At 72.8% G+C, this 55236-nt stretch carries 51 protein-coding genes, 5 pseudogenes and 1 riboswitch (1 of these 57 only partly in view); of the genes and pseudogenes, 25 read left to right on the forward strand and 31 right to left on the reverse strand.

The window, feature by feature from the left end; genetic code table 11:
- Positions 1-267, forward strand: a pseudogene (locus IE244_RS34630) (hypothetical protein); the annotation flags it as partial.
- Here the strand turns inward: IE244_RS34630 and IE244_RS43275 are convergent.
- From IE244_RS43275 to IE244_RS34645, 3 genes and pseudogenes are all read right to left on the reverse strand, one after another.
- Positions 268-432 carry a hypothetical protein gene (locus IE244_RS43275; protein WP_191877660.1) on the reverse strand — a complete coding sequence of 55 codons (165 nt, stop codon included), beginning with the start codon at positions 430-432 and terminating at the stop codon, positions 268-270.
- Positions 433-544: 112 nt separating this feature from the next.
- Positions 545-727 (reverse strand): hypothetical protein, encoded by a 183-nt coding sequence (locus tag IE244_RS34640; RefSeq protein ID WP_191877661.1) that lies wholly within the window; start codon positions 725-727, stop codon positions 545-547.
- A 37-nt stretch (positions 728-764) separates the two neighbouring features.
- A pseudogene (locus IE244_RS34645) lies at positions 765-1010 on the reverse strand (alpha-xylosidase); the annotation flags it as partial.
- On the opposite strand from IE244_RS34645, the pseudogene IE244_RS34650 reads away from it, so the two are divergent.
- Positions 1008-1370, forward strand: a pseudogene (locus IE244_RS34650) (FadR/GntR family transcriptional regulator); the annotation flags it as partial. The pseudogenes IE244_RS34645 and IE244_RS34650 overlap by 3 nt on opposite strands.
- An 86-nt stretch (positions 1371-1456) precedes the next feature.
- Here the strand turns inward: IE244_RS34650 and IE244_RS34655 are convergent.
- From IE244_RS34655 to IE244_RS43475, 3 genes and pseudogenes are all read right to left on the reverse strand, one after another.
- Positions 1457-1957, reverse strand: coding sequence for a universal stress protein (locus tag IE244_RS34655; RefSeq protein ID WP_191877551.1), 501 nt, complete (start codon positions 1955-1957; stop codon positions 1457-1459).
- A gap of 5 nt (positions 1958-1962) precedes the next feature.
- Positions 1963-3219, reverse strand: a complete 1257-nt coding sequence (locus IE244_RS34660; protein WP_191877552.1) for an SLC13 family permease — start codon at positions 3217-3219, stop codon at positions 1963-1965.
- Between the two features lie 156 nt (positions 3220-3375).
- Positions 3376-3914, reverse strand: a pseudogene (locus IE244_RS43475) (non-reducing end alpha-L-arabinofuranosidase family hydrolase); the annotation flags it as partial.
- A gap of 192 nt (positions 3915-4106) precedes the next feature.
- Here IE244_RS43475 and IE244_RS34670 point away from each other — a divergent pair.
- Positions 4107-4310: a Rossmann-fold NAD(P)-binding domain-containing protein gene (locus tag IE244_RS34670; protein ID WP_191877553.1), complete on the forward strand. Its 204-nt coding sequence runs from the start codon at positions 4107-4109 to the stop codon at positions 4308-4310.
- A gap of 210 nt (positions 4311-4520) precedes the next feature.
- Here the strand turns inward: IE244_RS34670 and IE244_RS34675 are convergent, their stop codons facing one another.
- The 3 genes from IE244_RS34675 to IE244_RS34685 all read right to left on the reverse strand — a co-directional run bounded on the left by IE244_RS34675 (position 4521) and on the right by IE244_RS34685 (position 7028).
- Entirely contained in the window at positions 4521-5249 is a 729-nt protein-coding gene (locus IE244_RS34675; RefSeq protein ID WP_191877554.1) for an SDR family oxidoreductase, read from the reverse strand.
- Between the two features lie 113 nt (positions 5250-5362).
- Positions 5363-5929 (reverse strand): TetR/AcrR family transcriptional regulator, encoded by a 567-nt coding sequence (locus IE244_RS34680; protein WP_191877555.1) that lies wholly within the window; start codon positions 5927-5929, stop codon positions 5363-5365.
- Between the two features lie 220 nt (positions 5930-6149).
- On the reverse strand, positions 6150-7028 hold the full coding sequence (locus IE244_RS34685; protein ID WP_191877556.1) for an SDR family NAD(P)-dependent oxidoreductase: 879 nt from the start codon (positions 7026-7028) through the stop codon (positions 6150-6152).
- 460 nt (positions 7029-7488) lie between these two features.
- Here IE244_RS34685 and IE244_RS34690 point away from each other — a divergent pair, with 460 nt between their 5' ends.
- Positions 7489-8334, forward strand: a complete 846-nt coding sequence (locus IE244_RS34690) for an MOSC domain-containing protein (protein WP_191877654.1) — start codon at positions 7489-7491, stop codon at positions 8332-8334.
- 552 nt (positions 8335-8886) lie between these two features.
- Entirely contained in the window at positions 8887-10359 is a 1473-nt protein-coding gene (locus tag IE244_RS34695; protein WP_191877557.1) for an alpha/beta hydrolase, read from the forward strand.
- Positions 10360-10609: 250 nt separating this feature from the next.
- On the opposite strand, the gene IE244_RS34700 is transcribed toward IE244_RS34695, so the two are convergent.
- Entirely contained in the window at positions 10610-11620 is a 1011-nt protein-coding gene (locus IE244_RS34700; RefSeq protein ID WP_191877558.1) for a hypothetical protein, read from the reverse strand.
- A 253-nt stretch (positions 11621-11873) separates the two neighbouring features.
- Here IE244_RS34700 and IE244_RS42435 point away from each other — a divergent pair, with 253 nt between their 5' ends.
- Positions 11874-11996 (forward strand): hypothetical protein, encoded by a 123-nt coding sequence (locus tag IE244_RS42435; protein WP_373305807.1) that lies wholly within the window; start codon positions 11874-11876, stop codon positions 11994-11996.
- A gap of 35 nt (positions 11997-12031) precedes the next feature.
- The gene (locus IE244_RS34705) at positions 12032-12361 is read left to right on the forward strand and encodes a hypothetical protein (RefSeq protein ID WP_191877559.1); all 330 of its coding nucleotides are present in this window, start codon (positions 12032-12034) and stop codon (positions 12359-12361) included.
- 107 nt (positions 12362-12468) lie between these two features.
- Here the strand turns inward: IE244_RS34705 and IE244_RS34710 are convergent, their stop codons facing one another.
- From IE244_RS34710 to IE244_RS34735, 6 genes are all read right to left on the reverse strand, one after another.
- Entirely contained in the window at positions 12469-13002 is a 534-nt protein-coding gene (locus IE244_RS34710; RefSeq protein WP_191877560.1) for a GNAT family N-acetyltransferase, read from the reverse strand.
- A gap of 449 nt (positions 13003-13451) precedes the next feature.
- Entirely contained in the window at positions 13452-14549 is a 1098-nt protein-coding gene (locus IE244_RS34715; protein ID WP_191877561.1) for a PP2C family protein-serine/threonine phosphatase, read from the reverse strand.
- A gap of 138 nt (positions 14550-14687) precedes the next feature.
- On the reverse strand, positions 14688-17597 hold the full coding sequence (locus IE244_RS34720) for a SpoIIE family protein phosphatase (RefSeq protein WP_229854593.1): 2910 nt from the start codon (positions 17595-17597) through the stop codon (positions 14688-14690).
- 536 nt (positions 17598-18133) lie between these two features.
- Positions 18134-19012 (reverse strand): MBL fold metallo-hydrolase, encoded by an 879-nt coding sequence (locus IE244_RS34725; RefSeq protein ID WP_191877562.1) that lies wholly within the window; start codon positions 19010-19012, stop codon positions 18134-18136.
- A 12-nt stretch (positions 19013-19024) separates the two neighbouring features.
- A riboswitch (guanidine-III (ykkC-III) riboswitch) is annotated at positions 19025-19092 on the reverse strand.
- Between the two features lie 86 nt (positions 19093-19178).
- Complete coding sequence (locus IE244_RS34730; protein WP_191877563.1) at positions 19179-19976, reverse strand: SMI1/KNR4 family protein; 798 nt, start codon at positions 19974-19976, stop codon at positions 19179-19181.
- A gap of 81 nt (positions 19977-20057) precedes the next feature.
- Entirely contained in the window at positions 20058-20510 is a 453-nt protein-coding gene (locus IE244_RS34735) for a MerR family transcriptional regulator (RefSeq protein WP_191877564.1), read from the reverse strand.
- 95 nt (positions 20511-20605) lie between these two features.
- Here IE244_RS34735 and IE244_RS34740 point away from each other — a divergent pair, with 95 nt between their 5' ends.
- Positions 20606-21433, forward strand: a complete 828-nt coding sequence (locus IE244_RS34740; protein ID WP_191877565.1) for an oxidoreductase — start codon at positions 20606-20608, stop codon at positions 21431-21433.
- A 3-nt stretch (positions 21434-21436) separates the two neighbouring features.
- Here IE244_RS34740 and IE244_RS34745 read toward each other — a convergent pair whose 3' ends face one another.
- The 3 genes from IE244_RS34745 to IE244_RS34755 form a co-directional block, all read right to left on the reverse strand.
- A complete protein-coding gene (locus IE244_RS34745) occupies positions 21437-22390 on the reverse strand; it encodes a GNAT family N-acetyltransferase (RefSeq protein WP_191877566.1) in 954 nt (317 codons plus the stop codon).
- Positions 22391-22574: 184 nt separating this feature from the next.
- Positions 22575-24173, reverse strand: coding sequence for a M4 family metallopeptidase (locus IE244_RS34750; RefSeq protein ID WP_229854595.1), 1599 nt, complete (start codon positions 24171-24173; stop codon positions 22575-22577).
- A gap of 146 nt (positions 24174-24319) precedes the next feature.
- The gene (locus tag IE244_RS34755) at positions 24320-25300 is read right to left on the reverse strand and encodes a LysR family transcriptional regulator (RefSeq protein ID WP_191877567.1); all 981 of its coding nucleotides are present in this window, start codon (positions 25298-25300) and stop codon (positions 24320-24322) included.
- Between the two features lie 319 nt (positions 25301-25619).
- Here IE244_RS34755 and IE244_RS34760 point away from each other — a divergent pair, with 319 nt between their 5' ends.
- Positions 25620-25940 (forward strand): GYD domain-containing protein, encoded by a 321-nt coding sequence (locus tag IE244_RS34760; protein ID WP_191877568.1) that lies wholly within the window; start codon positions 25620-25622, stop codon positions 25938-25940.
- Between the two features lie 21 nt (positions 25941-25961).
- On the opposite strand, the gene IE244_RS34765 is transcribed toward IE244_RS34760, so the two are convergent.
- Both IE244_RS34765 and IE244_RS34770 read right to left on the reverse strand, forming a co-directional pair.
- Positions 25962-27374 carry an FAD-binding oxidoreductase gene (locus IE244_RS34765; protein ID WP_191877569.1) on the reverse strand — a complete coding sequence of 471 codons (1413 nt, stop codon included), beginning with the start codon at positions 27372-27374 and terminating at the stop codon, positions 25962-25964.
- A 65-nt stretch (positions 27375-27439) separates the two neighbouring features.
- Positions 27440-30667: an ATP-binding protein gene (locus tag IE244_RS34770; protein WP_191877570.1), complete on the reverse strand. Its 3228-nt coding sequence runs from the start codon at positions 30665-30667 to the stop codon at positions 27440-27442.
- Positions 30668-30773: 106 nt separating this feature from the next.
- On the opposite strand from IE244_RS34770, the gene IE244_RS34775 reads away from it, so the two are divergent.
- Positions 30774-31121: a tetratricopeptide repeat protein gene (locus tag IE244_RS34775; RefSeq protein WP_191877657.1), complete on the forward strand. Its 348-nt coding sequence runs from the start codon at positions 30774-30776 to the stop codon at positions 31119-31121.
- Between the two features lie 80 nt (positions 31122-31201).
- Here IE244_RS34775 and IE244_RS34780 read toward each other — a convergent pair whose 3' ends face one another.
- The 3 genes and pseudogenes from IE244_RS34780 to IE244_RS34790 form a co-directional block, all read right to left on the reverse strand.
- Complete coding sequence (locus tag IE244_RS34780) at positions 31202-32131, reverse strand: M56 family metallopeptidase (protein WP_191877571.1); 930 nt, start codon at positions 32129-32131, stop codon at positions 31202-31204.
- Positions 32132-32137: 6 nt separating this feature from the next.
- Positions 32138-32536: a BlaI/MecI/CopY family transcriptional regulator gene (locus IE244_RS34785; RefSeq protein ID WP_191877572.1), complete on the reverse strand. Its 399-nt coding sequence runs from the start codon at positions 32534-32536 to the stop codon at positions 32138-32140.
- 65 nt (positions 32537-32601) lie between these two features.
- Positions 32602-33162 (reverse strand): annotated as a pseudogene (locus IE244_RS34790) (PepSY domain-containing protein); the annotation flags it as partial.
- 120 nt (positions 33163-33282) lie between these two features.
- Between IE244_RS34790 and IE244_RS34795 the strand changes: the two are divergent.
- Entirely contained in the window at positions 33283-33927 is a 645-nt protein-coding gene (locus IE244_RS34795; protein WP_191877574.1) for a peptide deformylase, read from the forward strand.
- Between the two features lie 8 nt (positions 33928-33935).
- Here the strand turns inward: IE244_RS34795 and IE244_RS34800 are convergent, their stop codons facing one another.
- Positions 33936-35366 carry a dihydrolipoyl dehydrogenase family protein gene (locus IE244_RS34800; RefSeq protein WP_191877575.1) on the reverse strand — a complete coding sequence of 477 codons (1431 nt, stop codon included), beginning with the start codon at positions 35364-35366 and terminating at the stop codon, positions 33936-33938.
- Positions 35367-35485: 119 nt separating this feature from the next.
- On the opposite strand from IE244_RS34800, the gene trxA reads away from it, so the two are divergent.
- On the forward strand, positions 35486-35863 hold the full coding sequence (gene trxA, locus IE244_RS34805; RefSeq protein WP_191877576.1) for a thioredoxin: 378 nt from the start codon (positions 35486-35488) through the stop codon (positions 35861-35863).
- A 41-nt stretch (positions 35864-35904) separates the two neighbouring features.
- Here the strand turns inward: trxA and IE244_RS34810 are convergent, their stop codons facing one another.
- Together IE244_RS34810 and IE244_RS34815 are read right to left on the reverse strand one after the other, a co-directional pair.
- On the reverse strand, positions 35905-36906 hold the full coding sequence (locus IE244_RS34810) for a LacI family DNA-binding transcriptional regulator (protein ID WP_373305808.1): 1002 nt from the start codon (positions 36904-36906) through the stop codon (positions 35905-35907).
- Positions 36907-37211: 305 nt separating this feature from the next.
- Positions 37212-37892 (reverse strand): TetR/AcrR family transcriptional regulator, encoded by a 681-nt coding sequence (locus IE244_RS34815; RefSeq protein WP_191877578.1) that lies wholly within the window; start codon positions 37890-37892, stop codon positions 37212-37214.
- A 98-nt stretch (positions 37893-37990) separates the two neighbouring features.
- Here IE244_RS34815 and IE244_RS34820 point away from each other — a divergent pair, with 98 nt between their 5' ends.
- Positions 37991-38554, forward strand: coding sequence for an NAD(P)H-dependent oxidoreductase (locus IE244_RS34820; RefSeq protein ID WP_031171473.1), 564 nt, complete (start codon positions 37991-37993; stop codon positions 38552-38554).
- A 46-nt stretch (positions 38555-38600) separates the two neighbouring features.
- On the opposite strand, the gene IE244_RS34825 is transcribed toward IE244_RS34820, so the two are convergent.
- Positions 38601-39578, reverse strand: coding sequence for an ArsR/SmtB family transcription factor (locus tag IE244_RS34825; protein ID WP_191877579.1), 978 nt, complete (start codon positions 39576-39578; stop codon positions 38601-38603).
- Positions 39579-39634: 56 nt separating this feature from the next.
- Here IE244_RS34825 and IE244_RS34830 point away from each other — a divergent pair, with 56 nt between their 5' ends.
- The 4 genes from IE244_RS34830 (at position 39635) to IE244_RS34845 (ending at position 44398) form a co-directional block, all read left to right on the forward strand.
- Positions 39635-40873, forward strand: coding sequence for an MFS transporter (locus IE244_RS34830; protein WP_191877580.1), 1239 nt, complete (start codon positions 39635-39637; stop codon positions 40871-40873).
- Positions 40874-40958: 85 nt separating this feature from the next.
- Entirely contained in the window at positions 40959-41933 is a 975-nt protein-coding gene (locus tag IE244_RS34835) for an alpha/beta hydrolase fold domain-containing protein (protein ID WP_191877581.1), read from the forward strand.
- A gap of 143 nt (positions 41934-42076) precedes the next feature.
- Positions 42077-43498, forward strand: a complete 1422-nt coding sequence (locus IE244_RS34840) for an amidase (protein ID WP_191877582.1) — start codon at positions 42077-42079, stop codon at positions 43496-43498.
- 453 nt (positions 43499-43951) lie between these two features.
- Positions 43952-44398 (forward strand): type II toxin-antitoxin system PemK/MazF family toxin, encoded by a 447-nt coding sequence (locus IE244_RS34845; protein WP_031171464.1) that lies wholly within the window; start codon positions 43952-43954, stop codon positions 44396-44398.
- Here IE244_RS34845 and IE244_RS34850 read toward each other — a convergent pair.
- The gene (locus IE244_RS34850) at positions 44383-45252 is read right to left on the reverse strand and encodes a TIGR02452 family protein (RefSeq protein ID WP_191877583.1); all 870 of its coding nucleotides are present in this window, start codon (positions 45250-45252) and stop codon (positions 44383-44385) included. The genes IE244_RS34845 and IE244_RS34850 overlap by 16 nt on opposite strands.
- Before the next feature lie 277 nt (positions 45253-45529).
- On the opposite strand from IE244_RS34850, the gene egtA reads away from it, so the two are divergent.
- Genes egtA through egtD form a run of 4 tightly spaced genes read left to right on the forward strand, consistent with a single transcriptional unit; the run spans position 45530 to position 49957 of the window.
- Positions 45530-46879 carry an ergothioneine biosynthesis glutamate--cysteine ligase EgtA gene (gene egtA / locus IE244_RS34855; protein ID WP_191877584.1) on the forward strand — a complete coding sequence of 450 codons (1350 nt, stop codon included), beginning with the start codon at positions 45530-45532 and terminating at the stop codon, positions 46877-46879.
- Positions 46876-48222, forward strand: a complete 1347-nt coding sequence (gene egtB, locus IE244_RS34860; RefSeq protein ID WP_191877585.1) for an ergothioneine biosynthesis protein EgtB — start codon at positions 46876-46878, stop codon at positions 48220-48222. The genes egtA and egtB overlap by 4 nt, the downstream gene beginning before the upstream one ends.
- On the forward strand, positions 48222-49001 hold the full coding sequence (gene egtC / locus IE244_RS34865; protein ID WP_191877586.1) for an ergothioneine biosynthesis protein EgtC: 780 nt from the start codon (positions 48222-48224) through the stop codon (positions 48999-49001). The genes egtB and egtC overlap by 1 nt, the downstream gene beginning before the upstream one ends.
- Positions 48998-49957, forward strand: a complete 960-nt coding sequence (gene egtD, locus IE244_RS34870; RefSeq protein ID WP_191877587.1) for an L-histidine N(alpha)-methyltransferase — start codon at positions 48998-49000, stop codon at positions 49955-49957. Before egtC ends, egtD begins: the two co-directional genes overlap by 4 nt.
- Position 49958: 1 nt before the next feature.
- Here the strand turns inward: egtD and IE244_RS34875 are convergent, their stop codons facing one another.
- Positions 49959-51212, reverse strand: coding sequence for an extracellular solute-binding protein (locus IE244_RS34875; RefSeq protein ID WP_191877588.1), 1254 nt, complete (start codon positions 51210-51212; stop codon positions 49959-49961).
- A 211-nt stretch (positions 51213-51423) separates the two neighbouring features.
- On the opposite strand from IE244_RS34875, the gene IE244_RS34880 reads away from it, so the two are divergent.
- Positions 51424-51639 (forward strand): dodecin, encoded by a 216-nt coding sequence (locus IE244_RS34880; protein ID WP_031171453.1) that lies wholly within the window; start codon positions 51424-51426, stop codon positions 51637-51639.
- 4 nt (positions 51640-51643) lie between these two features.
- Here IE244_RS34880 and IE244_RS34885 read toward each other — a convergent pair whose 3' ends face one another.
- Positions 51644-52135 carry a phosphatase domain-containing protein gene (locus tag IE244_RS34885; RefSeq protein ID WP_191877589.1) on the reverse strand — a complete coding sequence of 164 codons (492 nt, stop codon included), beginning with the start codon at positions 52133-52135 and terminating at the stop codon, positions 51644-51646.
- Between the two features lie 80 nt (positions 52136-52215).
- On the opposite strand from IE244_RS34885, the gene IE244_RS34890 reads away from it, so the two are divergent.
- The 3 genes from IE244_RS34890 to IE244_RS34900 all read left to right on the forward strand — a co-directional run.
- Entirely contained in the window at positions 52216-53223 is a 1008-nt protein-coding gene (locus IE244_RS34890; RefSeq protein WP_191877590.1) for an LLM class flavin-dependent oxidoreductase, read from the forward strand.
- Between the two features lie 74 nt (positions 53224-53297).
- Complete coding sequence (locus IE244_RS34895) at positions 53298-53492, forward strand: antitoxin (protein ID WP_191877591.1); 195 nt, start codon at positions 53298-53300, stop codon at positions 53490-53492.
- 28 nt (positions 53493-53520) lie between these two features.
- Positions 53521-55236, forward strand: partial view of an ATP-binding cassette domain-containing protein gene (locus tag IE244_RS34900; protein ID WP_191877592.1) — the 5' portion only. It continues 636 nt past the right edge of the window; 1716 of the gene's 2352 nt are visible here — the first part of the coding sequence; it begins with the start codon at positions 53521-53523; its stop codon lies off the right edge, out of view.

Consider the following 55236-nt stretch of genomic DNA (forward strand, 5'->3'; position numbering starts at 1 on the left):
CGCCGCAACGCGGCCGACCTGCGCCGCATCGCCGGCCAGATCACCGCCCTCACCGACCTGCCCGCCGCGGCCCGCAACCCGCTCAGCCAGCTCCACGCGGCCCTCGCCCACGACGACCCCGCCGACCTCATCCACCCCCTCAACGCCACCCGCCCCCACCTCACCGCCGACCACCCCGACCTCGCTGCCCAGCTCGATGCCCTGACGAACCCCGCGACGAACCCGGCGGCCTCTCACCTGGACCGAGATGCGGGATCGACCGTGTGATCAGGCGGCTTCTTGCATGTCGTAGTCGTGGGCGAGGTCGCGCCGTTCGGCGGGACGGACCTCGCGACGGGTCATCAGCGTGATGGCGGCCCACGTGATCAGGGACTCGCTCATCTCGGGCAGGCGTTCGTGGTCGCGGCAGTGCCGGCGGCCCTCATGATCCATGACCAGCCCCGTTCGACGGCCCGCCTGCGCGGGGGCACGACGAAGCCCCCTCGGACGCCACCGAGGGCACCGTACAGGCCGGCATCACGGCCGCCGGCCACGGAACGTGGGATCACCCCTCGTAACGGAACTCGGTGGTCGCGGGCCCCGCGGCGTTGATGTGCAGGGTGCCGTCGGGGCCGCCCGTCCGCAGCCGCCAGGGATGTGGGCTGTCGGTCGTGACGCCGAGGCGGTCGCCCTCGCGGCGGACCTCGAAGCGGGCCGTCTCGCCGGGGCCGTTCGCAGACGGGATCACGACCGTGCGGCGAGCGCCGTCCGCGAAGGCGTGCACCCTCGGCCATGCCGTCGATGAAACGGCCGACCGTGGCCTCGTCGTAGTCGGTGGTGAAGGACGTGGCCAGCCCCAGGCCCAGCGCCCAGGCCGGGGGCAGGGCCGGGCGGCCGGCGAGGGCGGTGTAGCGCTCCAGCACCTGCTTCGGGGTCGGGCCGTGGACGACGAAGTACTCCAGCGACTGGTCCTCGACGCTGAACTGGACCTGGCCGACGGCTTCCGAGCCGACCTCGTAGCTGACCCTGCCGCCACCAGGATCTCCGACGACCAACTGGCCGAGGTCAAGCGCCATCTGGACGCCATGCGCGAGGCCCGCGGCGACGTCGAGCAGCTCAACGTGCACGACGCGGCCTTCCACCGGGCCGTGATCTCCGCGACGCGCAACGACTCGCGGCTCACGCTCCTGGAAGGCATATCGGGCCGCACGCTGCGCGCCCGGATCTGGCGCGGCCTGGTCGACGACCAGGCCGCGGGCCGCACGCTCGCCGAACACGAGTCGATCTTCACGGCCCTCTCCGCCCGCGACGCCTCCCTGAGTCAGGCCGCCGCCCTCCTGCACGTCGACGACACGGAGCAGTGGTTGAGGGAACACCTGCGCTCCTCGGAGTCACCCGCCACCGGGAGGGGTGAGGAGCTCCCAGGGGCGGCCTCCCTGCGGATCCCCTGCCAGGCCATGTCGGTGCCGGTGTGCCGCTATCGGTGGTGCGGTGGGTGGGGTGGCGGGGCCGGGATGGTGTCGATGCCGGGTGCGGGCTCGGGCCACACCAGCAGGACAGGGCACGGGGCGTGGTCGACGATGAAACGGCCGGCATGCCCGAGGCTGCGTGGCCCGAGATGGGTGCGGTCACCGTCGCGGGCGACGATGAGCAGGTCGGCGCCCTCGGCCGCGGCGACGACCTCCCGCTCGACGCGGCCGGTCCGCTCGACGCGGGCGCACGGGCGGCCCAGACGCCGCGCGGCCTCGGCCAGGAACGTCTCGGCGGAGGCGGCGGCCAGGTGCTCCACCCGCGTGCCGGGGTCGCGTTCGCCATGGCCGCGGCCGAGCAGACCGGCGAAGGCGCCGTGCGCCGCGCCCGGGACGTCGGCCGGGGTGACATGGAGCAGCACGATGTCGGCGTCGTCGGGCGCATGGGCACGGGCGGCGTCGATGCCGGCGGGCCAGGTGCCCTCGGTGATCCAGGCGATGACTTTCATGACGGTCAGCCTCCGATGAGGGTGAGCGAGGTCCACAGTGCCACCACCGACAGGCCCAGGGCGGCAGGCACGGTGAGCACACCGAGCCGGGTGAACTCGCCGAGTTCGACGTCGCTGTCGTGTTCGTGCACGATGCGCCGCCACAGCAGCGTGGCAAGGGAGCCGGCGTAGGTGAGGTTCGGGCCGATGTTCACCCCCAGCAGGACTGCCAGGACCGCGCCCGGCCCGGACGGGGCGGTCAGCGGCAGCAGCACCAGCACGGCGGGCAGGTTGTTGATGACATTGGCCAGCACCGCGGCCAGGGCCGCGATGCCGAACAACGCCGCCGGTCCGGTCCCGCCCGGGATCAGGTGTCCCAGCCCCGCCGCCAGCCCGTTGTCGACGACCGCGCGGACCACCAGTCCCAGGGCCAGTACGAAGGCGAGGAACGGCACCGCGGCGGCTCGCACGACGGCGGTGGGCGTGGTACGGCGCTGGGCCAGAGCCCGCACGGCGAGCACGAGGGCGCCGGCGAAGGCCGCCCACGCGGGGTTGACGTCCACCAGGGAGGTGAGGACGAACCCGGCCAGTGTGCAGGCCACTGTGACCAGGGCGAAGACCGGCAGTTCGCGTTGCTCGGCGGTGCGCGGGGCCTGGGCTCCCGCGTCCAGGTCGGTGGCGAAGAACCGGCGGAAGACCACGTACTCGGTGGCGATGGCCACCAGCCAGGGCAGGGCCATCAGGGCGGCGAAGCGCGTGAAGCTCAGCCCGCTGGCGGCGAACGCGAGCAGGTTGGTGAGGTTGGAGACCGGCAGCAGCAGCGACGCGGTGTTCGACAGGTGGGTGCAGGCGTAGACGTGCGGTTTCGGCCGGGCGCCGAGCCTGGCGGCGGTGGCGAACACCACCGGTGTCAGCAACACGATCGTGGCGTCCAGGCTGAGCACCGCGGTGATCACCGACGCGGCTGCGAACACCTGCACCAGCAGGCGGCGCGGGCGCCCCGCCGCGCTACGGGCCATCCACGCCCCGCACGCGTGGAAGAGTCCCTCGTCGTCACACAGCTGGGCGAGGACCAGGACGGCCGCGAGGAACCCGATCACCGGCCCGAGCCGCTCCGCCTCCTCACGGGCGTGCTCCAGCGAGAGCGCCCCGGTGGCGATCACCACGCCCGCAGCCGGGACGGCGACAACCGCCTCCGGCCACCCGAACGGGCGAACGACGGCGCACGCCAGCACCGCCAGCAGCAGTACGACGGAGACGGCCTCCGCCACAGATGAGTTCACCACTTGATCTTCCCCTGCCCGCGACCGCCCGCGCGACCTGGCAAGGGCGGGGCCGCCTGCCGGGCAGCGCCCGGTCCGTTCCGCTGCCCGGCACGGTTCGACGCCGTGGGGAACAGCTCGGTGTTCCCCACGGCAGCTCGATGGCGGTTCAGGCGGTCAGCGGGTGGAGTTGGTCCGGGTGAGCGGGCCCATCCTCCAGGGCAGCGAGTTGTGGTCACCGCCGGCTTTGGGGTCCACGCCCTGGTAGGCGTACTGCATATGGCAGGGGTCGATGGGGAGGGTCTGGTCGTCGCCGGCGCGGACCATCTCGCCGTGGCTGATGTCCTCGGTCCAGGCGCCGCCCGGGAAGGTGACGTTGCTGCGGCCGGCGAAGGGTTCGTCCCAGGTGTGGGCGAGGGGCGTCCAGCCGCCGGTGAGGCCGGTCGAGGTGGAGGAACGGAAGTAGCGCCGGCCCGTGGAGTGCCGATGGCCTCCTGAATGAGCAAGTACTGGTTGCTGCCGACGACCTTGTACACGTTGCTGGCCTCGAACAGGTTGTCCTTGGTGTGCGACATCACCCTCTGCGTGTTCCCGAAACCGTTCGGGAAGTTCGCCAGGCTGGTCCCGGCACGGGAGAGGTGGCCGTTGTCGTCACTGAAGGACAGGTGGCAGTTTACCGAGTCGCAGATGACCCAGAAGTCGGTCCACGTGCCGTTGAGATGTCGAGGCACTTGCGGCCGTGCCGGGCGACCAGGTCGTAGTACGGAGCGCCGCCCACTGCGGTGACCGTGCCGGCGGCCGTGTCGACGGCGACCTGCGGGTACCACGGCAGGTTCACCGCCACCTAGTTCGGCGTCACCGGCTTCAGCGAGGCGCTGCGCCAGGAACTGGCGAAGCAGCATGTCCGTGTGTCCGTCGTCGAGCCGGGCAGCGTCGAGACCGAACTGCGCACCCATGACTCCGACGCCGTCCAGCAGCTCCTCAACGCCGGACTCGGCGACATCGAACGGCTGCAGAGCCAGGACATCGCCGACACCGTCGGCTACATCGTCACCCGTCCCCGGCACGTGGCCGTCGCCGAACTGCTCGTACGCCCCACCGAGCAGGCCTGAGCCCCAGCCCGGGGGCCACGCAACAGCGAGGAGCAGAAGCGCATCATGGACGACACGCTGCTGGAGCGGCTCGGCGCCCGCAAGTACGGCATCCTCGGCCGCCTCGTGATCCTCGACAGCCGGCTCCGGGGAGGGGACAGCACTCTGGGCATCCGAGTGCGGCTCGCCTCGCAGCGGGTGCCGTACCCTCAGCGCCTGACATCCACGATCTCAGGAGAGCCAGTCGGCGTAGTGGGTGGGGGCGAGGCGCGCGTTCTTGTCGGTGAGGACGTCCCCCTTGACGACGGCGAACATGCCGGCGGTGGGGTCGGTGACGACGGTACGGCTGTCGCCCTTGTGGGACAGGGTGATCCGGCCCAGCTCGTCCAGGGGGAAGACCTCGGGTCCTGCGATGTTGCGGATGCCGTTCAGCGGAGCCCCGGCGGCGACCTCGGCCACCGCGTCGGCCACGTCCCTGGAAGCGATGGGCTGGATGGGCGTGGCGGGCAGCCGGACGGTGTCGGCGTCGGCGGTCCAGGACAGGACTGCGTCCATGAAGTCCATGAACTGCGTGGCACGCACGATCGAGTAGGGGATCGGCCCGGCCGCGAGGATCTTCTCCTGAAGCACCTTGGCGCGGTAGTAGTCCAGCTCCGGCACCTGGTCCGCGCCGACGATCGAGAGGATGACGAAGTGGCCGACGCCGCCCTTCTGGGCCGCGGCCAGGAGGTTGTCCATCGAGGTCTGGAAGAAGGCGAGCGAGGCTTCGTCGAAGGTCGGGGAGTTGGTCAGGTTGACGACGGCATCGGCTCCCGCCACCGCCTCGTCCAGCCCCTGGCCGCCGATGATGTCGACTCCGGTGGACTTCGAGTGCGGTACGGCCTCATGTCCGGCGGCCTTCAGGTTCTTGACGACCTGCGAACCGATCAGTCCGGTACCGCCGATGACTGCGATCTTCATGGCGTGCCTTTCATCGGGATTACTGCGCAATATGGCATATACAACGCTATGCGCAGGTCATGAAACGGCTCGCTGATCGACTGAGTTCACCGTTTGGCCAAATTCGTTGATCCTTAAGAGAGGTACAAGCCTTCGAGAAGCGCGGTCAGATAGCGACGGGCGGTCTCGACGCGGGTTGCCGGGTCGCCATGGACGTTCGCCGCGTAGGCGATTCCGCACATCAGGGGAACCAGGTCGGCGGAGGTCAGGTCCGCGCGCACGACCTTGGCGTCGCGGGCCCGGTCGAGCAGTTCCCTGCCGACCGACCGCAGGGTCTGCTTCAGTTCGGTGGTGCGCGGCAGAGCGTCCGTGTGCGCGGCGGTGACCGGCGACAGGGAAGCGTCGGCGACCTGCGCTTCTATGGTGCGGGTCAGGAAGCCGGCGAGGGCGTGTCCGGGGTCTTCGTCGGCCAGGGCCTGCTCGCCGTGGGCGGCGAGTGCCTCCAGACCGGGAGCGGCGACCGTCTCCAGGAGCGCTTCTGCGGTGGGAAAGTGGCGATAGACGGTGCCCACGCCCATCCCGGCGCGGCGGGCGATGTCGTTGAGCTGCAGTGGTGTGCCCTCGTCCACGAGAGCGCGAGCCACAGCGACGATCCGCTCCCAGTTGCGGGCGGCGTCCTTGCGCAGGGGGACGGTCGTCATGCGAGAAGTCTAACCGGATGGCTCATCCGGACCGCTGTGCGGCACGACCCGGACCAGCCGACGCGCCTCCTCGCCGAGCAGGCCTGCCGGGCCGGCCGCTTGCGACGCAAGCTCGATGCGGCCCGGCACCGCAGAGCTCTTCGCACCCTTGAGCCGCTCAGCCGCCCCCACCGAGGGCACGATCCGTACCGCCCTCAGGGCTGATCGGCTTCGGAACTCGTCACGCAGCCGGAACGGGCGCGAGGCGCTCGCTGAGGCGGCGGACGGCTTCGGCGATCCGGGGATCCGTTGCCGCTCGGACGGGGGCGACCGGATGCGCCCGGGGGCCGATGACGACGCCGGTCCGCCCGGCCAGTGAACCGTCGGTGGCCGCGAAAATGGAGGACTTGGCCGCCAGGGACGCGGGCCCCGAAGTCGAGCGCTCGAACTTGCGCCGGACCAACGGCCACAGCAGCCGCAGCCCCGGCGAGACGATCTTCGGGTCGGTCATGGTGCCGTTGGTCATGGCGGTCGCGGCGCCACCTGGGTCCGCGGCGAAGACCGAGACGCCGGAACCGTCGAGTCGGCCGGCCAACGCCAACGTGTAGGCGAGATGGGCGAGCTTGGCACGGCCGTACCAGTGGAAGCCGTAGTACCCGCCCGGCGGCTCGACGGCATCGAAGGCCCGCTTGGCGACACCGACCGCGCTCGAAGTGACGTTCACTATCCGGCTGGGTGAACCGACTCGCAGCGTGGGCAGCAGCAGTTCGGTCAGCAGGTACGGCGAGAGGTGGTTGACGGCGAACGTCGCCTCGATCCCGTCGACCGAGTCCTGCCGGTCCGGGAACATCGCTCCGACGTTGTTGACCAGCACGGTCAGTGGACCGTCTGCCGCGATCCGGCCCGCGAGGGCGCGAACCTCATCGAGCGCGGCGAGGTCCGCGGCCAGGAACCGGGCCGAGTACGCCGGTGCCGCGGCGTTGATCCGTTCGACCGCACGGGCACCACGGCCGGCATCGCGCCCGACCACCGTGACCGCAAAGCCTGCCTCGGCCAAGCCCAGGGCCGTCTCCAACCCGATTCCCGCCGTCCCTGCCGTGACCACCGCTGTCTGTTTCATGGCGCAACCCGCCCTCCATATGTGGATAGGTAATCCGCTTAGCGGGTACTCTAACAGATCCGGATGACCTATCCGGTTAGCGTGCGCGGGGGGGATTGCGCGCCCGGGCCATGCGACTACGTCCGCCCACATGGGTCCTCACCCGCCGCTCCGCAGCCGCGACCACCGCGGGCCCCTACCGGATCCCGCCGCACACCGACATGGCCAACACGGCCATCACGGGGGCGACTTCGGCACTGCGACAGTCGCTGGCCTGGCGGCCGGCTTCCGCTGAGGCGGCCTCGGAGACCCCGAGCCGTGCCGACTGCGCCGGTGCAGCCAGCCGCCCTCAGGAGTGCGCATCAGGAATGCCGGCCGGATCGACCGGCAGGGCGGCCGTGGTCACCAGGGGCGTCCGCGGCACCACCCCGGGCTGACCATGCGGTGGATCACCGAAGAAGCAAGATCGCATAATCGGCCGATGGGAACAGTGGCGGCATTGTGCCGGTATCCGGTGAAGTCCATGCTCGGCGAGGCGCTGACGGCAGTGCGGGTTACCGAGGAGGGGCTGTTCGGAGACCGGGTGTTCGGGGTGCTCGACGAGAGGGGTGCGGTCGGCAGCGTCAAGCACCCACGCAAGTGGGCGCCACTGCTGCACTGCCGCAGCTGGCTGGCTGGTTCCGGAACGGTTCAGGTGGAGCTGCCGGATGGCGCTGTTCTGCCTGCCGGGACCGTGGAACTGGGCGCGCGACTGTCCGACCTGCTGGGCCGCCGGGTGTCGGTGTCGGACAGCCCGCCGGAATACGGAACCCTGGAGCGCGCGGTTCCTGAGTACGAGGGCGAAGTCCCGGGCACCCTGCGCGATAGAGCGTTCATGGACGAGACGGGAGACACCATCACCTCGGGGCGAGTCGCCTCCGGCACCTTCTTCGACTACGGCAAAGTCCACCTCGTCACCACGGCGAGCCTGCGGCGGCTCCGCCAGGTCTACCCCGCGGGGGACTTCGCTCCGCGTCGCTTCCGGCCGAACGTGGTGGTCGAACTCCCCGGCGGCCCCGGGTTCCCCGAGGACTCCTGGGTGGGCTCGACACTGCGGATCGGCGAGGCCCTCTTCCAGGTCACGGTGCCCACGCCCCGCTGCGTGGTCCCGACCCTGAGTCACGATGAACTGACCGCCGACCCGGGCATCATGCGCGCGGTGGCCCGTGAGCACCGGATCCCGGTGCTCAGCCTCGGCCCGCTGTCGTGCCTCGGCGTATATCTGGACGTACTGGAGCCCGGCGCTGTTCGAAAGGGCGATGCGGTGACCATAGACGCAGGAAGATAGGGATCACCCGCCCCGTTCGTCACCGGCCTGGTCGTGCGTCGTCCCCGTCTCCTCGGCCAGCCGTACCGCGGCCTCCGTCAGGACGTCAGGAGCGTACGGCAGCCAAACATATTTCACCGACCTGGCCCCCACGGGGCACCAGCCGCCCCGCCGTGCCGTCCTGACAGCTTGCCGATCCGGATCCGCCTGGAAGGCGGATCCGGTGGCAAGAGGATCGCGACGCGCAGGCAACTCCTTGACGCACAGCCGAAGCAGATCGAGCCGTTCGCGCCGACAGGCGAACCGCCGCTGCTTCGGCTGCTCGCCTGATCATGAGCGCCGAGCGCGTGACCGAGCGACACAAGCCCCCAGGTGCAACGTCTGCCGGCGCACGTCGAAAACCGAAGAGCTCCCCCGCTGTGATCACCCATCACCCATCACCCCCGCGGGACCAGTGCCGCCCAGCAACCGAACGCCACCTGTGTCCGTCCTGCAGGTCGACGGCGGCGTGGCCGTGACACCAGGCCCCTCGCGCCTCACCCGTCCCCAGCATCTTCCGGAAGGTGGAACCAAATGACCTCGAAAAGGCGGCTCCTGACCCTCTCGGCGGTCACAGCCCTGGGCCTGACCGGGCTCAGCGGACCGGTGACCGCGACGGCGAGCCCCCAAGGCGCGACGGCACTCACCTGGGGCACCTGTCCAGCCAGGTCACAGGCGCCGCGCGGCACCTACTGCAGCACGATCAAGGTTCCGCTGGACTACACGAAGCCGACCGGACGTCAGATCACCCTCACCTTGTCCATGGTGGGCAGCCGGGACGCCGAACGGACCCTGGTGGTCAACCCGGGCGGCCCCGGGCAGTCGGGCATCGAGGCGGCGCAGCCGGTATGGGCCGCGATGCCTCCCGAGGTCTCGGCGAAGTACAGCGTCGTCAGTTTCGATCCCAGGGGAGTCGGCGAGAGTTCCCCGGTCTCCTGCGGCGACGCCGGCAAGCTCATCAAACACCCGGCTCCGGACTACACACCGGCTGATGCCAAAGCCGAGCAGGCCCGGGTGGCGATCGCCCGGGGCGTCGCTGAACGGTGCGCCACCGCGTCCGGCACCCTGCTGAACTCGATCTCCACCGCGAACGCCGCGCGCGACATGGACCGCGTCCGGGCAGCGCTCGGCCGGTCCAAGCTCGACTACCTGGGCTACTCCTACGGCAGCAAGCTGGGGGCAACATACGCCACACTGTTCCCCTCCCACACCGGCCGGATGATCCTCGACGGCGTGGTGGACCCCGACGTCACCGAATACGCCGCCACCTACGAGCAGGACCCGGCACTCGAACAGCGCACCCGCCAGTTCTTCGCCTGGGCCGCCCGCAACGACCACGCCTACCATCTGGGCACCACCGAGGCCGAGGTGTCGGCCACCTGGACAGCGGTTCGAACCAAGCTGCGTACCGCCCCCGCGAGCGGGCAGGCGGGCGCGACCGAACTGGACGACCTGCTGGCGTCGTCCCTCTACACCGACCTGTCCTGGCCGGACCTGGCGAGCATGGTCGCGGACTACCGCAAGGGAGACCCCTCGTCGCTGGTCGGCGCCTCCAAGCAACTGGCGGCCGGTGCCGTCAACCCCGCCCAACTCGCCTACAACTGCGTGGACGACTCCTGGCCGCGGAACTGGAAGACCTGGCACGACGACACCACTGCTGCGGCGAAGAAGGCACCTCTGTTCGCCTGGATGTACACCTGGATCAGCGCGCCCTGCGCCTTCTGGAAGGCGTCCACCGCCGCACCGGTGAAAATCGGGTCGGTGAAGGTCCCACCGGTGCTGCTGCTCCAGTCCCACGACGACCCCGCGACACCCCTCGTCGGCGCGCAGCGGATGCGCCAGGCGCTTTCCGGCTCCCGCCTGGTGGTCGCAGGCGGCGGCAACCACGGCCAGTACCTGTTCGACGGCAACGCCTGCATGGACGGATACGGAAACCGCTACCTGCTCACCGGGAAGCTCCCCCCGGCGGACGCCACCTGCAAGGGCAGTCCCTCGCCGACCCCCTGACGACGCGTTCCCAAGGGGCGCGGAGCGGTACGTGAGCCAGGCGCGCCGTGAAAGCAAGCGCCCTCGGATCACCCGACCAGGGCGCGGTGCGCGACGGCTCGGCTGCCCGCCCTTCGCTGCCGGCGGCCAGAGGGCCACCCGCCCCGACGCATGCGGCGGCGGGGCGGGACAGCCGGTCGTGGCGGTGCCAAGGGCCGGATCGGCGTCCGTGCGGCGGACAACGGCACCGCGCGGCGACGGCCGGTCTCGATCAGCGTGCCGTGCGAACCGGGAGACCAGGCGTGGCCGGGACAGTGGGGGTACCGGTGCCCGTGCCGCGGCAGTCCTTCGGGACCGCCGGGAACGCTGTGACCGCCTCCGGCGCACCCTTGCCGCCCTCGACACGGGTGACCAGCTTGGGTGCCGCCGTGTTCGCACCCTTGATCCGCGCCACGATCCCGGCGTCAGCGGGCAGCGAGGGGTGGTTCCTGTCCAGCGGCATCAGCACCGGTCGCTCCTTGCCGTCGTCGTAGACCGACGTGAAGGAGACCCGGGGCCCGCTGGGGCGGTTGCTCATGTGCGCCAGGGTGCCCGCCCCGATGGACTGCACCCGGGTGGCGGTGCACTTGTCCGCCGGGGGCTCACCGCCCGTGGCGGCCTGCGGGTCGAAGGAGGTGATGATCCCGTCCGCGCTCAGGACGACGTAGATCGCCTTACCGCCGGGGTCGACGATCTCCTCCCCGGCGTAGACGTGCGACAGCCCGCCGTGGCCGTCGTCGACCGCGTGCGTCTGAAGGGTCAGGAACGCACCGCCCGCAGGCCGCTTCAGCTTCGCCCGCCACTGGTTCCTGCCGGTCTGCTCGACGACCGCGGTGTAGCCGCGGGCGATCGTGAACGTACCGGGCCCGCGGAACTGGTTCTTGCCCGAGACGGCGATCCAGGACCCGAAGTGCCCCTGCGGGGTGAGGAACACGTACTCGCCGTTGTCCTGGCCCGCCACGGTCTCACCGTTCGCGTCGATGACGCTGGTGCCGTAGTAGGTGACGATCCGGCCCCAGTAGTGGGAGGCCGAGACACGGTAGATCTCCACGAATCCGCCACCGGAGGCCAGCTGCTCGGTACGGACCATGGTGCCACCCGGGTTCTGCCCGGCCACGACACCCTGGTGCGCGGCGGGTGCGGCCACGGCGGCAGGCACGGCGCCCACGACCGGGACGAGGGCGGCGACCGTGGCGGCGCAGAGCAGGCCGAGGCGCCGGGCGGTCGGACGGGTCAAGGACATGTTTCCCCCTGGGAATGGATAACGGTCGGTGGTTCATCCCCTCGCGCTGTGCCTTCCGGCGCCGAAGCGGGCCATCCGGTCACGATGTCCCTCGGTCGCCGCAACACTGGTCAGGCGCGACGTGATCATCCTCGCCTGCCGTCTTGTGCCGGTCTGCGCCGGAATCGTCACTGCCGCGTAACAGGCGGGCGCTCGACCGCCGGCCGCGGCTTCATTGGCAGGTCTGCGCCGCCTTTGTCGGACCGTCGAGCCCATGGTGAGCTGGCTGGGCGGCCTCCCCCGCCTTCCACGCCGCTACGAGCGCAAGGACGAGCGCTTCCTCGCCTTCACCGGCCTCGCTGAGGCTTCGATCTGCTACCGCCGACTCCCCACCTGACCGCCGTCCGGGCCGACTGCGCATGAAGGAGGAGGATGATCCCCGTGAGCGAAGAGAGCGAGTACGAAGCCGTAGCCCCTCTGTGGCAGGAGCACCTGGATGCGGAGTTCCCCGCCGCACTGCGCGGCGCGGAACTGGACGGCATCGACCTGGTGATGCTGGACGCGGACATCGCCGGCTGCGTGTCGACCTGGTGCGGCAACGGCGGGTTCCTCGACGCGGAGCGCCTCCGGACGCTGCGCCGCTGCGTCACCGAACTCGACAAGGTCCTGCCCCTCCTCATGAACGCGGAAGAGCTTCGCTACTACAAGCGCCTGCACCGACTGGCGACTCACCTCACCGTTCGGCCCACGCCTCACCCATGACACGACGGCCAAGGCTCGGGTGCCGGCGCAGACGCACCAGCCATCCGCTCCGGTGGACCTGCGCGCGCCGCGGACCGGTTACTTGCGCCGAGCTACGGCTCGGCGGTTCACGCCTGGAACTCGGTGAGATCGATGGCGTGCACACGCAGGGGGTAGCCGTACACCGGGTGTGCCGTCTCCCGCTCGGGCACCATGCCGAGCTTGCGGATGACGTTCTCGGAGGCGTCGTCACCCACCCGGTTGATGCTGATGACACGGTCCAGGCCGCGGTCCTGGAGAGCGAACTCCAGCGTGGCGTGGGCGGCCTCGGACGCGTACCCCTGGCCCCAGAACTGTGAGCCGATCCGCCAGCTGATCGCCACGGCGGGCATCACCTCCGGCAGGAACTCGGGCACGGACAGTCCCGTGAAGCCGATCAGTTCACCCGAGGCCAGCAGCTCGACGGCGAAGAGTCCGAAGCCCTCCTCGTCCCACTCCTCCTCCCACCGCTCGATGTCCTCGGCCGTGTGGTCCAGGTCGCGCACCGAGCCGTCGTCGATCCAGCACATGACCCGTGGGTCGGCGTTGATGTCCGCCATCGGTGCGAGGTCGTCGTCGTGCCAGCTACGGAGGAGGAGACGGGGGGTGCGGATCTCGGTCATGCGCCCATCCTGCCGAAAGCAGGCGCCGCATCGGTAATCCGCGGCGGCCGTGGCGGTGGATCACCGCCGGCGGCCGCGCGGCCGCCGGGTCCGGATACGGCCAGGCCGACGGCCCGTCACCCAGCGGGCCCGGCGGGACGCGTGCCGTTCACGACATCGGGGCCCCGATCGAGTCGTCGACCGTGCCGGTGAGAAACGAGGTGGTGGGCAGGCTTCCGTTCGCCCCGCGCGCCGCGGTCGCCGACGCTGCGCCGGTGCGGTGCGGCCTCGATGTGGTCCAGCCTTGCCGGTCACAGGAGTCGACGCCGTTGCCGAACGACCCGCGAAGGCCACGATCAACGATCCAGCCGGCCTCCGGCGCCGCGCCTCGTGCGGGGCAAGGCCACCGCCGGCTGACCCGGCGAGTTCGGGCACCGACAACAGACCGTCACAGGTCGACTCTGCCGGGCCTACTCCGAGGGCTCACGCAGGCGCACGGCGAGGGCCGCGATGTCGTCGTCGAGGCGTCCTCTGCTGTAGTCGAGGAGGTCGCGGTGCAGAGCCGTGAGCAGCTCATGGGGTGGCGTCGGGGGCTGTCGGCGCATCCAGGCGGCCAGCGGGAAGAACTCGCCGTCGTGGGCGCGGGCCTCGGCGACCCCGTCGGTGTAGAGAAGCAACAGGTCGCCGGGGGCGAAGTCGAAGGTGTCGACGGTGTAGTGGTCGCCGATCAGCTCCGCAAGGTTGAGCAGTGGCGAGGGGGTGGTGGGTTCAAGGGCACGGAGTTCCCCGCGGTTCAGGAGCAGCGGCGGGGGGTGTCCGCAGTTGAGGATCTCGATACGTCTTCCTTCGTGCGGGATCTCGACGAGAAGGGCGGTGGCGAAGCGCTCCATCGGCCCTTCGGGGGGAAAGGCGGCGTTGTACCGGGTGCTGCTGGCGTCCAGCCTGCGCGCGACGCTGACGATGTCGGCCTCGCCGTAGGCCGCCTCCCGGAAGGCGTTGACGATCGCCGCGGCCGCCCCCACGGCCGGCAGGCCCTTGCCCCGCACATCACCGATGAGCAGCCTGACCCCGTAGCGCGTGTCGACCACCTCGTAGAAGTCGCCGCCGATACGGGCCTCCGCCGCGGCCGCGAGATACAGCGACTCGATCTCGACGCTCCCGAAGCGGCGCGGCATGGGACTCAGTACCACCTGCTGCGCCGCGTCGGCGACGAGCCGCACCTGGAAGAGGGTCCGCTCCCGCTGGAGTCGGACATGGCTTCCGTACGCGGCCGCCACGGTGACCGCGACGATCCCCGCAGCCGTCCACCATGTTCCCAGACCGGGGAACACGAGGCTGAGGCCGATCATCAGAAAGAGGCAGACCGTTCCGAGCAGGACGGTGGGGAGCACCGGCCACATGGCGGCGGCGAGGGCCGGCGCCGCGGGCAGGAGGCGGCTGAAGGCCATCTCCGGGGGCGTGGCGTACGCCAGGCTGGCGATGACGACGGTCAGGATGACCGGCGACAGCCGCACGAAACTCCCCCGGCCGTAGCTGCGACGGAGCCGCGGCCGTCCAGACTCGATCACACTTCACAGAATATCTACGCAAGGGGGGCATAGCGCTCTGGCGGATCAGAGGTCGTCCTCCGCTGGAGTATCCGTACGGCACCGGCGAGGCGGTGCGGGCGCTCCCTCGGGCCGTCCACGGCCGGTGCCGCCGCTGTGTCACCGGCTGGGCTCGGGGAGGGGCTGTTCGGTCCAGATGGACTTGCCGGTACGGGTGTGGCGGGTGCCCCAGCGCTCGCAGAGCGCCGAGATGAGCTGCAGGCCGCGGCCGCCCTCGTCGGTGGCGGAGGTGTGGCGGATGTGCGGCGTGGTCAGGCTGGCGTCGGAGACTTCGCAGATCAGTGCGCGACTGCGGAGCATGCGCAGCCGGATGGGGCCGCAGGCGTGCCGTACGACGTTTCCGACCAGTTCGCTGACCAGGAGTTCGGTGGTCATGACGAGGTCCTCGTCGGCCAGGTCCCAGTCGTCGAGCTGGGCGCGGACCAGCTCGCGGGCCTGGCTTGCCGCCATCGGGTCCTCCGGCAACGGCCACTCGGCGATGTTCTGCGCGTCCAGCGGGTGGGTGCGGGCCAGCAGCAGGGCGGCGTCGTCGCTCAGCGCGCCGTGGGCGGGCAGGAGCGCGGAGGTGAGGGTGGCGCAGAGAGCGTCCAGGCCGGACGCGTCGGCCGGGGAGGCCGGCATGGCGTTCACGGACCGTGAGAGGAGCTCGGCGAGGTGGCGCATGCCCGTGGTGACGTCCCTGTCCTTGCTCTCGACCAGTCCGTCGCTGTAGAGGGCGAGCAGGCTGCCGGCGGGCAGCAGGGTCTCGCGGGTCTCGAAGGGCGGAGCGGCCACCCCCAGGGGCGGGTCCGGGGCCATGGACAGGAAGGTGACGGTGCCGTCGGGGTGGGCGACCGCGGGGGGCGGCTGGCCGGCGCTCGCGTACGACAGAAGCCGGGTCACCGGGTCGTAGACGCCGTACAGGCAGGTCGCGAAGGCATCGGTGCCCAGCTCGCCGACGATGTCGTTGAGGTGGCCGAGGATCTCGTCGGGCGGCAGCTCCAGTTCCGAGAGGGTGCGGGCGGCCGTGCGGAGCCCGCCCATGGTGGCGGCCTCGGCCATGCCGTGGCCCATGACGTCGCCGATCACGAGCGCCACCCGGGCCGCGGAGAGCGGGATCACGTCGTACCAGTCGCCGCCGACGTCGGCTCCCTGTTTGGCCGGCTGGTAGCGCGCCGCGGTCGTCACCTCGGGCAGCTCGGGCAGTGCCTGGGGCAGCAGACTGCGCTGGAGGGTGCGGGCCCGGGTCGTCGCCTCGTCGTAGAGCCCGGCCCGTTCCAGGGCCTGTGCGATGAGTCCGCTGAGCGCGGTCAGCAGCGTTCGTTCGTCATCGTCCAGCACCCGCGGCCGGTCGAAGGAGATCACCGCGGCGCCGATCCCGCGCCCGGACACGGCCAGGGGGAGAAAGGCCCATGCCTGCTTGCCGTCCTCCCGGACCAGGATCTTGGTCGCCGGGTAACGCTGCAGGAACTCCTCCGGGGAGGAGATGCAGAGAGGGGTACGGGTGCGCAGGGCGTCCCCCACCGGGTTCGCTGTGTCCCCCACGGTCCACTCGCCGTCCAGCAGCCGGGTGAAGCGTTCCGCGTATCCCCGGGAGCCGACGACGGTCAGCCGGTCGCCGACGGCGCCGAGCACGATGAGTCCGGTGGCCCCCAGGGGTGTCATCACGCCGTCGGCCACCGCCGCCATCACGTCCTGGGCCGTGACGGCCTCCGCCAGCTCCCGCGTGATCCGCTGCACCAGGGCCGCCCGCTCCTCGGCCGCCCGCTCCGCGGATGCCCGCTCGGCCTCGCGCAGATGCCGCTCGGTGGTGTCGGTGATGTAGAGCGTGAGGCCTTCCGGCACCGGCACCAGCCGCAGGTGGTACCAGGACGTCCCGTCCGGCCCCGGTATGTCGAATCCGGCCGGCCGGCCCTCGGCCGCCGTGGCCCGGCACCGTTCCTCCAGCCCCGGTACGACGCGTACCGCGGGAAGGTCCCAGAGCACCGCTCCGGCGACGTCCCCCGCGGTGCCCAGGAGCCGCTCGGCGGCCTGGTTGAGGAATCCGATGCGCCAGTCCGTGTCCAGGGAGACGAAGCCGTCACTCATGTGCCGCAGGGCCCACCCCACCGACTCGGCGGCGGCGTGCGTCTCGCTGCTGTCCCGGAGGGTGCCGGTCACCTTGACCGGCGCGCCCTCCTCGTTCGTGACCGTCCGGGCACAGGCCTCGATCCAGAGGTACGTGCCGTCCTGGCGCCGTATGCGGTACTCGTTCTGGAAGCCGCCGCGCAGCTGGATGCCCGTGTCGAAGCCGGCTACCGCCCTCGGCAGGTCGTCCGGGTGGATCAGCTCCGCCCACGCTTCGATGCCGCCGGTCATCACCCCCGGATCGATGCCGGCCAGCACCTCCCCCACGGGCTGGTCGGAGGTCAGCTCGCCGGTGCGCAGGTCCCAGGTGTACGTGAGGGAGGGCACCCCTTCCACGTCCCACGCGGGTGCGGGCTTGCGCGGCCCCGGCCCGTCCTCCAGGGCGCGCAGCAGGGCGGGGGACGGGTTGAGGATCCCGGACGACCGGAGCCTGCCGGACATCCAGGCCGCCACCTCGTTCAGGAACGCGCACTCCGCGGCCCCGGGCTCGTCACCCGGGGCGAAGAGGACGGACAGCGCGCCGCGTCGCCGGCCGCCGCCCGGAACGGGGACGGCCAGGTGCCCCATCCCGGCGGGCAGCCGGGAAGGCCACAGGGCGGCGGGGTCCCGGCCGGGCACCGGGTCGGGCGGGGCCAGGTCGGGCTGCCAGGTGAGGGTGTCGTTGCGGGCGGCCGTGCTGGGCGGCGCCGTGCCCCGTACCGGGATGATCAGCCAGGGCCGGGTCATCGACTCCGGCAGGCCGCTGTCGGCGACCAGGTAGAGGATGCCGCTCATGCCGCCGCCGGGGAGATGCACCATGCCGCCCAGACCCCGCACCTCGGCCACGGCCTGCTGGAGGGCGGTCAGCAGCACCTCGACATCGTGCCGGTCCTCATCCACGGCGTCGAGCAGCCGCATCCGCATGCGGTGTCGTTCCAGGGGTCGCGCGGTCCGTATGCTCCGCATTCCTTGTGGCTGGTGCAGCGGACGGGGAGTGGGGGGCGTGGACGAGCCGATGTCATGCACATCGCTGCCTCTGGTGTTCACCACGGCCGACTCTCGCCTCCGCTCATCGCTCGGCTGCTCACTGGGCTGGATGTGATCAGATACGGACCTCGTGATCAATATCCGGCGATCCATCCTAATCCGAATGAATTTTGGCGATTTAACCCCGCTCTTACGGGTTTCCGCAACAGATCGACTGTATGTGGCGTCGACTCACTCTCTGTTGCCGCTCTCCAGGACCCCCTGTGGTGACCAAGCAGACCCAACGGGGCGCAGCTGCTGACCCATTCGGTCGGCCGGGGCGACGTTGTGAGAGCAGCACCATCAGGATCCGGCCCAGCTCCATGCCAAGGCCTCGTCTCCGTCGTCGCGTTGCCACGGAGGACAGCGAGTCTTCCGCGCGGACATGATCTTGTTCTGGGCGGTGGAGGGACGAAGCTCCGGGTGTCCGGCGGCTACTCGGCCGGCCAGATGACGAACGAAGGGAAGGCGTGTCGGCCGGGCCGGGCGCCGGTCTCTTCGAGCGCGGCGCGGATCTCGTGCAGGTGAGCGGTGGTCATCTGGAGCGGGGGCTCATCGGGCTGGTAGGTCGTGCGCACCGGGTAGTCCACGCCCGGTTCGGTGGTCATCTCGATATGGCAGCCCAGAACGTGGGTGACCGGTCGGCGTGCGGAGAACTCGATCAAGCGGTCGATGGTCCGGGCGAAGGCGGACCGGTCCTGGACGTAGAGCCGGCCCGGATAGACCGTGTCGCCGGTGAGCAGGAACCCGGTCCACGGGTCGTAGAACGTGACCGCTGCCTCGTGGTGCCCGGGGGTGGCGAGGCACTCGACCACGCGGCCTCCCAGATCGACGCGCGCCACACCGGTGGGGTCCTCGTCGAATCCGAAGTACCTCCAGGCGGTGGCGAGGTCCGCGCCGACCAGCGTGGTGCGGGGACGGTCGGCGAACTGGCCGTCGCCCGCGATGTGGTCGCCGTGCGGGTGGGTGTGCAGCACCAGCAGGTGATACCCCTGCCGGGGGTTTCGGGTGAGCCAGCCGTCGATGAGCTCGTCGACCACCCGGCGCAGGGGGAAGAACTCGGGGGAAGCGGTGGCGCCGGTGTCGATCAACACCGCCCGGGCGTTTCCGAACAGCAGGAACAGGAACGGCGCCTCGTAGTCGATCGCCATGTTCTGCCGCAGGATGTACGTGTGCTCGTCGTACGCGTGGACCTGGATGTCCGGGTCGGTGTTGTGCTTGGCCGACGGCGAACCGTGGATCCAGCGGACGTCCAGCCCCCGTGACGGGGAGACCTGGCCGGCGAAGTCGATGAAAGGGCTGCCCGCGTCCATGACGCCTCCACGGGTGCGTCGTCTTGGCGGGCCGGGTACGGCGCACATCTCGTCCGGGGCAGGCACCTGTGCGCCTCCGCGGTGACGCTACCACGGCGCTGATCGGCCCCTCTCCTCGTCCGAAGGCGCCGGCCACCGGGCCGCGGATGCCGCCGGCGGGTTCGGTTCAGCCGCTTTCCCGGTAGTTCATGAACCAGTGGGTGTCGAAGAAACGGGCCATCGTGAACGGGTGGTGCGGGTCGGTGAGGATGCGGCAGACGAACTCCGCGGTCTGGCAGTCGAAGGGGACGTCCTCGCCGTCGAAGGAGCGGATCCCCACGGGCCAACGATCGGGGTCGTCGCCGTCGGCCCTCCAGCAGTACAGGTTCTCGTGCTCCGTACTCGCCCAGATGAGCAGGCCGTCCTCCCGGAGATCCGTCCACGGCTCCTGGTTCAGGTGCAGGAATCCGTCGAAGGCGCCCTTGCCGAACGTCTCGACCATGCGCTTGTAGTCGCTCGGCAGCGCGGTGCCCAGGCGCGACTCCACTTCCGCCCAGTCCACGTCGGGCCGCTGGGCGGGCTGCGTCCAGCCGGTGATCCGGGTGAGCCGCTCCATCCAGTCGACGTCCTCGTCCGGAGCGACCGCCGAGGGCCCGGGGACCTCCCGGCGAGCCACCACCAGCACCGGCCGTACGATCCCCTCCGCGTCCCGCGCCGTACCCGTGCCGACCCACCGGTCCCCGTACGCCCACGCCCGTACGGTCACGGCCCGGTCCTCGAAGGGGACGAGGAGCGCCGCGCCCCGGGACTCGTCGACCGTCGGATCGGTGACGCCGTCGAGGACGAGGGCGCGCGGGGCGCCGTACCTGTCGCCGAGCAGTTCGGTCAGTTCCTGCAGGTCCACGTCGCCGGGCAGGTACATCCAGCCGTTCACCGGGCCGAGCCGGGCCAGCAGGTCGTCGACGTTCGCTTGGGTGAGCTCCATGGCGGACAGTAAAGCGGGCCGCACCGACAACGGCCGGACCGTCCTGCGACGACCACCATGACTCCACGACGGCCGGGACGGTCACGCGCCCTGCGGCGGACGGCACTCCTGGTGAGAGTCGGTCCGGGCGGCATCCGGATGGGACGGATTCCAGAGCCGGTCGGCCTCACCGCGGGCGACATGCTCCTCGTAGACCCTCACCTTGTACCGCATCACGGCCAAGGTCTCCTGCAACTCCCGGATCCGCTCCTCCACATGGGTTTCGTGCCGGCGCAGCAGCTCCAGCCGCTCGTGCTCGTTGCCCGGGCCCTGCCGTACCAGCTCGATGTACTGCCTGATCATCGCCAGTGGCATGCCCGAGGAGCGCAGCTTCGTGCAGATCGCCAGCCATTCCAGATCTTCCTCGTGATAGATCCGACGGCCGTTGGACAGGCGGCGCACCGGGTTGGCGAACAGGCCCTCCCGCTCGTAGAACCGCAGGGCGTGAACGCTCAGCCCACTGCGCTCCGCCACCTCGCCGATGCTCAGATCCATGAGCGACCCCCGTCACACAGCCCTTGATCTAGACCCGACTCTAGCTTCTAGCGTCGAGCTGTCGGCCCATCAGGCGATCGGAAAACGGGAGAGCGATGAGCGTGTGGTTTGTCACCGGTGCGGCGCGTGGTCTCGGGGCGGAGATCACCCGTGAGGCGCTGGAACGGGGGCACAGCGTGGTCGCCACGGCGAGGGACGTGTCGGCGGTGCTCCGGGCGTACCCGCAGAAGCCGGACGGTCTGCTGGCGGTGCGGGCGGACGTGACCGAACCGGAGCAGTTGACGGCCGCGGTGGAGGCCGCTCTGGCGGAGTTCGGCCGGATCGACGTCGTGGTCAACAACGCCGGTTACGGCCTCGTGGGCGCGATCGAGGAGGCTTCCGACAAGGCCGTCCGGGATCTGTTCGACGTCAACGTGTTCGGCGTGCTCAACACGTTGCGGGCGACCTTGCCGACGTTGCGGGCCCAGCGATCGGGACATGTCGTGAACATCGGCTCCGTGGGCGGCTTCGCCACCGCTCCGGCCGTGGGCCTGTACGGGGCGTCGAAGTTCGCCCTTGAGGGCATCTCCGAGGCGCTGCACGGCGAACTGGCACCGCTGGGCGTCCGCGTCACGATCGTGGAGCCGGGCGGGTTTCGCACCGACTTCCTCAACAGCTCCAGCATCCAGGTCGAACCCGCCTCCATCGCGGACTACGACGCCGGAGCGGGGCCGGTGCGCGAGGCACTGGCCGGGAACGACGGCCGTCAGCCGGGGGATCCCGCGAAGGGGGCCAGGGCCGTCGTCGACGTCACCGAGGTCGCCGAGCCCCCGCTGCGCCTGCAGTTGGGCGCGGACGCGGTGGAGCGCGTCGAGGCGAAGCTGGATCTGGTGCGACGTGAACTCGACGAGTGGCGGCACGTGGCACTGTCCACCGCCGTCTGAGGCTCAGCCCGCGGTCCTGGTCCTGATGAGCGGCGCGTCCCGCGTGAACTCCCGGAACCCGACACTGTGGTAGAGCCCGCGTGCCTCGGGATGCCCCGGCGCGCCCAGGCAGGCGACCGTCGTGTGCGTGGCCCCGGCCGCGCGTGCCAGAAGCATCCCGTGCAGGAGCATCGCCCTGGCCAGCCCCAGCCGGCGGTAGTCCGGATGCGTGCCGACCGGCTCGAACTCGGCGGTCCTGTTCACCTCGTCGAGCCACATGATCGTCGAGGATGCCATCGTCCCGTCCGGCGCCTCGACCAGGAGGTGCAGGTCGCCGCGGTACGGCGCCGTCCGCCGTACGCCCTGGTAGCCCTCGGCCGTGTACGTCGAGGGCGCCCAGGCGTCCAGGTGGGCCTGGACCGCGGCCTGCGGGCCGGCCTCGTCGGCGGTGCGGAACCGGAATCCGCGCGGCAGGACCGGCTGTTCCACGTCGGTGAGGTCCCGCTCGTTGAGCTGGGTCCAGGACCCGGTGTGGCCGAGCGCGTCCTGGTCGGCCGTATAGCCGTGCGCCGCCCATCGCTCCAGGCCGAACTCGTCGGCGGCGCTGGGCCTCACCGTACGCTCGGCATCCGCCGCCACGGCGTCGTACCAGTCGATCACCTCGTCGACCAGCCCGGCGTGACCGGGATGGACCTGATACGCCAGATAGGCGCCGGTGACGTCCTTCACCGACCCGTCGCTGCGCCTCACTCGGTGCGGAAGAGTGGCCCAGCTCCACGCCACCGGATCCGCGCCGGAGAACCACAGCCGACGCCGCCAGCTCGCGCCCTCGGCGGCGTGCCCCTTGCCCCAGTTCCAGGCCAGCTCGCCGTAGGAAGCGTCGCTGTTCACCAGGTCAGGACGGGTGGCGGTGACCCGCTGCGCCAGGCCCTGCATGAGCTGCACGTCCGCGGCCGTCACCAGCTCGGAGTCCGTCATGGTGGGTCACTCTGGCAGGTGCCCGCGACGCCGTCGAGCCGTTTTCCCGCGGCCGTGGATCGCGGCGGCCGAGCAGGGCCACGGTGAAGGCGGCCGGGGAACGGGCGGCGCGGGCTGCCGGCCCGGACGGCGGCTGTGACGGGTCTCGTCGTCCGGGCCGGCTTCGCGCGGATCAGGCGGTGCGTCAGGAGACGTTGACCGCGCTCCAGGCCGCTGCGACGGTGGCGTACTCCTGGCTGGTGGCGCCGTACAGGTCCTTGGCCGCGTTCAGAGTCGCGGTGCGGGCGCCCTTGTAGTCCGTGGTGGAGGTCATGTAGACGGTCAGTGCCCGGTACCAGATGGCGGAGGCCTTCTGGTTGCCGATACCGGTGACGGTGGAGCCGTTGCAGGTGGGGCTGTTGTAGGAGACCCCGTTGATGGTCTTGGCGCCGCTGCCCTCGCTCGCGAGGTAGAACCAGTGGTTGCCGACGCCCGAGGAGTAGTGCACGTCGAGGCGGCCCACCGACTTCGACCAGCAGTCGGCGGAGCGGCCGTCCAGGGACGGCTTGTCGAAGCGGCGCAGCCACGGCGGGGTGGACTGGTCGCTGAAGAGGTAGTCGGGGGTGTCGACCGGGTTGTCGGCGTACCACTCGACCATGGTGCCGAGGATGTCGCTGGTGGCCTCGTTCAGGCCACCCGACTCACCGCTGTAGCGGAGGTTGGCGGTGGCCGAGGTGACGCCGTGGGTCATCTCGTGGCCCATGGTGTCGAGGTCGACCTGCTCGGGGTCGGTGGTGCCGTCGCCGTCGCCGGTCATCATGCAGAAGCAGGAGTCCGACCACTGGGCGTTGTCCCAGTTGGTGCCGACGTGGACGAAGACGGTGGCGCCGCGGCCGTCGTTCTTGATGCCGTTGCGGCCGAACGTCGTCTTGTAGTAGTCGAACGTCTCGGCGGTGTTGGCGTGCGCGTCGACGGCGGCGGTGGCGCGGTCGGTGGAGAACTTCCTCCCGTCGCCCCAGATGTCGTCGGCGTCGGTGAACACGGTGCCGGAGGAGCTCTTCAGGGACGAGGACGACAGGTTGTGCGCGTCCTTGGTGATGTGGCCGCGCACCGGGTCGATCAGGGCGAAGGTGCCGTCGGCCTGCTGGGTGGTGTCGATGGCGATGTCACCGGTGTACTCGGAGTGGCCGGTGCCGGTCGCCTCGCGCTCCGCGGAGTAGTGCTCGATCGCCGCGCCGGTGGTGGCGTCGGTGACGAAGACCTCTCCGTGCGGCTGGCCCTTGTCGCCCAGGCCCTGCACGGTGGTGCGCCAGGCCAGCCGGGGGGTGCCGTCGGCGGCCCACACGATCAGCTGCGGCGTGGACTTGGCCTTGTGCACCGACCCGCGCGAGCGCTTGAGGGCACTGGCCGCGGTGCCCTTGGCGCCGACGGCGGGGGTGACGGAACTGAGCGCCACCCGGTGGGCCTTGGCGCGGGTGGATCCCTTGAGCGAGCCGTCGGCCTTCTGGTGGACGACGAAGTCGCCGCCCACGACGGGCAGGCCGCGGTAGGTCCGTTCGAAGCGCACGTGCTGGGTGCCGTCGGCGTCGACGACGACGTCCTTCACTCTGAGTCTCTGGCCCGGGCCGAAGCCGAAGGTGTCGGCGTGCCGGGTCACGTTGGCCTTGGCGTGGGATATCGCCGTGTCGCGGACGGAGGTTCCGCGCACCGCACGGGTCTGCGAGTGCGCGGGTACGGCCATCGCACCCGTGGTGAGGGCGCCGGCGGCGACCACCGCGGAAAGGGCGAGAAGGGGACGGGGCATGACGGGGTGATTCCTTCGCTCGTCGTGGGGTGACGACGTCCTGGGACGTTGACGCGAAGTGTTCAGCAGGTGACATGTCCCTGACGTGACTCCATCTGGGCTATAACGGCGGAGCTATAGGGCAGGGCGAGCGGCGGCCCGTCCGGTCACACGCGCTCGCCGAGGGCGAACTCCCGGCCTCCGTCCTCCCACCAGGCCAGGTACCGCGGCCGCTGCCGCACCAGCGACAGATATCCGGCGAGCACACGCTCGCACGCCGCGTCGGCGAGCTCGGGCGGAACCGAGTCCCTGTTCCAGGCCAGCAGCAGCCGCCGGTGGAAGGGGACGCCCACGAGCGGCCGCTGCACGGTGCCCTGGGCCGCGACATCGGCGGTCGGCCATACGCCGCAGACGGCACGCCGGCCGGCGACCAGGATCTGCGCCACGGACAGGTCCGGCGTCACATGGGCGATGCGCGGAGTGAATCCCGCCGACTGGCAGGTGAGATGGAGGTACGCGTGCACACCGCTCTCGTCGGCCTCCGGCATGACCCAGTCCTCGCCCGCCAGCTCGGCGAGGCCGACCGTCTCCTGGCGCGCGAGCGGGTGGTCCTCGGGGAGCAGGACGAAGACCGGCTCGCGCAGCAGGGTGCGCGTCGCCACCGACTCGCCGACCGGAAGGGGGAATCCCGGGAACTCGCCGTACACCGCGATGTCGCATTTCGACAGGCCCAGCGCCTTCACCAGGGTGTGCACGGAGCGGCGGGCGTCTATGGTGAGCCGTCGCTCCGGAACGAGTTCGAAGAGGGCGGAGACCAGCAGGGACACCAGGGAGCCGGCGGTTCCGCCCGCCCGCAGCGGGGCGGTGGCCTGTCTGTCCGCCTCGGCCGCCGAGCGCGCGTGCTCACGCAGCCGGTCGAAGCCGACGACGAGGTCACGGGCGCAGCGCAGGACGTACTGGCCGTTCTCGTTCGGCTTCACCCCGTCGGCGCCCCGGACGAAGAGCGGGCCGCCCAGCTCGTGTTCGATCCGCTTCAGCTGAGCGCTCGTGGCCGGCTGGGAGAGCTGCAGCCGTGCGGCGGCCTTGCGGATACTGCCGGCCTCGGCGACGGTGAGCAGGATACGGAGGTGCCGGAACTCGAGGTGCATGACCATTCCCCGCTCAGCGCGGAGGCACCCGAACCCCCGTGACCAGCAGAACACGTTGCCCGACGGCAGTGGTGATCAAGAGTGGGCCGGGCCTGTGCGGGCGGCAACCACGGAACGGTAAAACCTCGGGTTCCGAGCCGGACATGCCGGTGCCCGGTGCCGCCCGGGCACCGGGAGAGGGAACCGCGTTCCTCGCGGCGATCACGCCCTGGGGCCACGCCTTCCAACGGGTGAAACCGGGCGTGCGGTGAGCGGCGGCCGATGCGGCACGGGAAGCCCCTCTGCGTACCGGACACGTCAACGGTCAGGGAGCACCCCGATGCCGAAGTTCCTCATCCAGGCCACCTACACACCCGAGGGCGCGAAGGGGCTGCTCGAAGAAGGCGCGAGCGGCCGCCGCGCGGCCGTCGACCAGGTCGTCGCCGGCCTCGGCGGGCAGGTCGAGGCCGTGTACTTCGCCTTCGGGAAGGACGACATCGTGCTCATCGTCGACTTCCCCGACCCGGTGTCCATGGCCGCAGTCAGCCTCACCGTGAAGGCCAGCGGCGCCCTCACCACCCGGGCCACCCCCCTGCTCACCCCCGACGAGGTCGACGAGGCCACCCGCCGCCAGGTGCCCTTCCGCGCACCGGGCCGGTAGACCGGCCCCCCCGAGCCGCGGTCACACCGGCGCCGAAGGGCGGATGTTCTGGTTGAGGCGGAACAGGTTGGTCGGATCGTAGGTGTCCTTCACGCTCACCAGCCGTTCGTACACCGCGTCGGGGTACGAGGCGCGCACCTTGTCCTCGGCGGCGTCACCGGTGAAGTTGACGTACATGGCCCCGTGCCCGTGGCGTGCGATCTCCTCGCGGGCACCGCGGGCCCAGGCGACGTGGGTGTCGAAACCCACCCTGTCGGGGGACCGCGCGATCACGTTGCACAGCACGCTCGCCTCCCGCTGGCTGAAGGCCGTGGCCTCGGCCGGGACACGGGCGAACGCACCGCCCAGTTGGTGCAGGTGCAGTTCGCTGAACGGGGTGGGTGTCGTCAGGTGCCGTCGCAGCAGAGCGTCGATCGCGGCGTCGGACGGCTCGATGAACGCGGACGTGAAGTAGGTGGGGGCGCCGGCCGCCCACAGCGGGTCGAGCAGCGACTGCATCGCGGTGTACGGCATGGGGCCCATGACGTCGGCGATGGGCGTCCCGAGCGTGCGCAGCGGACCGACGGCCGCCTCGCCCGCCGCCGGGTCGCCGGCGTACATGCCGAGTACGGCCACGACGCGGGTGCCGTGGACCTCCTCGGGCAGGAACGGCAGCGGAGGCGCCGTCGTCAGGTTGACGAGTGTCGTCAGGTCGTCGGGGGCGTCGCCGATCAGTGCGCGCCAGCCGGTGACGACCTGCCGGGCCTCTTCGAGCGGATAGACGATCAGGCCGGCCAGGACCTGGGGGCCCACCGGGTGCAGCTGGTACTCGAGGGACGTGACGACACCGAAGTTGCCGCCGCCGCCCCGCAGGGCCCAGAACAGCTCGGGGTGCTCGTCCGGGCCGGCGCGGACCACGCGGCCGTCCGCGGTGACCACCTCGGCCGCCGTCAGGTTGTCGGAGGCCAGCCCATGGCGGCGCAGCAGCCAGCCCACCCCGCCGCCGAGGGTGAATCCGGCGATGCCCGTGGTGGACACCAGGCCGCCGGTCACGGCGAGTCCGAAGGCCTGGGTCTCGTGGTCGAGGTCCCCCCAGGTCATGCCGGCCTGGGCGACCACCCGGCGCCGCGCGGGATCGACGACGGCGCCCTTCATCGGCGACAGGTCGATGACGATCCCGTCGTCGCAGGTCGAGAACCCGGCGATGCTGTGCGCGCCGCCGCGCACCGCGACGAGCAGGTCCTGGCTGCGGGCGAACTCGACGGCACGGATCACGTCCGCGGTCCCGGCGCAGCGCACGATCACGGCCGGGTGTTTGTCGTGGGCCCCGTTCCAGACCGCGCGGGCCTGGTCGTACTCGGCGTCGCCGGGACGGACGACGCTGCCGCGCAGGCCTGCCTCCAGTTCGGCGAGGGTGGCGTCCCCCAGGATGCCCCGGGCCGTGTCGATCGACATGGTCAGCTCCTTGGTGTGCGTGTTCTTCGCTGACACCCAGGACCGTAGGGAGCCCCTCTTAGCAGTCACTCAGCAGCCGCTTTGCCGGTGGGCCGCCGGGGCGTCGAGCGCCGCAGGACGGCCTGGCCGCGGGTGTCGCCGAAGTGGGCGAAGAGGTCACCGGCCCGGGCCGCCGCCGCGTCGGCGGCCTCGCGGTCGCCCGCGCGCCACAGCAGCTGCGCCAGCATGAGGGCGGCCCATCCGGCGGCGGGGTGCGATCCGGCGATGTGCTCCAGGCGCTGGGCGCGGGTCAGCAGCGTACGGGCCCGCGCCGGGTCACCGGCGGCCCGGGCGACGAGGGAGAGATGGAGCAGGCTGTTGGTGGCGCCCGGGATGTCGTCGGTCTCCTCGAAGCCGGCGAGGGCCCGGGCGATGGTCGCCCGCGCGCCGTCCGTGTCGCCGTCGGCCAGGTGGAGCAGGCCCAGGCAACCGAGGGTGATGCCCTCCTCGCGGCGGTCGCCGAGCCGGCGTCTGATCGCCAGTGCCGTCTCCAGGTGCTTCCTCGCCGTGTCGTGGTCGCCGTGGCCGCGGTGGACGTTGCCGAGGACGTTGAGGGCCAGGGACTCCCCGTGCGGGTCGTCGAGCGCGCGGAAGCAGTCGGCGCTGTGTTCGGCCGCCGCGACGGCTGAGCCGGTGTCACCGTCCAGGCGGCCCGCCCACGCCAGGTTGGCCAGGGCGTAGCCGCGTGCCCGCGCCGGGCCGACCGTGCGGCCGGCGAGGACCGTCTCCTCGAAGAACAGCGACACCTGCCCGGCCGTGTCGGTCCCGGCCGCGTAGCCCGGGGTCATGACCGGGAAGAACGGTTCGGTGCCGGCCTCGACGTCCTCCAGCAGCCGGATGCTTTCCGCGCAGGCCCGGCGGGCCGCCCGGCCCTCGCCCCGGCACACGGCCCAGACACCCTCCAGGTGCGCGGCGGCGGCGAGGACCGCGGGGGCGCCGGCCTCGTGGGCGAGGGTGCGGGCCAGGCCGAGGGCGGTGCGGGCGTCGTCCCACGCGCCGCTCATCCAGAGCAGGACCGCCTGCTGTCCGTACGCGTTCGCCAGCGCCGCCGGGTCCGGCCGCCGCCGGTGCATCCGGACGAGCTGCCCTGCGATGTCCTCCAGGGGGGAGCCGTCACCGAGGCGGATCGCCAGCACGGCCCGCCCCATCAGCGCCCGCGCCCGCTGCGGGGAGGGCTCCGGTGCGGCGGCCAGGGCGTCCTCCAGCCACCTGCGGCCCTCGGCGAGGTGCCCGCGTTCCGGCCAGAACGAGCGCAGCGCGGCGGCCAGGCGGAGCGCGTCGTCCGGTTCGTGGCGCAGCAGGGAGCGCAGCGCGGCCCGGAGGTTGCCGTGGTCGGCCTCCAGTTCCAGCGACGCCGCTCCCGAGACACCGGTGGGCGGCTCGCGGTCCCGGGCCTCGGCGAGTGCCAGGTAGTGGCGCCGGTGCCGGGCCTCGGTGGCCGCTTGTTCCCCGGCGGCCCGGAGGCGGTCCGCGGCGTACTGGCGGATCGTCTCGAGCAGCCGGTAGCGGACCTCGTCCTGCCGGGCCTCCACCGAGACCAGCGACTTGTCGGCGAGCCGGCCCAGGACGTCGAGCACGGCGGTGTCCTGTGCGGTGTCCGCGCACACGTCCTCGGCCGCGGCGAGGGAGAACCCGCCCGCGAAGACGGCCAGCCGCCGGAACAGGCGCCGTTCCTCTTCGTCGAGCAGCCGGTGGCTCCACTCCAGGGTGGCCAGCAGTGTCTCCTGCCGGGTCACGCCGTGCCGGGTGCCCCGGCTGAGCAGCGCCAGCGCGTCGTCGAGGCGTTCGGCGATCTGACGCGGCGCCAGTACGTGCACCCGGGCCGCCGCGAGCTCCAGGGCCAGGGGCATCCCGTCGAGCCGGAAGCAGATCTGGGCCACGGCCGCCGCGTTCTGCGGCGACAGCCGGAATCCCGGGTCGGCGTCGGCGGCGCGCTCCGCGAACAGCCGGACGGAGGCGAAACGGCCCAGTTCCGCCACGGTGGGCAGCCGGCGCGGATCCGGCAGCCCGAGCGAGGGCACCCGGAAGGTGCGTTCACCGTAACTGCGCAGCGCCTCCCGGCTGGTCGCGAGGACGAAGACGCCCCGGCAGCGGGCGATGACCCGCGCGGCCAGCGACGCGCACGCGTCGATCAGGTGCTCGCAGTTGTCCAGTACCAGCAGCATCTCCCGGGCGCCGAGCTGTGCGACCAGGTTCTCCAGGCTGTCGCCGGACGGCGGCAGGTGCAGTCCCAGCGCGGAGGCGACGGCTTCGGGTACGAGGTCGGGTTCCGCCAGCGCGGCGAGGTCCACGAAGCACGCGCCGTCCCGGAACTGCTCGCCCCGGCGCGCCGCCACGGCCAGCGCGAGCCGGGTCTTGCCGCAGCCGCCGGCCCCGGTGAGGGTCAGCAGTCTGCCGCGGGCGAGCAGGTGCTCCACCTCGGCGATCTCACGCTCCCGGCCGACGAGGGCGGTCGCGGGCGCGGGCAGCGGATGACGGGTGTCGTCCCCGGGCCGCGCGGGCGCCTCGACCGAGTCGGCCAGCAGCGCGCGGTAGAGGCGGCGAGTCCGCGGGTCGGGGTCGGCGCCGGTGTCGCGCTGTAGCGCGTCCCGCAGCTGTTCGTAGCCGGTCAGCGCCTCCCGGCGGCGGCCTGCGCCGGCCAGGATCCGCATCAGGGCCCGGTGGCCGGGCTCGTGCAGCGGGTCGTCGGCGATCAGGGCCCGCAGCACCTCGATCGCGTCGGCCTCCTGGTGCTCGTGCTCCAGTGCCTCGGCGAGGCCCAGCCGGAGGGCCGTGCACCGCGTCCGCAGTGCCTCGGCCGCCTCGCTCACCCAGGGCTCGTAGCGGTCCTCGGGCAGCAGGCCGACGGCGGCGAGGGCGAGCGCGGCACGGTAGTCCGCGGTCGCGCCGTCCGCCAGGGCTCGCCGGGCGGCCTCGTCGAACGCGTCGAGGTCGATGTCTACGCCGCCGTCGGGGCCGAGCAGCACCATGTCGTCGCGGAGGACGACGACATCGCCCGAGGCGCCCGCGGAGGCCAGGGCACGCCGTACCGAGTGCAGCGCCTGGTGCAGGTTGTTGGCGGCGGCCGGCCGGTCCAGGCCCGGCCACAGAAGGTCGTAGAGCCGCTCCCGGTGCAGGCGGTGGCCCGGTGACAGGCACAGCAGCTTCACCACGCTCCGGGCCTTGCGCAGCCGCCACGCCCCGGCGGCGACCGGGCGGTCCGCGACCGCCACGGCGAACCCGCCGAGGAGCCGGATGCGCACCTCATCGGCCATGGCTGCCCTCACGAGCAGGCTACCGCTTCACCGCGGAACAGTTGATGGAATATTCAACAACCTGCTCCCGTTGTGCCGCCGAAGGAGGTCACGAGTGGAGACTCAGATGGAGACCACGTACTACGACCACGGCACGCCGGCCGAGCGCTGGGAGCGCGCGCGGCGGTTCTTCGAAGCCAAGGACTACGCCGGTGCGGCGCGGGTGCTGACCGGGCTGGTCGAGGAGGCGCCGGAGCAGACCGGACCCCGGCTGCTGCTGGCCCGCGCCTACTACCACTCGGCCCAACTGCGCCGCGCCGAGGCCGAGTTGCGGTTCATCGTCGCGCGTGAACCGGTGGAGCACTACGCCCGGCTGATGCTGGGCCGCACGCTCCAGCGGCAGGGCCGGCACGAGGAGGCGGAGCGGCAGCTGCGGATCGCCTCGGCGCTCGCGGGCGACTTCCCGCGAAAGTGAGCCGTACGCAGGGGCCCGGTTCCCGGCACGGAACCGGGCCCTCGGCATGACCGCGCGCGGTGGGGCCGGGTGCCCCCGCGTCAGAGCGAGGCCGTCGCGTGCAGGATCAGGAACAGGGTGACGGCGGAGTTCGCCGACGACATCGCGGACACCAGCGCCCCGGCTGCGGCGCCCCACACGGCGAGGCCGACCGAGGTGCAGGCCGGCGGCCAGGTACGGGCCACGGGTGCGGGGGCCAGCAGCGCGGCCACCCGGCGTGGCACGGGACCGGTGGCCGCGAGCGCGGCGAGGGTGGGCGCGGGGGTGCCGGCGAGCATCAGCGCGGCCCTGCCGATGGCGCGGGCGACGGTACGCCGGTCGCCGACCGCCCGGGCCGCCTCCTCGTCCGCCCAGCGCTCGGCGGTGTAGACGACGGCTGTGCGCAGGGGCCGCAGGAACGGGTTGGCGCGGGCGGCCAGGTGCGCGGCGAGCAGATGGCGGTGGTGGCGGGCCGTCAGATGGGCGCGTTCGTGGGCGAACAGGGCGCGCCGCTCGGCGGGAGCGAGCCCGGCCAGCAGCGCGCTGCTGACGACGATCCGGCCCCGGCCGCCGGGCAGGGCGTAGGCGTACGGCGTGCTGTCGGGCACCACCGCCACCGTCGGGCCCCGCAGCGCGGCGACGGCCCGGCGGGCGCGCCGGGTGACCCGACGGTGCCGGAGCAGGGAGCGTGCGCAGGCGGCGGCGACCAGGGCGAGGGCCGGGATGGCGGCCCGTCCGGCGATCTCGTCGTACGGGACGGCGGCCCGTACCTGTGGGTCGGACCAGCCGTCGGGGAGCGGGTTTCCGGGCAGCTGGGCGGTGCCGACGACCATGAGCAGGGCCAGGCAGAGCGTGCTGCAGCCGGCCATGACGACGGCGACCGCCGTCAGCAGCCGGGTCGCGGTGCGCGGATGCAGCCGCGTCTCGGCGAGCCGGGCGACCGGCCACGCGGACAGCGGAAGCACCAGTGGCAGGAAGACGAAGACCCCCATGGGCGGTCAGTCTTCCGTACCCGCGCCGTCCGCGTGCGGGACGTCGAGCAGTGCCCTCAGGACTTCTTCGTCGCCCGGCGGCAGGGCGGTGACGAAACTCGCCAGGACGGCCTCGCGGTCCCGTTCGCCGTCCAGCAGGCGGCGCATGCGCAGGGCGGCGAGCCGGGCGACGTCGCCCGTCGGCGTCCACCGGAAGGAGCGGCCGTGCCGTTCGCGGGCGACGACGTCCTTGGCGAGCAGCCGGGTGAGGATGGTGACGACGGTGGTGTGGGCGAGGTCGCCGCCGAGGTGCTGCCGCACCCAGGCCGCGGTGACCGGTCCGTCCGCCTCGCGCAGTGCGCCGAGGACCTGGCCCTCCAGCTCGCCCTGCCCGCGCCGCCGGCCCCGGCCGTCTTCCCGCACCATCTCCGTCTCCCTCCGGCGTCGGCGTGTCGGACCACGCTACTTCATGCCGGGCGCACCCCCGTAGGTACGGCGACCGCGGCGAGGGCGATCTGGTTGACCGGACCGAGGCGAACACCGGTGTGCAGGTCGATGCCCCGGCGGGTGAGCTTGGCGAGCACCGGGTGGTCGGCGAACCGGAGTTCGTCGGTGACCTTGCCGGTGACGGGGTCGACGGCGACGGAGTCCTGCTTCTCCGGCCGGCTGCGCTGGATCTGCCGCACGACGTAGGCGCTGTGCGCGTCGGCGGGCGGCACGGTCTCCACCGGGTCGCCCAGGCCCGCGGTACGGGCCCCCGCGAGCACCTGGTCCAGGCCGGCACCGTGTCCAGGGGCGCCACCGGGGCCGGCCGCCGTGCCGTGGCCCGCGTGCTCGCCGCCGGTCGTGGACGCCGAGACGGACGGGGTGGCCCGGCCCGGCGAGGTGCGCAGCTCGTCGATGTGCGCACCGGCGTACGCCGACCAGGTCAGCCCGGTCGCCGACAGGAAGAGGAACCCGGCGGCGGTCCACACCCCGACCGTGCTGTGCAGTCCGAGGGTGCGGCGCCGGCCGCCGGTCCCGCGGACCCTGCGCAGGGCGCGGCGGCGGGAGGGGGGGGCGGGGGCGCGAGCGGGGACCGTCCAGTAGTCGACCGCCAAGGGACGGAGTTCCCCGGGGTGTTGGTGACCTGTGCCACAGGAGGTGCCGGGAGGGCGTGGCATGCTGACGCGATGGCACCTCCCCGTGATCACTCACCGCTCGCCGAGCGGGTCGAGGAACTCCTCGCCGCCGGCGGCCCCCTGCCCATCGTCGCCGCCGGGCAGCCGGTGCTGCGGCGCGGCACCGAGCCGTACGACGGCCAGCTCGGCCCCGCCCTGCTCGCCCGCTTCATCGAGGCCCTGCGCGCCACCATGCACGCCGCGCCCGGGGTGGGCCTCGCCGCCCCGCAGGTCGGTGTGCCCCTGCGGATCGCGGTGATCGAGGATCCGGCGCCGGTGCCGGAGGAGGTCGCGGTGGCCCGGGGCCGGGTTCCGCAGCCGTTCCGTGTCCTGGTCAACCCGGTGTACGAGCCCGTCGGCACCGCGCGCGTCGCGTTCTTCGAGGGCTGTCTGAGCGTGCCGGGCTGGCAGGCGGTGGTGGCCCGGCACGCCGAGGTGCGGCTGCGCGGCGAGGACGAGCACGGCCGCGCGCTGGACGAGCTGTTCACCGGGTGGCCCGCCCGGATCGTCCAGCACGAGACGGACCACCTGGAGGGCACGCTCTACCTGGACCGCGCCGAGCCGCGCTCCCTGTCCACGAACGAGGCGGTGGCGGCCCTGTGGGCCCAGCCGACACCGCGGGCGGCGGCCGAGGCCCTCGGCTTCGAACTCCCCTGATCGCGGGCTCAGTTGTCCCGGTAGGCCTCCAGCAGCCGCAGCCACACCTCGCTCAGCGTCGGGTACGACGGGACCGCGTGCCACAGCCGGCTGACCGGGACCCGGCCGGCGACGGCGACGGTCGCCGAGTGGACGAGTTCACCGACGCCGGGACCGACGAAGGTGACGCCGCGCAGGATCTCGTCCTCCAGGTCGACCACCATGCGGGCGCGCCCCTTGTAGCCGTCGCCGTACAGGCCGGCGCCCGCGACCGAGGAGAACTCGACGTCGACGGCGCGGACGCGGTGCCCGGCCTGTTCGGCCTCGGCGAGGGAGAGACCGACCGCGGCTGCCTCCGGGTCGGTGAACACGACCTGGGGTACGGCGTGGTGGTCGGCGGTGGCCACGTGGGCGCCCCAGGACTCGTCCAGCACGGGGTCGCCGGCCGCCCGGGCGGCGATGGCGGCACCGGCGATGCGGGCCTGGTACTTGCCCTGGTGGGTGAGCAGGGCCCGGTGGTTGACGTCGCCGACGGCGTACAGCCAGTCGGTGCCGGTGACGCGGAGGGTGTCGTCGACGTCCAGCCAGGAGCCGGGTTCCCGGCCGACGGTGTCCAGGCCGATGTCGTCGGTGTGCGGGACGCGCCCCGTGGCGAAGAGGATCTCGTCGGCCTCGATCCGGTCGCCGGCGGAGGTGACGGCGACGACGCTGCCGTTCTCACGGCTGACGGACTCCACGGAGGTGCCGGTGCGGATGTCGGCGCCCGCGTCGGCGAGCGCCTCGGCGACCAGTTCCCCGGCGAACGGCTCCATCCGGTTCAGCAGGCCCTTGCCGCGCACCAGCAGGGTGACCCGGGACCCGAGGGCCTGCCAGGCGGTGGCCATCTCGGTGGCGACGACACCGCCGCCGACGACGATCAGCCGGCCGGGCGCGGCCTTGGCACTGGTGGCCTCGCGGCTGGTCCAGGGCCTCACCTCGGCGAGGCCGGGCAGGTCGGGGAGCTGGGCGCGGGTGCCGGTGGAGACGGCGACGGCGTGCCGGGCGGTGAGGGTCGTGACCGTTCCGTCGGGGGCGGTCACGGTCACCGTACGGGGTCCGGCGAGGCGGCCGTGGCCGCGGTAGAGGTCGGCGCCGGTGCCCTCCAGCCAGGCGACCTGACCGTCGTCCTTCCAGTGGGAGGTGTACTCGTCCCGGCGGGCGAGGACGGCCGTGGTGTCGAGCGGGCTCTGGACGGCCCGGGCCAGGCCGGGCAGGCGGCGCGCGTCGGCCTGGGCGATGACCGGCCTGAGCAGGGCCTTGCTGGGCATGCACGCCCAGTAGGAGCACTCGCCGCCGAGCAGTTCGCTCTCCACGACCGCGGTGCTGAGTCCGGCCGCGCGGGTCCGGTCGGCGACGTTCTCCCCCACGGGTCCGCCCCCGATCACCACGACGTCGTACGCGATGGTTTCCGTTTCCGTCATGGGGTCAGTCTGGTGGGTGGTGTGCGCTACGGCCACACGGGTAGGGGCGCGGAATACGTCGCCGGGTGACCGTGTTGTGCCCACGGCTTCGCCCGCACCTAGGAACGAGGGAGCACGCCATGAGCAGCAGCACCGTGGAGCTGACCAAGGAGAACTTCGACCAGACCGTCACGGAGAACGAGTTCGTTCTCATCGACTTCTGGGCGGAGTGGTGCGGGCCCTGCCGGCAGTTCGCCCCCGTGTACGAGAAGGCTGCCGAGGCCAATCCCGACCTGGTGTTCGGCAAGGTGGACACCGAGGCGCAGCCCGAGCTGGCCGCGGCCTTCGGCATCCAGTCCATTCCGACGCTGATGATCGTCCGTGACAAGGTCGCCGTCTACGCCCAGCCGGGCGCCCTTCCCGAGCCCGCCCTGGCGGACATCATCGGGCAGGCCCGGAACCTGGACATGGACGAGGTCCGCAAGAGCATCGCCGCCCAGCAGGGCGACGCCGGGTAACACTCCCGAGGGCTTCACCGGGTGACCGCGGGGCGTCGGCCTCAGCTGGACTCGCGGCGGATCACCGAGGCACCCAGAACCTTGTGGACCTCCGGCTCGCCACCGGGGTTCCGCACCGCCCGGTCGACCAGTTCGGCGAGGTCACGGCCCGAGGGCAGGTCGATGTGGACCGTGCTCAGGCGGGGCCGCAGCAGCCGGCCGAGCATCAGGTCGTCGGCGCCGATCACGGCCACGTCCTCGGGGACGCGCACACCCTCGTCCTGCAGGGCGCGCATCAGCAGCATCGCGTACTCGTCGTTGTAGGCGAACACCGCGTCCAGGCCCGACTCCCGCCACTGTGAGGCGAGTTGTGCGGCCGCTTCCTCCGTGTACGCGAGCGGCAGCTCCGTCACGACGGCGTCCGTGCCCCGCAGTGCCTGGCGCGCTCCGGCGAGCCGGGGCCGGGAGTACACCTCCAGACCGGGTTCCTCGGGCACCACGACGCCGATCCGGCGCCGGCCTTGGGCGTACAGGTGGGCGGCCGCGCTCTGACCGACGGTGCCGTGGTCCATCAGCAGGGCGTGCGCGCCCTCGACGCGTCCGGGGCCGAGCGTGACCACGGCTCGGGCACCGGAGCGTTTGAGGACGCCGACGCCCTGCGGCCCGAGTTCCGCGCCGGGGACCAGGACGCCGACCGGCCGCAACTCCGCCCAGGCGCGGGCGGCTTCGTCCCCCTGGAGGCCGACGGTGCCGTACTGCACGACGGTGTAGTCGAGCCGGCCGAGCGCCCACTGCAGCTCGCTGAGGAACCTGCTGTACAGGGGGCCCACGGGGATCGCCGGGGCGGGCATCAGGACCATGCGGCTGTGCCCGGCGCGCAGGCTGCGGGCTGCGGCGTGGGGGACGTACCCCAGTTCCCGTGCGGCCTCGCGCACCCGCCGGCGCGTCGGTTCGCTGATCCGTACGGCGCTGGTGTTGTTGAGGACGTAGGACACGGTCGCGCGCGAGACGCCGGCCAGGCGGGCCACATCGGCACTCGTGGGCGTGTTCGGTATCTGCACCATGACACTCCGCATCTTGGCAGAGGGGCGGAGGCCGGGAGCAGGCGGGGCAGCGTGGTTCATCATTCGACGAAATCCGGCCTTCCCGACCTGCGGCGAACGCGTTCGTCGCGAACGTGGGGCGCGCGGCCAGGGCGATGGCCGACAGGTGCTGGTCACACATGGCGGGCAAGCCGGGGCGCTTGACGCGTGACGGTCGGTGGCGGGCCGGGGCGCGTGCGGATCAGGGGCCGGGGCTCGGCGAACCGGCAGACCCGGTGGCCGGTGCTCCGATGTCCCGGCGCCCGAGTGCTCCGGCGGCACGGCTTTCAGCGGGGCTGCGGGGTGCCGGTCACTCGGGCAACCAGGTCGCTCCAGCCGGCCTCCAGCCGTTCCATGGGCATGCCGCACTGCCTGGTGTGGTAGTGGATCAGCGCGGGGTCGAGCGAGGCCAGCAGCGTCTGGGCGAGCAGCTCGCAGTCGGCGTCCCGGACGATCTGCCGCAGCAGCATGACCACGTGGGTGCGCAGGGCCTGGTGCGCCGGGTGGGAGAACCGGCGGGTCGGCTCCGTCAGGGCGGCGAGCTGCAGATCGAGCCGCTCGGCCGAGCGGTACAGCACCGCCACACCGAACGCCCGCAGCCGCTCCAGGGGCGGCGCCCCGGGACCCAGCGGCGGGGGTCCGCCCAGGAAGTCGGCCTGCAGCTGCCGGTCGGAGTGGTCGAGCAGGGCCATCAGCAGCCCCGTGCGGTCACCGAAGCGCCGGAACACCGTCCCCTTGCCCACCTGGGCCGCGGCGGCCACCGCCTCCATGGTGACCCCGGCCACCCCGTGCTCCGCGATCAGCCGGGCGGCGGCGTCCAGCAGCCGGGCCCGGTTGCGCGCCGCGTCGGCGCGCAGGCACGGTTCCTCGGGCGACGGCCCGACCTCCAGCACTTGCGGCACGTCGACGGGCTCTCGAGACGGCGGGAAGGGCGGCAGGACGCTGGACATGAAGCCAGCGTAAAGCATCCGGAACAAAACTGGACCGCGGTCCGTTTAGGGTGATACGAATTAAGCGGACCCCGGTCCGGATCGTAACGGCGATGTTTCAGCCCTTTGGAGTTCTCATGTCTGTTCGCATCCTCGCGCTCGTCGGCAGCCTCCGCGCCGGCTCGCACAACCGCCAGCTCGCCGAGGCCGCCGTCAAGCTCGCTCCCGAGGGCGCCGAGGTCGTGCTGTACGAGGGCCTGGCCGACGTCCCCTTCTACAACGAGGACATCGACGTCGAGGGCGGCGTGCCGGACGCCGCCGCCAAGCTGCGCGAGGCCGCGCAGGGCGCCGACGCCTTCCTGCTCTTCTCCCCCGAGTACAACGGCACCATCCCGGCCGTCCTGAAGAACGCCATCGACTGGCTGTCCCGCCCGTACGGCGCCGGCGCCTTCGGCGGCAAGCCCGTCGCCGTGATCGGCACCGCCTTCGGCCAGTACGGCGGTGTGTGGGCGCAGGACGACACCCGTAAGGCCGTGGGCATCGCCGGCGGCAAGGTGATCGAGGACATCAAGCTGTCCATCCCCGGCTCCGTGACCCGCTTCGCCGAGACCCACCCGGTGGACGACGCCGAGGTCGCCGCCCAGCTGACCGAGGTCGTCGCCCGTCTGCACGGCAACGTGGGCGAGGCCACGGCCGCCTGACGCACATCACCGAGAAGGGGCCGGCTCCGTCCGGCCCCTCTGCCTTTCAGTCCGACACCAGCCGCTCGGCCAGCGCGCTGCGCCGGTACAGCACCCGGCGGCCGTCCCGGGCCCGTGTCACCAGACCGGTGGCGTCCAGGACCCGCAGGTGCTGCGAGACGGCGCTCGGGGTCACGCCGAGCCGACGGGCGAGTTCCACCGTGGGCAGGGGTTCCGCGAGCAGCCGTAGCAGGGTGGTCCGGGGCGCGCCCAGCAGGGCGGTGAGCGCGGAGCCGTCGGGCGCGGGCCGCGGTTCCCACAGGGTCGCCGTGCCCCGGCCCGGGTAGGCGAGCATCGGCGGCACCTCGGCGCTGATCGGGGGCGCCGGCTTGTGCGCGAACACGGACGGGACCAGCCGCAGCCCCCGCCCGGCGCCCTCCACCGCGTGCCGGCCGATCATCTTGTCGACGGTCAGCACCCCGTTGCGCCAGTCGAGGTTCGGGTGCAGAGCGGAGAAGAGCGACCGCGCGCCGCCGGTGGCCAGCTGTCCCGCGCGGTGCGTGATGTCGGCCTCCAGGACCAGCCGGATCCGGGGCCAGTACGGCAGCAGGGTCCTCTGCCAGTAGCGGCGCAGCAACGAGCAGAGGGTGTCGAGGAGTTCGAGGACAGGGCCGTCGCCGGGTTCGGCGGCCTGCCGCAGCACACCGGGGAGCGGGCGCGGGGCGTGCGCGGCGCACAGGTCGCGCCGTACGGTCTCCGGGGGCGTGGCCCGTACGACGGTCAGCTCCTCGTCGAGCGACGGCGCGGGGGCCGTGGGCCGGGGCGTCAGGAAGTCGGGCAGGGCGAGCGTCGGACCGACGAGGGCGGACAGCAGGGGCAGATCGGCGGGGGCGAGGGCGGCGAGGGCGGTGCGGCGCCAGCCGCGGTGCAGGGGGTGCAGACCCGGGGCGCGCAGGACGCGCAGGCTCTCCATCAGTTCGCCGAGCGGGGAGATGGCGAACCGGGTGTCGGCGAGGTCGTCGACCCCGAGCCGGAAGCTGATCATTTAGCCCCCGTCTACATCGTTCGCCAACGGCCCCCGCAGGGCGTGGACTTCGGGACATGACGGATCACCACACCGCGCAGCGTACTCCGCGACTCGTGCCGCTGCTGGCGCTGGCCTGCGGGGTCGCGGTCGGCAACGTGTACTTCCCGCAGGCCGTCGTCCCGCTCGTGGCGGCGGGCCTCGGCGTCCCCTCCGGCGCGGCGGCGGGGGTGGTGACGGCGACCCAGTTCGGCTACGCGGCGGGCATCTTCCTGCTCGTCCCGCTCGGCGACCGGCGGCCGGCCCGCCCGCTGCTGGTCACCCTGCTCACCGTGACCGGCCTCGGTCTCGGCGCCGCTGCCGCCGCGCCCGCGCTGCCGCCGCTGCTCGCGGCGAGCGTGCTGGTCGGCGCGGCCACGGTGATCGCCCCGCTGGCCGGCCCCCTGGCGGCGGGGCTGGTCCCGCCGCAGCGGCGGGGGGTGGCCGGCGGCACCCTGCTGAGCGGGGCGCTGGCCGGCATGCTGCTCTCCCGCACGGCCGGCGGCGCCCTCGGCGACCGGCTGGGCTGGCGGGCGCCGTACGCCCTGGCGGCCCTGCTGACGCTCGCCGTCGCGCTGCTGCTGGCCCGCGCGCTCCCGGCCACGGTCCCGCCGTCCCGGCAGCGCTATCCGCGCCTGCTCGCCGAGCCCGTGCGCCTGCTGTTCGCCGAACCGGCCCTGCGCCGCTCGTGCTTCTACCAGGCGACGGTGTTCGCCGGCTTCTCCGCCGTGTGGACCGGGGTGGCGCTGCTGCTGACGGGGCCGCGGTACGGCTTCGGGGCGGACGCGGTCGGGCTGCTCGCGCTGGTCAACGCGGTGACCATGCTCGTCACGCCGTTCGCGGGCCGGCTGGTGGACCGGCGGGGCGCCGACCGGGTGAACCTGGTCTGCTTCCTGCTGGTCCTCGCCTCCGCGGCGACCCTCGCCCTCGGCGGTCTCGGCGGCAGCCCCGGTCTGCTGTCCCTCGTGGCGGGCACGCTGCTGCTGGACGTCGGCATGCAGTCCGGCATGGTCGCCAACCAGGTGCGCGTCTACGCCCTCGCCGCGGACGTCCGCAGCCGCCTCAACACCGCCTACATGACGTGCGCCTACCTGGGCGGTGGTCTCGGCTCCTGGCTCGGCACCCGCGCGTACGCGGGGCACGGCTGGTCCGGGGTGTGCGCCCTGGTCGCCCTGTCGGCCGGGCTCGGGCTGGTACGGCACCTGGGCGTCCGGGCAGGCCGGCGAACGGATGCCGCGGGAGGCCGCTCCCGGCCCCGCGACGGGGTAGGCGTGTGACCAACGGGTACGCCCACGCACCCCACCGCTCGTACGCCCACGCGCCACGTCGGCCGTATGCCGGCACGCCACGTCAGGAGAGTCCATGCCGCCCCTGGTCCCGCCGCCCCTCGATCCGGAACTCGCCGCCGCGCTCGAACAGCTGGGGGACGCGGCCACGCCCGGGTTCAGCCTGGACGAGCTGGAGTCCGCCCGCGCCACGGGCAGCGAACTGCTCGGTCTGCTGGACGTGACCTTCGACGGCGCCTTCGAGGCGGAGGACCGTACGGTGCCGGGCCCGGAGGGCGCCCCGGACATCTCCCTCCTGCTCTGCCGCCCCGCGCGCGCCGGATCCGCGGCGCCGCTGCCGGTGCTGTACCACGTGCACGGCGGCGGCATGATGCTCGGCACCGGCCGGGCCGGCGTGGACCAGCCCCTGGCGTGGGCGCGCGAACTGGGCGCGGTCGTGGTCTCGGTGGAGTACCGGCTCGCCCCCGAACATCCGCACCCGGCGCCGGTGGAGGACGTGTACGCGGGCCTGCTGTGGACCGCCGGCCACGCGCGGGAGATCGGCGGGGACCCGGACCGGATCGTCGTCGTGGGCGCCAGCGCGGGCGGTGGTCTCGCCGCGGCGCTCGCCCTGCTGAGCCGCGACCGGCGGGGCCCGCGCCTGCTCGGCCAGGTGCTGATGGCCCCGATGCTCGACGATCGCGGCGAATCGGTCTCCAGCCGCCAGCTGGCGGGCTTCGGCGTCTGGGACCGTACCGCCAACGAGACGGCCTGGACCGCGCTGCTCGGCGATCGCCGCGGCGGCCCCGACGTCCCGCCGTACGCCGCCCCGGCCCGCGCCGGCGATCTGTCCGGCCTGCCCCCGGCCTACCTCGACGCGGGCTCCGCGGAGACCTTCCGGGACGAGGTGGTCGCCTACGCGTCCCGCATCTGGCAGTGCGGCGGCGAGGCCGAACTCCACGTCTGGCCGGGCGCCTTCCACGGCTTCGACGCCCTCGCCCCTCAGGCAGCCCTCTCCCGCGCGGCCCGCGCGGCCCGGCTGGCCTGGCTGCGGCGGCTGTGGGAACGATGAGGCGCGCCCCGCTGACGCCCCCCGTGGGCCGGAGTGCGGTGACCGGCGCCGAAGACATCCGCGTGAAAACCGTGTACGGCCGCCTCCTCTGACGTTACCGTTCGGTAGACATCGGTCCCGGAACCTCCCGGAGGTGCTCGCTCATGTCGGACGGCCGTGCCGCCCCTCTGGTGGAGAGCAGGCGTGCGCTCGCCGAGGGAGCGGTGACCTCCCGTGCGCTGGTGGAACGGGCGCTGGAGCGGATCGAGGCGACGCAGGGGACGCTGAACGCCTTCCGGATCGTGCGGGCCGAGGCCGCGCTCGCCGAAGCCGACGCCGCCGACCGGGAGCTGGCCGCCGGGAGACGGCGCCCGCTGCTCGGGGTGCCGGTGGCGGTGAAGGACGACATGGACGTGGCCGGCGAGCCGACCGCGTTCGGCTGCCGGGGCGCGTTTCCACCGGTCGCCGAGGACGGGGAGGCGGTACGGCGGCTGCGCGCGGCCGGTGCCGTGATCGTCGGCAAGACGAACACCTGTGAGCTGGGACAGTGGCCGTTCACCGAGGGGGCGGCGTTCGGGGACACCCGGAATCCGTGGCACACCGGGCACACACCCGGGGGTTCGTCCGGGGGCTCGGCCGCCGCCGTCGCGGCCGGGCTCGTGCCCGCCGCCCTCGGCTCGGACGGCGCCGGATCGGTGCGCATCCCGGCCTCGTGGACGGGTCTGATCGGCATCAAGCCGCAGCGCGGCCGTATCTCGACCTGGCCGCGCGGCGAGTCCTTCCACGGCATCACGGTCAACGGCACCCTCGCCCGGACCGTCGCCGACGCGGCCCTGCTGCTGGACGCGGCGAGCGGCAACCACGACCGGGACCCGCACCGGCCGCCCGCCCTGACCGTGGCGGACGCGGTCGGCCGCGACCCGGGCCGGCTGCGCGTCGCCCTGTCCCTCAAGCCGCCGTTCACCGCCGTACCGGCCCGGCTGCACCCGGAGGTCCGCGCCCGGGTCGTGGAACTGGCCGAGCGGCTGGCCGGGGCGGGGCACGACGTCGAGGAGGCCGATCCGCCGTACGGGCGGATCGGGCTGACGTTCGTGCCGCGCGCCACCGCCGGTATCGCCGACTGGGTCCGCGAGGCCCCCGACCCGGCACTGCTCGATCCGCGCACCCGGGACGCGGCCCGGCTCGGCCGGCTGCTCGGCGGCGCCCCGCTGCGGGCGGCCCGGCGTGCGGAGGCGGTGCTGCACCGCCGTATCGGCGCGTTCTTCGAGCGCTACGACGTGATCCTCGCACCCACGACGGCCGCTCCCCCGCCCCGGATCGGCGCCCTGTACGGGTTGCGCGGGCTGGCCACGGACCGCGCGATGATCGCCGCCTGCCCGTACGCCTGGCCGTGGAACGTGCTGGGCTGGCCGGGCGTCAACGTGCCCGCCGGCTTCGTCGGTGACGGTCTGCCGGTGGGCGCGCAGCTGCTCGGGCCCGCCCACAGCGAACCGCTGCTGGTGTCCGTCGCCGCCCAGCTGGAGGCGGAGCTGCGCTGGCACGAACGGTGGCCGCCGGATACCGCCCGCACCTCGCGGGCCGCCTGACGGCCGGTCCGCGAGGCGGCCGACCAGCAGCGCGCGCCTGCTCGCGCCGGGAACCGGCGAGCCACGTCGCCCGGTCCTGCTCGGTGGCCACGGCGGTGGCGCACAGGAGCGTCACGGCGGCGAGGCCGCCCCCAATCCATCGCCTCCTCGCGCGCCGTCGCCGGGTCGGCGGACGCCCACCGGCTGAGCGGCATGCGGGCGAGCAGCCGGTAGCCCCGCGTGCCGCCGCGTTCCATGCCGGGGCGCGCGGTGTACACGGTGCGGGGCCGGCCGGGTCCACCGGACGCCTCGCTCCTGACCGACCGCACCGGCCGCGTCCGCGCGGCGGGCGACGCCTCGGCTCCCCCGCCCGGCGGCGCGTCGCCGGGCCATGCCCGTTACCGCCGCCCCTCCGGCAACCTGTGGACGGTGGGCGCCCCTTGCGGCTCCGGCGCGGCCCACTAGGGTGCCTCCGTGACCACGTTTACCGATGAGAACGTACCCGGCCGGCACGGCCCCCACGCGACCGCCGAGGCCGACCCGCACGAGGTCGGACGGGTGCGCACCGAGTACTCCCCGGCCCACGACGGCGACCCGGACCCCGGCGAGATCGTGTGGACCTGGGTGCCGTTCGAGGAGAACGACGGCCGGGGCAAGGACCGCCCGGTGCTGGTCGTCGCCCGCGAGGCGGCCGGCACCTTCCTCGCCGTACAGCTGTCCAGCAAGCGGCACGACGGCGACCGGGAGTGGGTGGCGATCGGCAGCGGGCCGTGGGACCGGTCGGGCCGGGACTCGTGGGTGGACGTGGACCGTGTGCTGCGGCTGCACGAGGAGGGCATGCGCCGTGAGGCGTGCGCGCTGGACCGGATGCGGTTCAATCTCGTCCGGCAGCGACTGCACGAACGCTACGGCTGGACCTGACCGGCGTACGGCGCGTCGGCCGTGCGGTCGCGGGACTCGGGGAACGCCCGGGTGAACGCCTCCCGCACGACCGCCCCCGGCGTCCGGTCCAGCACCCCGAACACCACGTGCTCGAAGGTCCGGGCGAAGCGGCCGCCGGGGCCGAGCAGGGCCCGGAACGCGCCCGCGACCTGCGCGGGGGCGTTCTGGAACACTCCGCAGCCCCAGGCGCCGAGCACCAGGCGGCGATAACCGTGGACGGCGGCCGTCTCCAGCACCCGCTCGGCCCGTACCGCCAGGGCACCCGGGAGCTCGCCGGCGCGCTCGGGTGCCGTACGCCGTACCACGCCCGCGTTGGGGGCGGCCGCGGTCAGGAAGCCGGCGGGATACGGCTCGGCCAGCAGCCGGCCCCGGTCGTCGCGGAAGACCGGGACGGCCGGTGAGTGGATCACCCGGTCCGTGTAGAACGGGTCGCGGTGGGCGCGGTGGTGGTCGTAGAAGGAGCGGGCGGCCAGCAGGCAGGCGTACAGCGCGGAGGCGCGGCACAGGGCCTCCTCCTGGGCCTGTGCGCCGTTGAGGTACCCGCCGCCCGGATTCCGGGCCGACGCGAAGTTCAGGACGGCGACCGGAGCTCCGGCCAGCCGGCGGGCGGCCTCCAGGCTGCTCTCCCCGGTGACCTCGACGACGGTGGCCGGGCGCGGGACCGGCAAGGGTTCCCGCGGGGAGAGCGGCCGCGGCCCGAACAGGTGCGTGCCGCTCCGCGCGGCCTCGATCTGCGCCGCCAGGGACACCTGCCGGCCGTCCGGCGCGCGGTACCCGCCCGCCGCCACGATCGCTTCCGTCTCCGCGGCGATCCCGCGCAGGCCCGCGCTCACGGCGCCACCCCCGTGGGCGCCGCGACCGCGGCCCGCGCGGTCTCCCCCGTCGTGCTCATGTACGCATCCTGGGTGATGCTGGTGATGCGGTGCAACGGAGTTTCCCGCCCCCGGAACCTGCCGGAAACGTACACGGAAAGGGAGATGACCGATCCGGAACGTCCACGGGGGCACCCTTGTGCGAATCGGCTCGAGGGTCTTGGGTGGAACGCGCGCCCGCCCGGCCCCACGTCCGAACCGGGCCGGTGGCATGGTGGAATCTCAGGAGGATCCCGACATGTCCGATTCACAGAGTGACGGTGGCGACTGTACGGACCACCGCACTGCCGTGACCGAAGCCGAGGTGGAGGCCCTGGTCCGGGGCATCTGCTTCAAGACCGGGCCGCCCCGTGCGCTCGGTGTCGAGCTGGAGTGGCTCATCCATGAGCTGCGGATGCCGCAGCTCCCCGTGACACCCGAACGACTCGAAGCGGTGTACGCCGCGCTGCGGGCCCTGCCCCTGCGGTCGCCGCTCACCGTCGAACCCGGCGGCCAGCTGGAACTGAGCTCGCCGCCCGCCGCCTCCCTGATGGAGTGCATCGGCACCGTCTCCGCCGACCTGGACAGCGTCCGCGCCGTCCTCGCCGAGGAGGGTCTCGGTCTCGTCGGCATCGGCCACGACCCGTGGCACACCCCCCGCAGGTTCCTGCACGAGCCGCGCTACGACGCGATGGAGGCCTGCCTGGACCGCACGGGCCCGGCGGGCCGCCACATGATGTGCACCTCCGCCTCCGTGCAGGTCTGCGTGGACGCCGGCCACGAGGAACCCGGCCCGCTCGGACACGAGCGGCGCTGGTGGCTGGCCCACCAGCTCGGGGCGGTCCTGGTGGCCGCGTTCGCCAACTCCCCGCTGCTCGGCCACGAGCCCACGGGCTGGCTGTCCACCCGGCAGCTGCTGTGGATGGAGATCGGCGTGGGCCGCGCGGGCGCTCCCCCGCTGGGCGGCGGCGCACGGGCCGCCTGGGCCCGGCATGTGCTGGACGCGCCGGTGATGTGCGTGCGCCAGGACAGCGGGCCGTGGCAGGTGCCCGACGGGCTCACCTTCCGGGAGTGGACCCGTTCCCGGTCGCCGCGGCCGCCCACCCGGGCGGACCTCGACTACCACCTGACCACTCTGTTCCCTCCGGTCCGGCCGCGCGGTCATCTGGAGCTGCGGATGATCGACGCGCAGCCCGGCGACGACGGCTGGGTCGTGCCGCTCGCGGTGACGGCGGCGTTGTTCGACGATCCGGAGGCCGCCGAGACGGCGTACCGGAGTGTGAAACCCCTCGCGGAGCGGGCCCTGAACCTGCCCGCCCCGCACAACCCGCTGTGGACCGACGCGGCCCGGGACGGGCTCACCGACCCGGAACTGCGCGAGGTCGCCGCGCTGTGTTTCGCGGCGGCGCTGGAGGCCCTGCCCCGGCTGGGCGCCACCGCCGAGGTGACCAAGGCGGTGGCCGCGTACCGCGACCGCTATGTCGCCCGGGGCCGCTGTCCGGCCCATGACCTGCTGGACCGGCTGGACGGCGGCGGCCCGCCCCCGTCCCGGCCCGGCCGCACCGGGGGCACCCCCACCACCCACGGGAGGAAGGACATCCGCACATGACCGCCCCCGAGACCGACACCGCGACGACCGGGACGACGCAGGGGGGCACCGAGGCGCTGCGGGAGCGCGCGCTGGCCTCGCTGACCAGGGCCCGTGCCCGCACCACGCTGCTGACCAGCTGCGTCGAGGACCCTGACCTCACCGCCCAGCACTCGCCGCTGATGTCCCCGCTGGTGTGGGACCTCGCGCACATCGGCAACCAGGAGGAGCTGTGGCTGCTGCGGGCGGTCGGCGGCCGGGACGCCATGCGGCCGGAGATCGACAGCCTGTACGACGCCTTCGAGCACCCGCGTGCCGAGCGGCCGTCGCTGCCGCTGCTGGCGCCCGGCCAGGCACGCCGCTACGCGGCCGAGGTGCGCGGGCGGGTCATGGACCTGCTGCAGGGCGCGGACTTCCACGGCACCCGGCTGACCGAGGCCGGGTTCGCCTTCGGGATGATCGCCCAGCACGAGCAGCAGCACGACGAGACGATGCTGATCACCCACCAGCTCAGGAAGGGGCCGCAGGCGCTGACCGCTCCGGACCCGGAGCCGGCCCCGCTGTTCACGGGCCCCGCCGAAGTCCTCGTGCCCGGAGGCCCGTTCACCATGGGCACCTCGGCCGAGCCATGGGCCCTGGACAACGAACGCCCGGCGCACGTCCGGGAGGTGGCTCCGTTCTGGATCGACACCACCCCGGTGACGAACGCGGCGTACCAGGCGTTCATCGAGGACGGCGGCTACGACACCGAGCGCTGGTGGACCCCGCAGGGCTGGACGCACATCAGGCAGCACTCGATCACGGCGCCGCTGTTCTGGCGCCGGGACGGCGAGAGCTGGCTGCGGCGCCGTTTCGGGGTCACCGAGGCGGTCCCGCCGGACGAGCCGGTGCTGCACGTGTGCTGGTACGAGGCCGACGCCTACGCCCGCTGGGCCGGGCGTAGGCTGCCCACCGAGGCGGAGTGGGAGAAGGCCGCCCGCCACGACCCGGCCACCGGCCGCTCGACGCGCTACCCGTGGGGCGACACGGATCCGGCGCCGCAGCACGCCAACCTGGGCCAGCGGCACCTCAGGCCCGCGCCCGCCGGCAGCTACCCGGCCGGTGAATCCCCGCTCGGTGTGCGGCAGTTGATCGGTGACGTGTGGGAGTGGACGGCGAGCGACTTCCTGCCGTACCCGGGCTTTGCGGCCTTCCCGTACAAGGAGTACTCGGAGGTGTTCTTCGGCTCCGACCACAAGGTGCTGCGCGGCGGTTCGTTCGCCGTGGACCCGGTGGCCTGCCGGGGCACGTTCCGCAACTGGGACTACCCGGTCCGGCGGCAGATCTTCTCCGGGTTCCGCACCGCCCGCTCGGAGACGGTCTGATGTGCCGCCATCTCGCCTACGTGGGTCCCGAGACGACACTCGGCCGGATCCTCGTGGAGCCCGAGCACAGCCTGCTGCGCCAGTCGTGGGCCCCACGGCGGCAGCGCTACGGGACCGTCAACGCCGACGGTTTCGGGGTCGGCTGGTACGCCCCGGACGATCCGGTGCCGGCCCGCTACCGGCGCGCGGGGCCGATCTGGGCGGACCTGTCCTTCGCCGACCTGGCGCGGGTGGTGCGCTCCGGCGCCGTCCTGGCCGCCGTGCGGGACGCGACGCTCGCGGGTGCCGAGGCGGAGGCCGCCGCGGCGCCCTTCGCGTCGGGCCGGTGGCTGTTCAGCCACAACGGCGTCGTCGCGGGCTGGCCCGACTCGGCGGCCCCGCTGGTGTCCGCCCTGCCTCCCGTGGACCTGCTGTCGCTGCAGGCCCGTACCGACTCGGCGTTCGTCTGGGCGCTGGTCCTGCACCGGCTGCGCCGAGGTGACGAGCCGGACCAGGCCCTCGGCGAGTCGGTTCGCCGGCTGGCCGAGGCGGCCCCGGCCTCCCGGCTCAACCTGCTGCTGACGGACGGCGCCACCATCACCGCCACCGCCTGGGGCGACACCCTGTGGTACCGCACGGAGCCGGGCCGTGGCACGGTCGTCGCCTCCGAGCCGTACGACGACGACCCGCTCTGGCAGGAGGTCCCCGACCGCACCGTGCTCACCGCGAGCCGCGCCGGTGTGCTGCTCGCATCGCTGGAGGATCCGGAATCCGCACCATCGAAGGAGCCCTGTACGTGAGCCCCTTGCATGTCACCCGCACCCTCCCCGAGGACGCGACGGACGCCGCGCTGCGCGCCGACGTCCGGCACGGCCTCACCGTCCACCCCAAGTCGCTGCCGCCCAAGTGGTTCTACGACGCCCGCGGCAGCGCGCTGTTCGAGCAGATCACCGAGCTGCCCGAGTACTACCCCACCCGCGCCGAGCGGGAGATCCTCGCCACCCGGTCCGGCGAGATCGCCGCGGCGAGCGGTGCCCGCACGCTGATCGAACTCGGTTCGGGCTCCTCGGAGAAGACCCGTTTCCTCCTGGACGCGCTCTCTCCGGCGGCGTACGTCCCGGTCGACGTCAGCGAGAGCGCCCTCACCCAGGCCGGCAAGGCCCTCGTCGAGGACCACCCGGACCTTGAGGTGCATGCGCTGATCGCCGACTTCACCGCTCCGCTGGCGCTGCCGGCCACGCCCGGGCCCCGGCTGCTGGCCTTCCTCGGCGGCACGATCGGCAATCTGCTGCCCGGTGAGCGTGCGGCGTTCCTGGCCTCCGTGCGCTCCCTGCTCAAGCCGGGCGACGGGCTGCTGCTCGGCACGGACCTGGTCAAGGACGAGCGGGTACTGGTCCGGGCGTACGACGACGCGGCCGGGGTGACGGCCGCGTTCGACAAGAACGTGCTGGCCGTCGTGAACCGCGAGCTGGGCGCCGACTTCGACCCGGACGCCTTCGACCACGTGGCACTGTGGGACGCCGAGCGCGAGTGGATCGAGATGCGGCTGCGCTCCCGGACCGCGCAGACCGTGAAGGTGCCCGCGCTGGACCTCGCCGTGGACTTCGCGGCGGGCGAGGACCTGCGCACCGAGGTGTCGGCGAAGTTCCGCAAGGAGGGCGTGACAGCCGAACTGGCCGCTTCCGGGCTGGAGTTGACCCACTGGTGGACGGACACGCAGGACCGCTTCGCGCTCTCGCTGAGCGTGGTGCGGTGAGTCAGACGTCCGGCGCGAGGTCCCGGGTGATCCTGGCGGAGGCCCGGCGGGCCTCCGTCGCCGGGTCCGCCCCCTCGATCACCCGGGTCATGTACCCCTTGATCGGGTTGTCGGCCTCGACGTCGGCCCACTGAGGGGTGCCGGGGGTCGCCCGCCCGTGGGCCGCGCCCGCGGCCATGGCGGCGACCCCCTCCTCGCCGGCGACCGCGCGCGCCAGCGTGGTCCGGTTGGGGACGTAGTTCATGGTGCGGGCCAGTTCGGTGTCCCATCGGGCGCCGGTCAGCGCCCCGACGACGGCGGTCGCGGCGAACTGGTCCCGGGTGTTCTGCGGGACGACCAGGTCGGAGCCGCCGGTGAACACCGTGCCGGGGCGCGCGGCGGTCTTCCCCGGCACCGGGAAGAACCCCAGCTTGCCCTTGAGATCCGGGTTCTGCTCCACGATGGACCGGGCGAGCCCCGGTACGGCGACGATCTGCGCCACCTTGCCGCCGGCGAACACCCCGGCCTGGGGCGGGTGTTCCTCGTCCGCGTCCACCGGCCCGCGACCCAGCGACTGCAGCCGCCGGTAGAACTCCATGCCGCGCAGCGCGGCCGGCGTGTCCAGGGCACCCTTCCACCGGTAGTCCCGCTGCTGGGCGAGGTCGCCGCCCTCGTCCCAGATGAAGCCGGAGAGGGTGTACCAGTCCTGGCCGGCGAGGTAGATGCCCTGGTTGCCGCCGGTGTTGAGCCTCCCGGTGTCGGTGAGCCACTCCTCGCGGGTCTTCGGCGGGCGGCTGATACCGGCCGCCTCGAACAGGTCCTTGCGGTAGACGACGACGCGGTTGGCCGCGTACCAGGGGATGCCGTACTGCTTGTTGCCGTCCTTGCCCGGCTCGGCGAGGCCCGGCAGCCAGGTGTCCTGGCCCCAGTCGCGCATCGACTCCAGCGTGAGGTCGGCGAGCCGCCCGCCGTCGGCGTACAGCGGCACCTGGGTGTTGCCGACCTCGATGACGTCGGGCCCGTTGCCGGAGTCGTCCCTGAGCGCCTTGCGGACCTTGTCGACGATGCCGGTCCATTCCTGGACGCGGATGTCGAGGCGCAGGTCCTTGTGGGTGCGTTCGAAGCCGGCGGTGAAGCGCCGGAGGAACCCCTCCGAGGCGCTGTCCTTCATCAGCCACACGGTGACCGTCTTGCGCGGGTGCTCGTGCGGGAGCATCCCGCAGGCGCTGACGAGGGAGGCGGTGACGCACACGAGGGCGAGCGGACGACGTCTCACGAGGGGTCCTGTTCTGTCTGGCAGAGCGGTGCGGACAGGGCTGGGGGCCCGACGTGGGGGGACGAGCGGCGGGGCTCGTACGGGTGTGGTGGATTTTGGTATGGACCAATACGGAGGTCAAGGGCTACTCACGGTAGGCACGCGACCGCCGTGCGGTCCGGGCCCGGATGCGGCACCGTGGAGTACGGCGTGAGACGAGAGGAGCACCCGCATGTCGAACCACACCTACCGGGTCACCGAGATCGTCGGCACCTCGCACGAGGGTGTCGACCAGGCCATCCGCAACGGCATCGCCCGCGCCGACCAGACCCTGCGCAACCTGGACTGGTTCGAGGTGACGCAGGTCCGCGGCCAGATCGAGAACGGACGGATCGAGCACTACCAGGTGGGCCTGAAGGTGGGCTTCCGCATCGAAGGCGGCGACTGAGCCGTCAGGTTCGCCCTTCGCGTTCCTGCGCCTCTTCCAGCGCTGCGGACTTGGCGGCCCAACGGGCGCGCACCACGGTGAACCCGGCGCGTTCGGCGTCGTCGCAGACCAGTTCGTCGTCGTCCACGAGGACCCGGACCTCCCGGTCCCGGGCGAGGCGGCGCAGGATCTCCAGCTTGGTGAACCGGGCGGGCCTGCGGTCGGCGTTGCTCCGCATGTACACCCGCCCCTCGGGCAGCCCGTGCCGCGCGAGCCACTCCAGGGTGTCCCGGCGGTACCGCTCGGGGCGGCCCGTGAGATAGACGACCTCGCACTCCCGGGCGCTCTCCACGGCGAGCGCCACTCCCTCGGCGAGCGGCGGATCCGCGGGCGCGGCGGCGAAGAACGCGCCCCAGTCCCGCGGCCGGCTCTCCAGGAAGTGCTGCCGGTGAGCGGTGTCGGCCAGGGTGTTGTCGAGGTCGAACACGGCGAGCGGACGCCCGTTGCTGTCGGTCACGGGGCCACCCTAGCCAGGCCCGCCGAGGCCGGCCGCGACCGCCCCGGGAATCCCCGGCCCGCCAGGGCGTTGAACCCTGCGTGAGCAGCACAGTGATCGCCCGGACCCGGTTCTCCGTCCTCGACCGTTCGCGCACCCGTGCGGGGCGCCCGCCCGGCGAGGCCCTGCGTGACACCGTCGCGCTGGCGCGGGAGGCGGAGGCGCTCGGCTACCACCGCTTCTGGGTGTCCGAACACCACGGCGTGCCCGGTGTCGCCGGGTCCGCGCCGACCGTGCTCGCCGCCGCGGTCGCCGCCGCCACCCGTACGATCCGGGTCGGCACCGGCGGTGTGATGCTGCCCAACCACCGACCCCTCGTCGTCGCCGAGCAGTTCGGTGTCCTGGAGTCCCTGTTCCCCGGCCGGATCGACATGGGGCTCGGGCGTTCCGTCGGCTTCACGGACGGGGTCCGCAGGGCCCTCGGCCGGGACAAGGAGGACGCCGAGGACTTCGCGGCACAGCTCGACGAGCTGCTGGGCTGGTTCGAGGGCGGCTCGCCGACCGGGGTGCGGGCCCGCCCGGCGGAGGGGCTGCGGGTGCCGCCGTTCGTGCTGGCCATGGGCGAGGGCGCGCTGATCGCGGCGCGTGCCGGGCTGCCGATGGTGATCGGCGATCTGCGCGGCCGCGAGAAGATGCTGCGCGGCATCGACGCGTACCGCTCCCGGTTCCGCCCGTCCCCGTGGGCGGCCGAGCCGTATGTCGTGATCTCCGGCACGATAGCCGTCGCCGGCAGCGAAGCGGAGGCACGACGGCTGCTGGTGCCGGAGGCCTGGTCGATGGCGTACTCGCGCACCCACGGCACCTTCCCGCCCCTCGCGCCGGCCGAGGAGACCGAGGGCCGTCCGATGACCGCGAAGGAGCGCGGCTTCTACGAGGCCTCTCTCGCCGGTCATGTCGCCGGCACCGGCGAGCAGGTCGCCGACGAGCTGCGGAGGGTGCTGAAGGAGACGGAGGCCGACGAGGTCCTCGTCACCACCAGCGGGTACGACCGTACGGCCCTGTCGGACTCCTACCGGCGCCTGGCCGCGCTCTTCGCGCCGGACCACTGACGTGCTCGGGATGCGAACCCGGCCGGGGCCGGTGACCCTGGGAGAGGAAGCCGTAAGCGACGAGGAGGGTTGCCATGTCCTTCATGGACAAGATCAAGGGCATGCTCAAGGGCCATGAGGACATGGCCGACAAGGGCATCGACAAGGGCGGCGACTACGTCGACCAGCGCACCGGCGACAAGTACACGTCCCAGGTCGACACCGCCCAGGACAAGATGAGGGACGAGTTCGGCACACGTCCGAACCGGGACAACCCGCCGCAGTCGTAGCGCAAGGGGGCGGATAAAGTTGCCCCCCATGCGCAGCCCCCATGATCCGTACGACCCGTACGTCCGCGTGCGCGGGGCCCGTGAGCACAACCTCAAGGGCGTCGACGTGGACATCCCGCGGGACGTCCTGGCCGTGTTCACGGGCGTGTCCGGCTCGGGGAAGTCGTCCCTGGCGTTCGGCACGATCTACGCCGAGGCGCAGCGGCGGTACTTCGAGTCGGTCGCGCCCTACGCGCGCCGGCTGATCCACCAGGTCGGGGCGCCCAAGGTCGCCGAGCTCACCGGGCTGCCGCCCGCGGTCTCGCTGCAGCAGCGCCGCTCGGCTCCCTCCGCGCGTTCCTCGGTGGGTACGGTCACGAACCTCTCCAACTCCCTGCGCATGCTGTTCTCGCGCGCCGGGACGTATCCGCCGGGCGCGGAGCGGCTCGATTCGGACGCGTTCTCGCCGAACACGGCGGCCGGGGCCTGCCAGGAATGCCACGGCCTGGGCCATGTGCACGGCACCAGCGAGGAGTTGCTGGTGCCCGATCCCTCGCTGTCCGTCCGCGAGGGCGCCATCGCCGCGTGGCCCGGCGCCTGGCAGGGCAAGAACCTCAGGGACATCCTCGACGCGCTCGGCCACGACGTGGACCGGCCCTGGCGCGAGCTGCCCGCGCGGGAGCGGGAATGGATCCTGTTCACGGACGAGCAGCCGGTCGTCACGGTCCACCCGGTCCGGGACGCCGACCGCATCCAACGGCCGTACCAGGGCACGTACACGAGCGCCGCCCGGTATGTGCTGAAGACCTTCTCGGACACCAGGTCCGCGTCGCTGCGGGCGAAGGCGGAACGGTTCCTGACCAGCACGCCCTGCACGGTGTGCGGGGGCAGCCGGCTGCGGCCCGAGGCGCTCGCGGTGACCTTCGGCGGCCGGACCATCGCCGAGCTGGCCGCGCTGCCGCTGACCGACCTGGCCGCCCTGCTCGACGGCGGCGGCGAGGGCGGCAGCGAGACGGCCCGGGTGCTCACCGGGGACCTCACGTCCCGGATCGCGCCCGTGGTCGAGCTGGGCCTCGGCTATCTGAGCCTGGACCGCTCCACCCCCACCCTGTCGGCGGGCGAGCTGCAACGGCTGCGGCTGGCCACGCAGTTGCGCTCCGGCCTGTTCGGCGTGGTGTACGTGCTGGACGAGCCGTCCGCCGGACTGCACCCGGCGGACACCGAGGCACTGCTGACCGTGCTGGACCGGCTGAAGGCCGCGGGCAACTCGGTGTTCGTGGTGGAGCATCACCTGGAGGTGGTGCGCGGCGCCGACTGGCTGGTCGATGTGGGCCCCGGTGCCGGCGAGCACGGCGGACGCGTGCTGTACAGCGGGCCGCCGGCCGAGCTGGCCTCGGTCGAGGAGTCGGCGACGGCCGCCTTCCTCTTCGACGAGTCACCGGGGCCGGCCCGCGAAGTCCGGCCCGCACGGGGCTGGCTGCCGGTGGGGCCGGTCACCCGGCACAACCTGTGCGGTGTGACGGCCGAGTTCCCGCTCGGCGCCTTCACCGCCGTCACCGGGGTCTCAGGCTCCGGAAAATCCACGCTGCTCGGCGAGTTGACGGAGGAACTGCCGGGCGTGGACCGGCTGGTCCGGGTCGACCAGAGGCCCATCGGGCGCACCCCACGCTCCAACCTGGCCACCTACACCGGCCTGTTCGACGTCGTACGGAAGGTGTTCGCCGGGACGCAGGAGGCGCGCACGCGCGGGTTCGGCGTCGGCCGT

The organism is Streptomyces filipinensis (assembly GCF_014649495.1).
GTDB classification, from domain to species: domain Bacteria; phylum Actinomycetota; class Actinomycetes; order Streptomycetales; family Streptomycetaceae; genus Streptomyces; species Streptomyces filipinensis.

Coding starts and splice junctions, on each gene's coding strand:
- IE244_RS34825 (WP_191877579.1), bottom strand. CDS start 39,578: ATGATCAGCTTCCGGCTCGGGGTCGACGACCTCGCCGACACCCGGTTC.
- IE244_RS34710 (WP_191877560.1), bottom strand. CDS start 13,002: ATGACCGAGATCCGCACCCCCCGTCTCCTCCTCCGTAGCTGGCACGAC.
- IE244_RS34755 (WP_191877567.1), bottom strand. CDS start 25,300: ATGCACCTCGAGTTCCGGCACCTCCGTATCCTGCTCACCGTCGCCGAG.
- IE244_RS34675 (WP_191877554.1), bottom strand. CDS start 5,249: ATGAAGATCGCAGTCATCGGCGGTACCGGACTGATCGGTTCGCAGGTC.
- IE244_RS34780 (WP_191877571.1), bottom strand. CDS start 32,131: ATGGGGGTCTTCGTCTTCCTGCCACTGGTGCTTCCGCTGTCCGCGTGG.
- IE244_RS34735 (WP_191877564.1), bottom strand. CDS start 20,510: ATGGATCTGAGCATCGGCGAGGTGGCGGAGCGCAGTGGGCTGAGCGTT.
- IE244_RS34820 (WP_031171473.1), top strand. CDS start 37,991: ATGTCTGTTCGCATCCTCGCGCTCGTCGGCAGCCTCCGCGCCGGCTCG.
- IE244_RS43275 (WP_191877660.1), bottom strand. CDS start 432: ATGGATCATGAGGGCCGCCGGCACTGCCGCGACCACGAACGCCTGCCC.
- trxA (WP_191877576.1), top strand. CDS start 35,486: ATGAGCAGCAGCACCGTGGAGCTGACCAAGGAGAACTTCGACCAGACC.
- IE244_RS34685 (WP_191877556.1), bottom strand. CDS start 7,028: ATGAAACAGACAGCGGTGGTCACGGCAGGGACGGCGGGAATCGGGTTG.
- IE244_RS34725 (WP_191877562.1), bottom strand. CDS start 19,012: ATGGACGCGGGCAGCCCTTTCATCGACTTCGCCGGCCAGGTCTCCCCG.
- IE244_RS34785 (WP_191877572.1), bottom strand. CDS start 32,536: ATGGTGCGGGAAGACGGCCGGGGCCGGCGGCGCGGGCAGGGCGAGCTG.
- IE244_RS34775 (WP_191877657.1), top strand. CDS start 30,774: ATGGAGACCACGTACTACGACCACGGCACGCCGGCCGAGCGCTGGGAG.
- IE244_RS34690 (WP_191877654.1), top strand. CDS start 7,489: ATGGGAACAGTGGCGGCATTGTGCCGGTATCCGGTGAAGTCCATGCTC.
- IE244_RS34720 (WP_229854593.1), bottom strand. CDS start 17,597: ATGCGGATGCGGCTGCTCGACGCCGTGGATGAGGACCGGCACGATGTC.
- IE244_RS34795 (WP_191877574.1), top strand. CDS start 33,283: ATGGCACCTCCCCGTGATCACTCACCGCTCGCCGAGCGGGTCGAGGAA.
- IE244_RS34895 (WP_191877591.1), top strand. CDS start 53,298: ATGTCCTTCATGGACAAGATCAAGGGCATGCTCAAGGGCCATGAGGAC.
- IE244_RS34830 (WP_191877580.1), top strand. CDS start 39,635: ATGACGGATCACCACACCGCGCAGCGTACTCCGCGACTCGTGCCGCTG.
- IE244_RS34765 (WP_191877569.1), bottom strand. CDS start 27,374: ATGTCGATCGACACGGCCCGGGGCATCCTGGGGGACGCCACCCTCGCC.
- IE244_RS34655 (WP_191877551.1), bottom strand. CDS start 1,957: ATGAAAGTCATCGCCTGGATCACCGAGGGCACCTGGCCCGCCGGCATC.
- egtA (WP_191877584.1), top strand. CDS start 45,530: ATGTCCGATTCACAGAGTGACGGTGGCGACTGTACGGACCACCGCACT.
- IE244_RS34745 (WP_191877566.1), bottom strand. CDS start 22,390: ATGACGGACTCCGAGCTGGTGACGGCCGCGGACGTGCAGCTCATGCAG.
- IE244_RS34840 (WP_191877582.1), top strand. CDS start 42,077: ATGTCGGACGGCCGTGCCGCCCCTCTGGTGGAGAGCAGGCGTGCGCTC.
- IE244_RS34700 (WP_191877558.1), bottom strand. CDS start 11,620: ATGTCCTTGACCCGTCCGACCGCCCGGCGCCTCGGCCTGCTCTGCGCC.
- IE244_RS34695 (WP_191877557.1), top strand. CDS start 8,887: ATGACCTCGAAAAGGCGGCTCCTGACCCTCTCGGCGGTCACAGCCCTG.
- IE244_RS34800 (WP_191877575.1), bottom strand. CDS start 35,366: ATGACGGAAACGGAAACCATCGCGTACGACGTCGTGGTGATCGGGGGC.
- IE244_RS34770 (WP_191877570.1), bottom strand. CDS start 30,667: ATGGCCGATGAGGTGCGCATCCGGCTCCTCGGCGGGTTCGCCGTGGCG.
- IE244_RS34760 (WP_191877568.1), top strand. CDS start 25,620: ATGCCGAAGTTCCTCATCCAGGCCACCTACACACCCGAGGGCGCGAAG.
- IE244_RS34705 (WP_191877559.1), top strand. CDS start 12,032: ATGATCCCCGTGAGCGAAGAGAGCGAGTACGAAGCCGTAGCCCCTCTG.
- egtB (WP_191877585.1), top strand. CDS start 46,876: ATGACCGCCCCCGAGACCGACACCGCGACGACCGGGACGACGCAGGGG.
- egtC (WP_191877586.1), top strand. CDS start 48,222: ATGTGCCGCCATCTCGCCTACGTGGGTCCCGAGACGACACTCGGCCGG.
- IE244_RS34750 (WP_229854595.1), bottom strand. CDS start 24,173: ATGCCCCGTCCCCTTCTCGCCCTTTCCGCGGTGGTCGCCGCCGGCGCC.
- IE244_RS34880 (WP_031171453.1), top strand. CDS start 51,424: ATGTCGAACCACACCTACCGGGTCACCGAGATCGTCGGCACCTCGCAC.
- IE244_RS34680 (WP_191877555.1), bottom strand. CDS start 5,929: ATGACGACCGTCCCCCTGCGCAAGGACGCCGCCCGCAACTGGGAGCGG.
- IE244_RS42435 (WP_373305807.1), top strand. CDS start 11,874: ATGGTGAGCTGGCTGGGCGGCCTCCCCCGCCTTCCACGCCGCTACGAG.
- IE244_RS34740 (WP_191877565.1), top strand. CDS start 20,606: ATGAGCGTGTGGTTTGTCACCGGTGCGGCGCGTGGTCTCGGGGCGGAG.
- IE244_RS34810 (WP_373305808.1), bottom strand. CDS start 36,906: ATGGTGCAGATACCGAACACGCCCACGAGTGCCGATGTGGCCCGCCTG.
- IE244_RS34730 (WP_191877563.1), bottom strand. CDS start 19,976: ATGGAGCTCACCCAAGCGAACGTCGACGACCTGCTGGCCCGGCTCGGC.
- IE244_RS34835 (WP_191877581.1), top strand. CDS start 40,959: ATGCCGCCCCTGGTCCCGCCGCCCCTCGATCCGGAACTCGCCGCCGCG.
- IE244_RS34815 (WP_191877578.1), bottom strand. CDS start 37,892: ATGCTTTACGCTGGCTTCATGTCCAGCGTCCTGCCGCCCTTCCCGCCG.